The sequence below is a fragment of the Nocardia sp. bgisy134 genome (assembly GCF_057708325.1).
Window position 1 is genome coordinate 286788 of the sequence record NZ_JBYIRW010000002.1, and the last position, 57671, is coordinate 344458.

Annotated in this window: 26 protein-coding genes and 1 pseudogene (2 of these 27 cut by a window edge); 18 read left to right on the forward strand and 9 right to left on the reverse strand. The window is 68.6% G+C overall.

Annotation, left to right across the window (positions count from 1 at the left end; all coding sequences use genetic code 11):
* The 3 genes in view from rplX to AC3ERS_RS05235 are tightly spaced (at most 4 nt apart) and all read left to right on the forward strand, a layout consistent with a single transcriptional unit that may run on beyond the window.
* Positions 1 to 274 carry the 3' portion of a 50S ribosomal protein L24 gene (rplX, locus tag AC3ERS_RS05225; protein WP_068056941.1) on the forward strand. Its footprint begins 44 nt before the window's first position, so only the last 274 of its 318 coding nucleotides appear in the window; its start codon lies off the left edge, out of view; the stop codon is at positions 272 to 274.
* Position 275: 1 nt separating this feature from the next.
* A complete protein-coding gene (gene rplE, locus AC3ERS_RS05230; protein ID WP_067785237.1) occupies positions 276 to 839 on the forward strand; it encodes a 50S ribosomal protein L5 in 564 nt (187 codons plus the stop codon).
* A gap of 4 nt (positions 840 to 843) precedes the next feature.
* The gene (locus AC3ERS_RS05235; RefSeq protein ID WP_014981705.1) at positions 844 to 1029 is read left to right on the forward strand and encodes a type Z 30S ribosomal protein S14; all 186 of its coding nucleotides are present in this window, start codon (positions 844 to 846) and stop codon (positions 1027 to 1029) included.
* A gap of 124 nt (positions 1030 to 1153) precedes the next feature.
* Here the strand turns inward: AC3ERS_RS05235 and AC3ERS_RS05240 are convergent, their stop codons facing one another.
* A complete protein-coding gene (locus tag AC3ERS_RS05240; protein ID WP_431964035.1) occupies positions 1154 to 1732 on the reverse strand; it encodes a Uma2 family endonuclease in 579 nt (192 codons plus the stop codon).
* Positions 1733 to 1839: 107 nt separating this feature from the next.
* On the opposite strand from AC3ERS_RS05240, the gene AC3ERS_RS05245 reads away from it, so the two are divergent.
* On the forward strand, positions 1840 to 2184 hold the full coding sequence (locus AC3ERS_RS05245) for a hypothetical protein (RefSeq protein WP_431964037.1): 345 nt from the start codon (positions 1840 to 1842) through the stop codon (positions 2182 to 2184).
* 295 nt (positions 2185 to 2479) lie between these two features.
* Positions 2480 to 2710, forward strand: coding sequence for a hypothetical protein (locus AC3ERS_RS05250; RefSeq protein WP_431964039.1), 231 nt, complete (start codon positions 2480 to 2482; stop codon positions 2708 to 2710).
* A 258-nt stretch (positions 2711 to 2968) separates the two neighbouring features.
* On the opposite strand, the gene AC3ERS_RS05255 is transcribed toward AC3ERS_RS05250, so the two are convergent.
* From AC3ERS_RS05255 to AC3ERS_RS05280, 6 genes and pseudogenes are all read right to left on the reverse strand, one after another.
* On the reverse strand, positions 2969 to 3622 hold the full coding sequence (locus tag AC3ERS_RS05255) for a Uma2 family endonuclease (protein ID WP_431964041.1): 654 nt from the start codon (positions 3620 to 3622) through the stop codon (positions 2969 to 2971).
* A 38-nt stretch (positions 3623 to 3660) separates the two neighbouring features.
* Positions 3661 to 3945: pseudogene (locus tag AC3ERS_RS05260) on the reverse strand (cytochrome P450); the annotation flags it as partial.
* Between the two features lie 50 nt (positions 3946 to 3995).
* Positions 3996 to 4163 carry a hypothetical protein gene (locus AC3ERS_RS05265; protein ID WP_431964043.1) on the reverse strand — a complete coding sequence of 56 codons (168 nt, stop codon included), beginning with the start codon at positions 4161 to 4163 and terminating at the stop codon, positions 3996 to 3998.
* Between the two features lie 9 nt (positions 4164 to 4172).
* Positions 4173 to 4694, reverse strand: coding sequence for an MAB_1171c family putative transporter (locus AC3ERS_RS05270; RefSeq protein WP_431964045.1), 522 nt, complete (start codon positions 4692 to 4694; stop codon positions 4173 to 4175).
* The gene (locus AC3ERS_RS05275) at positions 4625 to 5140 is read right to left on the reverse strand and encodes a hypothetical protein (RefSeq protein WP_431964047.1); all 516 of its coding nucleotides are present in this window, start codon (positions 5138 to 5140) and stop codon (positions 4625 to 4627) included. Before AC3ERS_RS05275 ends, AC3ERS_RS05270 begins: the two co-directional genes overlap by 70 nt.
* Positions 5141 to 6134: 994 nt before the next feature.
* Entirely contained in the window at positions 6135 to 6389 is a 255-nt protein-coding gene (locus tag AC3ERS_RS05280; protein WP_431964049.1) for a ribbon-helix-helix protein, CopG family, read from the reverse strand.
* A 270-nt stretch (positions 6390 to 6659) separates the two neighbouring features.
* On the opposite strand from AC3ERS_RS05280, the gene rpsH reads away from it, so the two are divergent.
* From rpsH to AC3ERS_RS05330, 10 genes are all read left to right on the forward strand, one after another.
* Entirely contained in the window at positions 6660 to 7058 is a 399-nt protein-coding gene (gene rpsH / locus AC3ERS_RS05285; RefSeq protein WP_067785212.1) for a 30S ribosomal protein S8, read from the forward strand.
* A 14-nt stretch (positions 7059 to 7072) separates the two neighbouring features.
* Positions 7073 to 7612 (forward strand): 50S ribosomal protein L6, encoded by a 540-nt coding sequence (gene rplF, locus AC3ERS_RS05290; protein ID WP_431964051.1) that lies wholly within the window; start codon positions 7073 to 7075, stop codon positions 7610 to 7612.
* Positions 7613 to 7614: 2 nt separating this feature from the next.
* A complete protein-coding gene (rplR, locus tag AC3ERS_RS05295) occupies positions 7615 to 8022 on the forward strand; it encodes a 50S ribosomal protein L18 (protein ID WP_431964053.1) in 408 nt (135 codons plus the stop codon).
* A 31-nt stretch (positions 8023 to 8053) separates the two neighbouring features.
* Complete coding sequence (gene rpsE / locus AC3ERS_RS05300; protein WP_330252247.1) at positions 8054 to 8719, forward strand: 30S ribosomal protein S5; 666 nt, start codon at positions 8054 to 8056, stop codon at positions 8717 to 8719.
* Complete coding sequence (rpmD, locus tag AC3ERS_RS05305; RefSeq protein WP_014349110.1) at positions 8719 to 8898, forward strand: 50S ribosomal protein L30; 180 nt, start codon at positions 8719 to 8721, stop codon at positions 8896 to 8898. Before rpsE ends, rpmD begins: the two co-directional genes overlap by 1 nt.
* Before the next feature lies 1 nt (position 8899).
* Complete coding sequence (gene rplO, locus AC3ERS_RS05310; RefSeq protein WP_431964056.1) at positions 8900 to 9343, forward strand: 50S ribosomal protein L15; 444 nt, start codon at positions 8900 to 8902, stop codon at positions 9341 to 9343.
* A 177-nt stretch (positions 9344 to 9520) separates the two neighbouring features.
* A complete protein-coding gene (secY, locus tag AC3ERS_RS05315) occupies positions 9521 to 10843 on the forward strand; it encodes a preprotein translocase subunit SecY (RefSeq protein ID WP_431964058.1) in 1323 nt (440 codons plus the stop codon).
* A complete protein-coding gene (locus tag AC3ERS_RS05320) occupies positions 10840 to 11385 on the forward strand; it encodes an adenylate kinase (protein WP_431964060.1) in 546 nt (181 codons plus the stop codon). Before secY ends, AC3ERS_RS05320 begins: the two co-directional genes overlap by 4 nt.
* 29 nt (positions 11386 to 11414) lie before the next feature.
* The gene (gene map, locus AC3ERS_RS05325; RefSeq protein WP_431964062.1) at positions 11415 to 12218 is read left to right on the forward strand and encodes a type I methionyl aminopeptidase; all 804 of its coding nucleotides are present in this window, start codon (positions 11415 to 11417) and stop codon (positions 12216 to 12218) included.
* Positions 12219 to 12315: 97 nt separating this feature from the next.
* Positions 12316 to 13203: an LLM class flavin-dependent oxidoreductase gene (locus AC3ERS_RS05330; RefSeq protein ID WP_431964064.1), complete on the forward strand. Its 888-nt coding sequence runs from the start codon at positions 12316 to 12318 to the stop codon at positions 13201 to 13203.
* A gap of 218 nt (positions 13204 to 13421) precedes the next feature.
* On the opposite strand, the gene AC3ERS_RS05335 is transcribed toward AC3ERS_RS05330, so the two are convergent.
* Both AC3ERS_RS05335 and dtd read right to left on the reverse strand, forming a co-directional pair.
* Entirely contained in the window at positions 13422 to 14927 is a 1506-nt protein-coding gene (locus tag AC3ERS_RS05335; protein WP_431964066.1) for a hypothetical protein, read from the reverse strand.
* 151 nt (positions 14928 to 15078) lie between these two features.
* Positions 15079 to 15510 (reverse strand): D-aminoacyl-tRNA deacylase, encoded by a 432-nt coding sequence (dtd, locus tag AC3ERS_RS05340; protein WP_431964068.1) that lies wholly within the window; start codon positions 15508 to 15510, stop codon positions 15079 to 15081.
* Positions 15511 to 15990: 480 nt separating this feature from the next.
* Between dtd and AC3ERS_RS05345 the strand changes: the two genes are divergently transcribed.
* The 3 genes from AC3ERS_RS05345 to AC3ERS_RS05355 all read left to right on the forward strand — a co-directional run.
* A complete protein-coding gene (locus tag AC3ERS_RS05345) occupies positions 15991 to 16311 on the forward strand; it encodes a hypothetical protein (protein WP_431964070.1) in 321 nt (106 codons plus the stop codon).
* A 61-nt stretch (positions 16312 to 16372) separates the two neighbouring features.
* A complete protein-coding gene (locus AC3ERS_RS05350) occupies positions 16373 to 16882 on the forward strand; it encodes a YbaB/EbfC family nucleoid-associated protein (RefSeq protein ID WP_431964072.1) in 510 nt (169 codons plus the stop codon).
* Positions 16883 to 16901: 19 nt separating this feature from the next.
* Positions 16902 to 57671, forward strand: the 5' portion of a protein-coding gene (locus AC3ERS_RS05355; RefSeq protein ID WP_431964074.1) for a hypothetical protein. The gene runs 4248 nt beyond the window's last position; only the first 40770 of its 45018 coding nucleotides appear in the window; the start codon lies at positions 16902 to 16904; the stop codon falls past the right edge of the window.

Sequence of the window (57671 nt, forward strand, 5' to 3'; positions counted from 1 at the left end):
GGACAAGGGCGCCAAGGGCAAGGTCATCCAGGCCTACCCGGCGACCAACAAGGTCCTCGTCGAGGGCGTGAACCGGATCAAGAAGCACGTCGCGAACTCCGCCAACCAGCGCGGCGCCTCCTCGGGCGGCATCGTGACCCAGGAAGCCCCCATCCACGTGTCGAACGTGATGGTCGTCGACTCCGACGGCAAGCCGACCCGTATCGGCTACCGGACCGACGAGGAGAGCGGCAAGCGGGTCCGGATCTCCCGTAAGAACGGGAAGGACATCTGACATGACCACCTCCGAGAAGACCCAGCCGCGCCTGAAGCAGCGCTACCGCGCCGAGATCAAGGACGCGCTGAACAGCGAGTTCAACTACGCCAACGTGATGCAGATCCCGGGCGTGGTGAAGGTCGTCGTGAACATGGGTGTCGGCGACGCCGCCCGCGACGCCAAGCTGATCAACGGCGCCGTCGAGGACCTGGCCCTGATCACCGGTCAGAAGCCGCAGATCCGCAAGGCGACCAAGTCCATCGCGCAGTTCAAGCTGCGTGAGGGCATGCCGATCGGCGCGAAGGTCACCCTGCGCGGCGACCGCATGTGGGAGTTCCTGGACCGCCTGGTCTCCATCGCGCTGCCCCGTATCCGCGACTTCCGTGGCCTGTCGCCGAAGCAGTTCGACGGCAACGGCAACTACACCTTCGGCCTGAGCGAGCAGTCGATGTTCCACGAGATCGACGTGGACAAGATCGACCGCCCCCGCGGTATGGACATCACCGTGGTGACCACCGCGACCAACAACGAAGAAGGCCGTGCCCTGCTGAAGCACCTCGGCTTCCCGTTCAAGGAGAACTGAGCACATGGCTAAGAAAGCACTGGTCAACAAGGCCAACGCCAAGCCGAAGTTCGCGGTGCGCGCCTACACCCGCTGCCAGCGCTGCGGCCGCCCGCACGCTGTCTACCGCAAGTTCGGCCTGTGCCGCGTGTGCCTGCGCGAAATGGCGCATCGCGGCGAGCTGCCGGGCGTGCACAAGAGCTCCTGGTGAGCTCGCGCTCCTGGTGAGCGCGCACGCATAACGCAATAACGCACGAGGGCACGGACTCCCAGCGAGTCCGTGCCCTCGTGTGTTCGGGATCAGCGGTAGCCGGTTGGTGGTTCGCCGAGCGTACTCAGTACCTGGGCCGCGGTAGCCGGCTCTGTAATTCCGTGAAAGTGACCGCCAAACTCACCGGTTCGGTGAGCACCAGCGCATCGGTGTGGGTATGCCGCGTGACGTAGCGTCGCCCCGACCAGTCGAGTCGGCATTCCTCGATTTCGGTGATCTGCTGCCAATCCTTGGCGAAGTGCACGATCAGATAGACGGGAATGCCCTCCCTGGCGTACAGCTCGCGCTTGATGCCTATATCGGTGTCGACGGTGTCCTCCGAGGTGATCTCGACGACCAGAAGCGCCTGTCGGGCGACGAATTGGACGTCATACGGGCCGTCCGTGCAATCGCGCAGGATCAGATCCGGATACCGGACCCGCAGCCTCCGAAGCGGGTCAACAAGATCGGCGTCGGTCAGACGCATTGGAGTATCGCTGTGTACCTCGCGGCAGGGGCCGTGCGGATCGATAGCGTATTCGACCGCTGAAGCCAATCTCCTGACGACGAGATCGTGTTCAGGAGACTGCGCCATGGCCGTGATCATCACACCGTCGTGAATCTCACCGAAGGAGTCGGGTTGTCCCGCGAGAAACTCCTCCACGGCGACGAGGCGAGGTGGCTCGTTCCGCGGTGTCGACATGATCCTTACCCTACCTACGGCAGGCCGTTCAGCCGCCGCGATGCATGTACGGGAGGAGAGCTGCTCCGGTGCATGGGCGCTTGCGGTGGGCGCCACATACTCGAACACCGACGGTCGGCTCCCGTCGAGTCCGTAACCTCCTAGGTCCCGGTCGCACAACCATCGACGCCCCGATCCTCACCGTCTCCACCGCGGCCACCCTGATCGGCCGCAGCTTCCCCGCCGCGAATGCGGCGATCGACCGATTGACCGAGGCCGGAATCCTGCGCCAGCTCACCATCGGCCGCCGCAACCGAGCCTTCGAATCACCCGAAGCGATCACCGCGTTCACCGCCCTGGAACGACGCCTCGCCAGTCCGGATGGCGACACGCGGACTTCGGATCCGAACCGCCCGGTGCCGCGCCGCCGCTAACTCTCAGGGCGATGTCCGCCGCCTCGGTGCGCTCCAGCGACCGACATCCATCCTGGGGGCTGTCGGACTGGCGCGGTGCCGTGTAGCGACATCCGGACTCCGGTTTGTGGCCGGCGGCCGGTGAGTGCGCACACGTAATGCCGATCAGGGACCCGAGCCGGGTGGCTCGGGTCCCTGATCGGTATTGCTACCCGGGCAATGTTGAGAACAGCTTCGGATCGGGGTTATCTCAATTTTTAGTAACAAACGTTTCTGATTACCGATCTTCCGTGTGGACCATCACATGGAGGATGAAATGAACCATCTCGCAACAAAATTCGTTGTCGCCGTAGCGTCCGTGGCGATCCTGGGCGCGGGTGCCGCGCCCGCGATGGCTGCCCCGGCGCCGCAGGCCGCGCCGGTCGCCGATTCCGGTTCCTCGGGCACCGGCTCCGCGGCCCTCGACCTCCCGCTGGGCCTGCTCAAGCTGCTGATGTGTGGTCCGTGGGGCAGCACGCAGCCGCACCCGAACCCGGCTTGCCGCTGAGCGTCGGCCAGGTGAGCCGAAAGCGTGGACTCCCGGAGTCCGCGCTTTCGCGCGTTCGATGCCATTGCGGTGGCCACCACTGCAGAATCGAGTACTACCACGACCCGAAGGCGCCCCGGCCGAATTCCCTTGTGGTGGTATGCAATCTGCTGGTCACCGACGCGTCTGGGGCGATCCTGCTCCAGCGCCGCTGCGACACTGGGCAATGGGCGTTGCCGGGTGGTGCATGGGGCGGGGCGCTGGTCGTCTTGTGCGAGTTCAGAATTCGAGTTCGGACCAGGGGATGTGGATGGGGAACGGGAAGTTCGTCGTGATCGCGTCGGAGTCCTTCGGCGCCCATGAGCCAGTCAGCAGGTAGTTGGCCGTGTGGAGTGGGCGTACGCCAGCAGGAAGCTTGCCGTGCGTGGTTTCCAACGCGTAGGCATGAACCACCGAGATCGCGCTCTTCTCACGCTCCAGGGTGACTTCCCAGTACCAAGGGATGCCGGCTTGCGCGTAGCGAGCTTTCTTGGCTTCCATGTCGGTCTGCGTGTTCGACGGCGAAAGGACTTCTCCGACCAAGAGCACGTCTTCGGCGCGGACATCCTGGTAGGGCCTCGGCAGACAGCGGTGCACCAGGAAGTCCGGTGTCACGAAGTCGGATTTGCCTGTGCGACCAAGGAATACGTTGGTCTCGGTGTGGACCCGCCAGTACCGCTCCGGCCCGCTGGCCATGTCCTCGCGTGCGCAACGACGCAGCCCGCTCCATAGAAGATTCGTGAACTCCTGATGCTCCGCGGGCCCGCGACGCAGCCAGACGACGCGCCCTTCCCATAGCTCGATCTGCCCGGCGATCTCCTCAGGCAACTGCTCGAGCTCCTCCCAGGTCATGTACTCGGGCAGATCCGGCCGTTCGATCCGCGGACTCGACATGTCCTCATCGTAGTATCGAGCTCGCGTCTGACAACCGCTTATACGGCATTGACCAGCGCCGACATGGTGAAGTGCTGAGCCTTCAGCTGGCGCGAGGCGAACCGCAGCTCGAATCCCGAAGGCTTGAGCGTGATCTGCTCCTTGATGTCGAGCTTGTAGCCGGGGTCGTGCTCGAAGTCGAATTCGTGCAGGAGGTGGGCCAGGGCGAGCATCAGTTCGTGGTAGGCGAACTGGCGGCCGATGCAGGCGCGCAGCCCGGTGCCGAAGGGCTTGTAGGCGCGTTGGTCGCGCTGGCGGCCGGGCAGCCAGCGGTCCGGATCGAATTTCTCGGCGTCCTGGCTTCACACAGCCGTGTCTCGGTGGGCCTGCAGCGTCAGGACCGGCGTTCGAAGATCGGCCCGAGCGCCTGCGCGTCACGCATCGACATCTGGGTGGGCTCGAGCGGGTCGGTGGTGAGCAGATCGCCGATCATCGGCAACCGCCACCGCGGATGCGGTAGGGGAGCTCTGGGCTCGGTGGTCGAGGGCGTGCGAACTGCCATGGGAACTCCTTATCGAGCCTGCGACGTGTCGCGCCGCCGACCGTAGGTGCGAGCGCCGCGTGCTTGCGGCCATGCGTTGGCGAGCGCGAGCAGTATGTGGAGCTCGGCATCGAGGTCCCGGGCGTCGGGTTGCGCTCGGTTCTTGGGTTTCGCGGCGCTGTGGACGGGCGGTCGACCGGCGTTCTTGGCGATGATGGCCTCGGCGATGCGGCGGGTATAGGCCTGCGGATCCTTGTAGTCGGAATCGTCGATGGTGACGTAGCGGCGCAGGTGCAGCAGGCTGTCGCAGATCTCCGCTGTCATGCGGTGGAGCCGGATGGCGGGGTCCTGTTGTCCCCGGCCTGCCGTGGTGTCGAGCACGACTTCGGGTACGGCGGCGGTGAGGTCGGTCCACAGCGGCCGCAGTCTGCGGAGGTTACGGCCGGTGCGATCGTGGCCGAGGCGCGTGGTGAGCGTGCTGATCAGGGGAATGGCCGAGACGCCGACCGCGACGAACATCGCGGTGGCGAAGGACCAGGCCTTGCGATGCATCTCGGGATCGAGGACCGGCTGATCTGCCAGCACGCATCCGAATGTCTCGATGACGGTGGCGCCCACTCGAGCCCCGCGACGACGGCGGTGCAGAAGATGACGACGAAGACCACACGCTCGCGGCGGGTGATGTCTCCGGTCAGCATCTCCCTGAGGCAGATCCTGCCGACGAGGACGGCGGTGATGCCCACGGGCAGGCAGAAGGCAAGCCAGAGCGCGACGGCAGGCCAGCCGAGAAGCTGATCCACCAGTAGGTTCGCGCGCCGGGCCGGTGTTCCGGCGGCAAGGATGATGACGGTGGCTGTCGCAGCGACCAGGTCGTAGATGCGCTGTCGTTGCCGGGCGCGATCCGGGTCCGCACCATCCCACAACTTCGCGATGCCGTAGATGTCGGACACGACGAGCAGGATCGCGCCGAAAGAGAGCTGCCGGGCGAGGTTCACCACGGTGTCCTCGTCGCCGGGAAGTGCCGAGGTCAGGGCTTGCTCGAACCATGATTCTCGCAGCAGCATGCCGACCAGCCCTGCGGCGAGCGCACGGTTGATCAGCCTGTCGACGACTGTGTCGCGCAGCAGCAACCGCCGGTGTGGAAAGCGGTTCGGGAGAACGGTCTTCGGCCCGCGGTGTATGACCCCCCTTTGGGTTCCGTTGAGCTCCAGAGTATCCGAGACCTGCTCGACGGGCTGTCGGGCGTGCACAGGAGCTGCTGGTGAGCCGCGCCCGAATAGCGCAACACCGCGCAAGGGCACGGACTTCGAACGAGCCCGTGCCCTTGTGCGTTCGATTGCCCTGCGATTGTTCAGATTCGAGCTCGATCCATCGCAGGATCGGAGGGAAATGATTGGTTCAGTCACCCGCGAGTTTGATCACGATGACGTACTTGCCGAGCCAATTCCGGGTGTGCGCCAGCGCCATCCACGTGACTTCAGTGGCGACGATGGCAGTGAATACCATTGCGCACCAATGCGTTCCGGCCTGGACCGTGGCGGAAGGGTATGTTGTCTCAGCGACCACGGTTAGGGCAAGTGCGCTGCTGGTCCAGCGCGGTCGGTGCATTCGTAGAATGAAGCCGGGAGTGATGATCTCGCGAGCATTCGGCGAGGGCCTGAGTGTCATGATGGCTCCTGCGTCTGTCGATCTATCTCACCGCCCCGTGCTCGGCCAAGGTTCGATTCAGGGTTGGTCGAGATCCCGTCACCCCTCTCATTCTCGAGAGGGCCTCGAGAAGCATGATCCGCGCGCAATCCTTTGAAACGCCGTCGGGATTGTTGTGAAGAACCTGTGAATGCCCCGGCCGGGGCGGGCGCCGTGGCGGCCACCATGGCGCTGTTCTCTTTTTCCGCTAGAGGTCGTCCGGGAGGACCTGGAACGCCTTGTGCGATGTCAGCGGTGCAAGGGCTTGTCGAAAGTGGCAAGGACGCCCCGAGGTGTCCGCGATGATTATTCCGGTGCCAGTGGAGTCCTCTGCGTGCTGTCTTCGGCGAGGATTTCGTCAACCCGATCAGCCAGGGTCGGGTCGCCGCCGGCGAAGCGACGTAGCCGTAAGGGCTCGGAGCGGCGCCGCATGCGCATGGCAGCCAGGTGAATGGCGTCCCGAATTATGTCCGGTTTGCTGACCTGGGTGTTTTCGGCGGCCTTCTCGATCGTCGCGAGGTCGTCGGCGTCGACATAGACCACGACGCGTTTCAGCGGCATCTGCGTATGGTGGCACGTGTACGGCTCGGTTTCTGCCGTGATCCGTCGTTCGACCCCGATTTTGTCCTGGTCAGCCCATTGCCTACACTAGAGCGGTTGCCTGGGCACCCTCATGTCCGCATGCGTGCGGTGCGCCCGGTCGATACGTACCCCGCCGGTCGGCAGTTGCCGACCGGACCAGCCGAATTGTTGTAGGCCCACCATCGGCGCGCTTCCGGGCGCGCGGGTGCTGTATGGGAACCGCAGCGAGAAAGGTGTCGAGGTCGAACTATGACCATGACTGATCCGATCGCAGACTTTCTGACCCGTCTGCGCAACGCCAACTCGGCGTACCACGATCAGGTGAAGGCTCCGCACTCGAAGCTCAAGGCGAACATCGCCGAGATCCTCAAGCGTGAGGGCTACATCGCCGACTACCGGACCGAGGACGCGCAGGTGGGCAAGACGCTCATCGTCGACCTCAAGTACGGCCCGAGCCGTGAGCGCAGCCTCGCCGGCGTGCGCCGCGTCTCCAAGCCCGGTCTGCGTGTGTACGCGAAATCCACCAACCTGCCCAAGGTCCTGGGCGGCCTCGGCGTGGCCATCATCTCCACGTCGCAGGGTCTGCTCACCGACAAGCAGGCGGCACAGAGCGGCGTGGGCGGCGAAGTCCTCGCTTACGTCTGGTAAGGGAGGTCAGGACAATGTCGCGCATTGGTAAGAAGCCCATCACAATCCCGTCCGGTGTCGAGGTGAACATCGACGGCCAGAACGTGTCGGTGAAGGGTCCCAAGGGCACCCTCTCGCACGTGGTCGCCGAGCCGATCACCGTCGCCCGTGGCGAAGACGGCCAGCTCGAGGTCGTTCGCCCGAACGACGAGCGCCGCAACCGCTCGCTGCACGGCCTGACCCGCACGCTGATCTCGAACATGATCGAGGGCGTGACCAAGGGCTACGAGAAGAAGATGGAAATCTTCGGCGTCGGTTACCGCGTGGCGGCCAAGGGCTCGAACCTCGAGTTCGCCCTCGGCTACAGCCACCCGGTGCCGATCGAGGCGCCCGAGGGCATCACCTTCGCGGTGGAATCGCCCACCAAGTTCTCCGTGTCCGGAATCGACAAGCAGGCGGTCGGCCAGATCTCGGCGGTCATCCACGGCCTGCGCAAGCCCGACCCGTACAAGGGCAAGGGCATCCGCTACGCAGGCGAGGTCGTTCGCCGCAAGGTCGGAAAGACGGGTAAGTGATCATGGCGCAAACCGAAAACCAGAAGGCCAAGCGCATCCCGCTGGGCAAGGACGTGTCGACCGCGCGTCGTCTGTCGAAGACGCGTCGTCACTTCCGCCTGCGCAAGAAGGTCGCGGGCACCACCGAGCGTCCGCGCCTGGTGGTCAACCGCTCCTCGCGCCACCTGCACGCGCAGCTGATCGACGACTCGCTCGGCAAGACCATCGCCGCGGCGTCCTCGATCGAGGCCGACGTGCGGGCGGTCGAGGGCGACAAGACCGCCAAGGGCAAGAAGGTCGGCGAGCTGATCGCCGCCCGCGCCAAGGCGGCCGGTGTCGATGCTGTCGTGTTCGATCGTGGTGGCCACGACTACCACGGCCGCATCGCCGCGCTGGCCGATGCCGCTCGCGAAGGCGGGTTGAAGTTCTGATGACTGCAAACATTTACGGAAGGAACGTCTGATGCCGGGACGTCAGAGGCGTGACGGCGGCAGCGGACCCGCCGGACAGCAGAATGGTGCCGCCGGTGGTGGCGACAGCCGCGACGGCCGTGGCGGTGGCCGCGATCGTCGCGGTGGTGGTGACCGTCGTGACCAGCAGGCCGACAAGAACCAGCTCGAGCGCGTCGTCGCGATCAACCGCGTCTCCAAGGTCGTGAAGGGTGGTCGTCGCTTCAGCTTCACCGCCCTGGTGATCGTCGGTGACGGCAACGGTCTGGTCGGCGTCGGCTACGGCAAGGCCAAGGAAGTTCCCGCGGCCATCCAGAAGGGTGTCGAGGAGGCTCGTAAGGGCTTCTTCCGCGTCCCGATGATCGGCTCGACCATCACCCACCCGGTTCAGGGTGAGGCGGCGGCCGGTGTGGTCATGCTGCGTCCGGCTTCGCCCGGTACCGGTGTGATCGCCGGTGGCGCGGCTCGTGCCGTGCTCGAATGCGCTGGCATTCATGACATCCTGGCGAAGTCGCTCGGTAGCGACAACGCCATCAACGTCGTGCACGCGACCGTTGCGGCGCTCAAGATGCTGCAGCGCCCCGAAGAGGTCGCGGCCCGTCGTGGCCTGCCCCTCGAGGACGTCGCTCCTGCGGGCATGCTGCGTGCGCGCGCTCAGGCGGCTGGAGGTGCCAGGTAATGGCAGATCTCAAGGTGACCCAGATCAAGAGTTCGATCGGCGCCAAGCAGAATCAGCGGGACAGCCTTCGCACCCTCGGCTTGCGTGGTATCCGCAAGTCCGTGGTCCGCGAGGACAACGCCCAGAACCGCGGGCTGATCAACGTCGTGCGCCACCTCGTGACAGTTGAGGAGGTCTGACATGACCATCAAGTTGCACCACCTGCGTCCCGCCCCGGGCGCCAAGACCGAGAAGACCCGTGTGGGTCGCGGTGAGGGCTCCAAGGGCAAGACCGCGGGCCGTGGTACCAAGGGCACCAAGGCGCGCAAGAACGTCCCGGCCGCCTTCGAGGGCGGGCAGATGCCGCTGCACATGCGGCTGCCCAAGCTCAAGGGCTTCACGAACCGGTTCCGTACCGAGTACCAGGTCGTGAACGTGGGCAAGATCGCCGAGCTGTTCCCGCAGGGCGGCGAGATCGGCAAGGCCGAGCTGGTCGCCGCGGGCGCGGTTCGCAAGAACCAGCTGGTCAAGGTTCTCGGCGACGGCGAGATCGGTGTCGCGGTCCAGGTGACCGTCGACAAGGTGACCAGCGCCGCCAAGGAGAAGATCACCGCGGCCGGTGGCACTGTCACCGAGCTGGGCTGACGGTACTCTGCAAGCAGTGGCACCGGACGAGTGATGAGCTCGTCCGGTGCCACTGTTAGAGTTCAAGTGTTGTCTGCCAAGCCACGTCATGGCTTTCGGCGTCCCCCTGTTCGTCAGGGAATCGGGCAAAGCTGAAACTGCCATGTCATGACCATGTCGTTCGCGCCAGGAGGATCAGTGCTTTCCGCCTTCGTATCGGCCTTCCGGACTCCGGACTTACGGCGGAAGATTCTCTTCACGCTGGGGTTGGTCGCGCTGTACCGCCTGGGTGCCGCGTTGCCGTCGCCCGGCGTCGACTACAAGGCCGTCCAGGAATGTGTCGACCTGGTCTCCGGCGGTGAGAACGCAGGCATCTACCAGCTGATCAACCTGTTCTCCGGTGGTGCGCTGCTGCAATTGTCGGTCTTCGCGATCGGCATCATGCCCTACATCACCGCCAGTATCATCATTCAGCTGCTCACGGTCGTCATCCCGCGGTTCGAGGAACTGCGCAAGGAAGGCCAAGCAGGCCAGACGAAGATGACGCAGTACACGCGGTACCTGTCGATCGCGCTGGCCATCCTGCAGGCGACCGGTCTGGTCGCGCTCGCGGCGCGTGGTCAGCTGCTCCAGGGCTGCCAGAAAGACATTCTCGCCGACACCAGCATCTTCGGCATGATCATCGTCGTGCTCGTGATGACCGCGGGAGCCGCCCTGGTCATGTGGTTCGGCGAACAGATCACCGAGCGCGGCGTCGGTAACGGTATGTCGCTGCTGATCTTCGCCGGTATCGCGGCGCAACTACCGATTCAAGGCAGGTCCATCTTGGACAGCCGCGGCGGCCTCGTGTTCGGCCTGGTGTGTGTGGCCGCCTTCGCCATCATCGTCGCGGTCATCTTCGTCGAGCAGGGCCAGCGCCGCATTCCGGTCCAATACGCCAAGCGCGTGGTCGGCCGCAAGATGTATGGCGGCTCCTCGACCTACCTGCCGCTGAAGGTCAACCAGGCCGGTGTGATCCCGGTGATCTTCGCCTCGTCGTTGCTCTACCTGCCGAACCTGGTCGTGCAGCTGACGGGATCGCAGAGCGATCCCGATCCGAGCTGGTGGCAGGAGATAATCCAGAAGTATCTGGTGAACCCGAGCAACCCGGCGTACATCGCCATCTACTTCGGCCTGATCGTGTTCTTCACCTACTTCTATGTCGCGATCACCTTCAACCCGGAGGAACGCGCCGACGAGATGAAGAAGTTCGGCGGTTTCATCCCGGGGTATCGTCCCGGTAAGCCGACGGCCGACTATCTGAACTTCGTCCTGAGCCGCATCACTCTGCCCGGCTCCATCTACCTCGGTGTGGTGGCCGTCCTGCCGAACTTGTTCCTCGGTATCGGTAGTCCCGGTGGTCTCCAGAACTTCGCGTTCGGCGGCACATCGGTGCTGATCATGGTGAGCGTCGGCTTGGACACCGTGAAGCAGATCGAAAGCCAGCTGATGAATCGAAATTACGAAGGGTTCCTCAAGTGAGAGTTGTACTGCTCGGTCCGCCGGGTGCCGGCAAAGGCACCCAGGCCGTCCTGCTGTCGGAAAAGCTGGGCGTCCCGCACATCTCCACAGGGGACCTGTTTCGCGCGAATATCAGCCAGCAGACTCCGCTGGGTCGCGAAGCGCAGAAGTACATGGACGCGGGCGACCTGGTGCCCAGCGATGTGACCAACCGCATGGTCGAGGCCCGGGTCAACGAGCCGGACGCCGTGAACGGCTTCGTGCTCGACGGCTACCCGCGCACCATCGACCAGGCCGAGGCACTGGAGAAGATCCTCGGCGACATGGACAAGAAGCTGGACGCCGTCCTGTGCTTCGTCGTGGCGGAGGACACCGTGGTCGAGCGGATGCTCGCGCGCGGCCGCGCCGACGACAACGAGGACGTGATCCGCAACCGGCTCCGGGTGTACCGCGAGGAGACCGAGCCGCTGCTGCAGCACTACGACGGCCTGGTCGTCACGGTGGACGGCATCGGCGAGGTGGACGAGGTCAACGGCCGCGCGCTGCGCGCGCTGGGACACTGATGTCCCTGTCTCGGAAGCGCTGAGCCGTCATGGTCTTCGGGCGCAACAAGAGCAAGAAGGTGGTGCCGTTCCGCACCGCAGGTGAGCTGGACGCCATGGCGGCGGCGGGCGCGGTGGTAGGCCGCACTCTCGTCGCCGTGCGCGCGGCAGCCAAGCCCGGGGTGTCGACCCTGGAACTGGACGAGGTCGCCGAGCAGACCATTCGCGACGCCGGTGCGGTGCCGTCCTTCAAGGGCTACCACGGCTTCCCGGCCTCGATCTGCGCATCGGTGAACGATCGTGTGGTGCACGGGATTCCGACCGCGCAGGAGATCCTCGCCGAGGGCGATCTCGTCTCGATCGACTGCGGCGCCATCCTGGACGGCTGGCACGGCGACTCCGCGTGGACCTTCGGGGTCGGCGAGATCATCGAGGCCGATCGGCTGCTGAGCGAGGCCACCCGGCTGTCCATGGAGGCGGGCATCGCGGCCATGCTGCCGGGCAACCGGCTGACCGACGTGTCGCACGCCATCGAGATGGGCACCCGCGCCGCGGAGGAACTGCACGGCCGTGCCTACGGCATCGTCGACGGTTACGGCGGGCACGCGATCGGCCGCGAGATGCACATGGACCCGTTCCTGGCCAACGAGGGCGCACCAGGCAAGGGCCCGAAGCTGGTGGTCGGCTCGGTGCTGGCCATCGAACCCATGCTCACCCTCGGCACCACCCAGTCCAAGGTGCTCGACGACGACTGGACCGTGGTCACCCTGGACGGCAGCCGCGCGGCCCACTGGGAACACACCGTCGCGGTCACCGAGGACGGCCCGCGCATCCTCACCTTGCGCCCGGAGTAGGGCGAAAGTTTCGCACGGCGGCCCCCGATAGGATCGGGGGCCGCCGTTTCGCTTTTCCGCGAGCCGCCACATCTCGCCCAGAGACAAGGAGCACGTCGTGACGTTGCGCTTCGGGATTCAACTCGCGCCCAAAGCCGCTGAACTGCAACAGATCCGTGAGCTGGCCAAGATCGCCGACGCGGCAGGGCTCGATCTGCTGGGCATCCAGGATCACCCCTACTCTGGCGCGCTGGTGGACACCTTCGCGCTGATCGCCACCGTGCTGGCGGAAACCGAGCGGCTGCGGGTTTTCCCGGACGTAGCGAGCCTTCCGCTACGCGGGCCCGCGATGCTCGGCAAGCAGGCGGCGACGTTGGATCTGCTCAGCGGCGGACGGTTCGAACTCGCCCTCGGCGCGGGCGCGTTCTGGCCCGCCATCGAGGGCATGGGCGGCCCGGACCGTACGAATCCCGAAGCGCTGTTGGCGCTGGAGGAGGCCACCGAGATCATCCGCGCGATGTGGCGCCCCGGCGCCAAGGCCACTGTCGACGGCACCCACTATTCCGTGCACGACGTGCAGTCCGGCCCCGCACCGGCACATCCCGTCGGGATCTGGTTCGGCAGCGTCGGTCCGAAGGCCAACGCGCTGACCGGACGGATCGCCGACGGTTGGGCGGCGCCGATCCCGCACTATCTGCCCTACGAGAAATGGCAAGGGGCGCAAGACACTATCTCCGCGTCCGCCGTCGACGCCGGGCGTTCCCCGGCGGACATCACCCGCATGGCGCAGCTGGTCGGGACGATCACCGACGCGCCAGGTCCGGTGCGCCTGCGCGGCGAGGACCCGATTCGCACCGACGCCGCGGGCTGGGCCCGCATCTTGGTCGATCTCGCCGTGACGACCGGCTTCGACACCTTCGTGTACTGGCCGGAGTCGCCCGACGATACCCAGCTTCGCCGCTGGATCGGTGACGTCGTTCCTTGCACCCGCGCCTTGTGCGCTTAGCCGAGACCTTCGGCCGTGCAGCGGATTCGGCGGTTCTGTTCGGTACCTCCCCGGCTCGTTGGGAACTCTCTGACGATGCAGTCAGACTAGGTTCCGTGCGGGGGCCGGTTCCCGAGTAGCGAACTACTCGAATCTCGCTGCCGGAAGCCGCAGCCGGACCGCGCGGCCCCGCGGACGGCAGCTGTCGGCTCACCGAACATACTGGGGCGGAGGATGATTCAGCTCTGCCCTGTCTTGCGGAAAAACAGCACGTGATCATGGTCGATCAGCGCTATCGACTTGCGCAGCTGCCGGATGCCCGCGCCGGGCAAGTAGGTCAGATTCGCGAAGGACTGCGTATTGCCGAACGCCGAGCGCACCTTGTTCTCGGTGGCGTGGGACGCGCCGTAGGCGGCCAACAGGCCGAAGTCCAAGGGCGCGAGCGGCTCGTCGAGCGACGTGGGCCCGGCCGGGCGGCCGAGCGCGGCGTACTGCGTCGCCTTGCCGTGCTCGTACCGGCACAGCTCGTAGGACATGTTCGTGGTGGCCGTCACGCTCACCACCGGCCAGTTCTGGGAAAGCCGCAGCGCGAGCGGATGTCCGCCGACCGGAGCGAGTTCCCAGTTCAGGCTCATCACCGTCACCCAGCCGCCGTAGGACATCTCGATCAGCACCACGTCGTCGCCGAGCGTGCTCGCGGTGTTGAACTCGGCCTCGCCGATCACCCAGTCCTCGTCGTCGGCATTGAGGTAGGTGGCGCTGTCGACGAGCTGGATGTCGTCCTCGGCGTAGGCCGCGATGATCGCGGCGCGCAGTTGCGTCATGGCGTCCCGGTCCGGGCAGCGCACGCCGAGGGCGCCGAAGCTGGGGCCGATCTCGACCGGCGTCGACGGCGGCTCCGGATCCTCGCCCGGCGCGAGCGGGCGCAGGCCGACCAGCGCCAAGCGCCAGTTGATCTCCTCCACCGTCGACAGGTCGCCGGAGGACTTGCGGACGATCTGCTGCTGCGTCAGCCGTCCCGCTTGTTCCAGGGTGCGGCACTCCAGTTCCACCAGCGCGTTGTAGGACTTCGGCGTGAGGTCCAGATCGCGAATCCCGCACGCGCGCAGGCGGATCGACATGCCGGTGGAGGTGAACGCGGAGTACCGCTCGCGGTACATCGCCAGCGCCTGCTTGCGCGAGCGGCCCACCATGAGGGTGCGTAACAGCGTGCTCAGACTGGCCAGGTACTTGCCTGCCAGGTCGGGATTGTCCGCGGCAAGCTGGGCGCGAATCCGTGCGGCGTCCTCCACGGCGGCCACGGCCGCGTCCTGGTCCAGCCTGCCGAGCCACACGCCGCACTTGCCGAGCCCGTCGGCGCACATGCCCGCTACGTGCGGATACGTCTGTGCCACTTGGCGATACGTGGCGCAGGCGCCGCGGATGGTGCTGGTGGCCAGATCGCGGCGCCCGGCGTCCCGCGTGACCTGCTCGAAGATCCGCAGGGCCTCTTGTAGTTCGCCCGCGAACCGCGCCTCGACCATTCCGGCGGCCAGCCAGTGCAACCGGATCCCGACCGCTTCCTGCGCCGGTGCGGGAGCCTCGATGGTGCGGTCCCTGCGGGCGGCGGGATCGTTCCTGGTGGCGATCAGCGCCTTGGCGAGCTCGGCGAGCGAGGTGGCCAATCGGAGTTCGGAATCGACCGTTCGGTCTCGGGCCGCACTGCGATCGACCGCTACCTGTCGTTCGATAGCACTCAGATCCATCGCGACCCCAACTCCCGCATCACCTTTCACAGACGGTCGTTCCTTCGGCCACATCTGTTCTCGCGGAGAGTCTGCCACAAATCGGGTGCCGTCGCCCAGGAACGAACCGGCCGGCTGCTAGCTGCCAGCTAATTCGGCGCGAACCGCGTGCTCAGGCCTCCAGCAGCAGCGTGACCGGGCCGTCGTTGGTGAGCTCGATGTGCATGTGCGCACCGAATCGACCTGTCGCGACGGTCGCGCCGAGGGCGCGCAGTGCCGCGGCGAAAGCGTCCACGAGTGGTTCGGCGATCGGGCCCGGCGCGGCCGCGGACCAGGACGGGCGGCGTCCCTTGGCGGTGTCGGCGTAGAGGGTGAACTGGCTGACGACGAGCACGGGCGCGTTCAGGTCGGCCGCGGAACGCTCGCCGTTCAGAATTCGCAGCCGCCACAGCTTGTCCGCCAGGGCCTTCGCGGTCGCTTCGGTGTCGTCGTGCGTGACGCCGACCAGCGCGACCAATCCCTGCGGGTCGGGTTCGATCCGGCCGACCACCTCCCCGTCGACCCGCACCTCGGCGGCGGTCACGCGCTGCACCAGTACTCGCATGCCGTGATCATCGCACTCGTCGTGCACCGGAGGCGGACGCGCCGCGCAACCGTGCGGTGGCGGCGGTCGGCAGTGGCTGAGCCGCAGGCATTTCCGGCGGCGAGATCGCCACGGGTGGCGGTTCGCGTCCCCGACTGGTTGCCAGGCGGTTTCCGGGCAGTGCGGACCGGGTGTGGGCGACGACGGCGAGACGGTTCGGGTGTGTGCCAACTCGATTGTGCGGCAAGTCATCAGGCGCTGATCAGGCTATCGGCCGACGGCATCCCGACACATCTGCGCGTTACTCCCGCGAAGTCTTAAGTTCACGTAAAGGCTACTGGTGAGTTGCTATGGACTGTCATCGTCGGAGGAGTTCGAACCGTAGCCAGCGGTGGTCTCACTACCCGGGGAACACGAGGAGCGATGCCATGGTGAGGACGCCCGGGACGATCACGGTGGCAGACGAATTCGCAGGCCGAATCGGCCGGGTGGAGGTGCGCTATGTCAGTTGAGCAGTACTCGGAGAAGCTGAAGAGCTCGGGGTACGAGGCCGACAAGGTTCGGGCCCGGTTGGAGAGCGTCGCCAATCGCGTTCACGATCAGCTGAGCACGTTGCTGGCTGTTATCGGTAGTGACAACTTCGGCAGCAAATATGTCGAGGGTCAGGGTGACAACGGGTTGACGACGCGGTTGCAGGGCGCGGTGGACGGTACCCACACCATGGCGAAGTCGTGGGCGAACCTGTCGCAGGGCCAGTTCGAGGCGGCGGTTGTCGCCGAGCGGAACGAGGACGAGGCGCGGCGGCGAATCGAGCAGGTCTGAACAGCGGCAGTGGTGGCAGGCGGGCTGATCAGGCGCCGCCATGGAGTTCGGAGTGGGTGAAATGACGTCTGGCCGTATGGAGGGGGACATCACCGGGCTGTTGGAGGATTTCCGCAGCCGCATGCGGGATATCGCGGAAGCACAGCGGGAGCGGGTCAAGCTGATCGCGACCGCGACGACGCGTGACAAGTCGGTGTCGGTGACGGTGAATGCCAATGGTGTGGTCATCGAGACCCGCTTCTCCGACCGTGTCGGCGAACTGAGCTACGACCAGATCGCCAAGGCGGTCACCCAGATGGCGCAGCAGGCGGCCGACGAGGTGTTCCGCAAGAGCAAGGCGCTCGCGGAGCCGTTGCGTGACGAGCGGGCGCGGATGCCGAAATTGTCCGATGTCGTCGAGGGAATGCCGGATATCGAGACCGAGATTCCCTTGGAGCCACCGGTTTCGCTGGCGCCTCCCGGTTCGCCGGAACGCGCCGAGGACGAGGCGATGACGTTCACCGATGTCGAGAGCTACGACCACGGTGGTCGCGGGAATCCCAAGGAGAGCGTCACCGGTCAAGCCTGGTGACGTCTGAATCGGCCTTTCGATGGGTTATTGGACGATCCCGCCGGAGCTCGCTTGGCTCGAGTGGGTAGCGGGTTCGGAGATCACGCGCGTCGATCCCGACGACGTGGTCAAGATTTCCGCGGCGCTGCGAGATATCGCTGATGAGATCCTCAATGAGGCGATAGCGGAGGCGGATACCGCCGCGGCGGCGGTGGTCAACGCGTATCCGCTGGGTGATGGTGGGCAGCAGGTCGCCGATTCGTTGCGGGCGGTGATTCATGACGACACACCCAAAGGCGGGAAGCCCGAGCACGGTTCGATCGAGTTGATGGGCAACTCGTTCAAGGATCTGGCGATTTCGGTCGACGATTTCGCCGGTGCGGTTCATGCGAATCACCTGAACGCGATCATTTCTCTCGGTTGGTTGGCTGCCGAGATGGCTTTGGCGCTTTTCAGCGGCCCAGCGGCGCCGCTTGCCGAGGCCGGGGCGATCGCGGCGACGCGGCTTGTGTTCCAGCAGATGGCGCGGTGGTTGGAGGGTCGGATCGCCAGCATGCTCGCCAGGACTTTCTTGTCGGATGCGGCGAAGCGAGTGGTGACGAAGGTCGTCTACGAGATCGTCCAGGAAGCGATCGTCGAGGTCTTCCAGGGCACCGCGCAAGAGGTGGCGGTGCAGGGCATCGTCATCGCCGAGGGTCTGAACAGCCAGGGCTGGGATACGGGCGCGATCTGGGAGAACGCCTGGGTCTCCGCGCTGGCCGGTGGTGGCGGTGGTGGTGCGGGTTTCGGATTGAACCGCGCGATGGGCCGGATCGCGCCCAGTCTGATGAACAACAACGGCGTCCGTGGGTTCATCGGCGGGTCGATCGTTGGTACGGGTGCGGGTCTTGCCGGCGCTTTTGTCGCGGCGTTGGCGACAGGGAACTGGGATCCGCGTTCATTCGTCGGTGGCGCGCTCTCCGGTGCGGGGCCGAGCGGTATTCATGGTGCCAGGGGCCAGACCCAGCACAACGGGCCGATCAACTTCAACCAGGAGCCGGTCCGGGTTGGCACCCTGCCCGGCTCCGGACCTGACGGTACGTCCCCGGTTCCCGCACCGGACGTCAACGGTGCCGGTGCCGACGGTGGTGGAACGAACGGCGGCGGGGCGAATGGAGCTGGGACCAACGGCGCCGGAGCGAATGGCGCCGGAGCCAATGCCAATGGCGGTAGTGGTGCTGGAACTCCGAACACCACACCGGCGTCGGCCGACACCAGCCAATATGCCGGAAACGCAGGTACTTCCGATGCCGGACCGGTGGGCTCGAGCGAGGCCGGTGGTGACTCGGCGGCGAGCCAGCAGAGCGCTGCCCCGGCCACTTCCGGTCAAGGCAATGCGAATTCCGGTGCCAACGAGGGTGATGCGAACACCTCGACCGGTGATTCCGCCGTACAGAACAGCAGCGCCCCCGCAGCGGGCGCGCATTCGGTCGCGCCGAGCGGAGAATCCGCGCAAGTTGGCACCGATTCCGCACAAGCGGGCGGGGGCTCGGCACATACGGGCGCGGATACCGCCGCGCACACGGGTCAGCCCGCCTCTGTTGGTTCGGATTCGATTGCGCCGGACGGTAATTCAGCTGCGGATGGCCACCGCGTAGCCGACGGCTCCACCCGGGAAACTTCGGCTGCCGGCGTCACCGATTCGGGGACGCCCATGTCCGGTACCGGTACGACCGGGGCCGCTGTCGGCGGAGCGTCGCCCGCGGCGCAGACGCCTGGCGTCACTCCCGTGAACGCCGGATCGGTCGGGGTGGGCACGCCCGGTGCGCCGGCGGTTGCCGGTGCCCCCGGTGCGGCCGTTTCCGGTTCGACGCCCGCTGTCGCCGGGCCGACGGCCTCGAACGTCGCCCCCGGCGCATCGTCGCTGGCGTCCTCGTCGCCCACCTCGTCCGCTGCTCCGGTGCCGCAGTCCGGTAGCGCCCCCGCGTCGGGTGCTTCCCGGCCCGCCCATGCACAAGGGAACTCCACCGCGCTGGATGGCACTACGCGCGCCGTCCCGCCCGATACGGTCGGCGCGGCGCCGACCGGCGAGGGCTCGCCGGAGGTCGGCGCGGGCCCGGCCCGGGCGGCCGGTGTTCCCGGCGCGTCGACGGACCAGGCCGGACCGGTTCAGGCGCGAATCACGGATTCCGAAGCGCCGCAGTCCCGATCGGAGGCGGACGCGGAGGCCGCCGCGTCGAGCGTCGATCAGCAGCAGGTGCAGGTCGGCCCTGCCGACCTGGTTTCGCCCGACCCGGCGCCGACACCGCCGGACGGCACGGCGGATTCGATTTCTCGACAGCGAGATACGGACGACGCGGCCGATCAGGACGACGCTAACGCCGTGGACCCGGCCCCGGCTGCCCTCGCGCTGCCCCCGCTGCCGCCCGCATCGCCCGGCCGACCGGGACCCGCCCCGAGCAGTTCACGCCCGACCACCGACGGCGATCGGGCGGCTGCCGAGCCCGACACGAGTTCGAATGCCGCCCCCGATACGCGGCCGAACCCCGACCGCGACCCCGATCTGGATCCGGATCTCGATCCCGACAGTGTGCCTGTCGCGGACTCCGCCGCCAATGCGGCCGCCGCACTCGACGCTGGCGCGGACTCCGCCGCCAATGCGGCCGCCGCACTCGACGCTGGCGCGGACACCGATGCCGATGCGGGCGCCAATCCCGATGCGAATACCGCCGATGACGCGGATGCCGATTCGGATGCCGACTCCGATACTGATACCGATCCAGACGCAGACTCCGGCGCGGACACGGACACGGACACGGATACGGACGTCGACACCGACCTCGATGTCGACACGGACGCCGATGCCGATGCCGATGCCGACACGGACGCCGATGCCGATGCCGACACGGACGCTGATGCAGATGCAGATGCCGATGCCGATTCGGATGCCGACGCCGACCTCGATACCGATCCAGACGCAGACTCCGATGCGGACACGGACCCTGACGCCGACGCCGACACGGATCCCGACGCGGATCCGGATCCTGACGCCGACACAGATCCCGACGCAGACAACGATTCTGACGCGGACTCCGACAACACCAACACCCGTGACCCGCGGCGTGTCCTACCCGACGACAGCCGCGAGGCGACCCGCGCGGAGATCGACGAGGCCGACGCCATCCTGAATCGGATGGAGCCGGGTCTGCGTGCGCAGGATCTGCTGCTCGGCGATTCCGACGCCAATCCCGCCACCGACGACGATGCCGCGGCGCAGGCGGACAAGAACTCCCGGCGGTGGAACGCGCTGACCGACGCCGAACGGGCCGCCCTGATTCGTGCGTATCCGGATGTGATCGGCAGAGCACCCGGCATCGACTCGCATTCCGCCGACACCGCCAACCGGTTGCAGATCGCCCAGGATATCGCGGATCTCAGCGCACGCGACAGCCTGAACCGCCAGGAACGTGAGCGACTGCGCAACCTGAGGCGCACGGTCGCCGACTTGCGGCAGGCACAACTGCGGGCCGCGCGGATCGATCCGAACCTGCCGGTGCGCGTGCTCGCCTACGATCCGAGTGCCTTCGGTGGAAAGGGCAGGGCGCTCGTCGCGTTCGGCAACCCGGACACGGCGACGCTGGTGTCGTTGCATGTGCAGGGCAGGGACGCGACTGTGGCGGATCTCGGCGCAGTCCTCCAGGACACCGCCGCCAGGCACGCCGCGGCCACGGGCCGCCTGCGCGCGGGAGACTCGCTGGCATCCATTGCCTGGCTCGGTTACGACACACCGGGTCGGGCATCGGCGATGGTGAACTGGCGTGCGAAGAAGGCGGCGGAGCTGCTGCGGCGCGATATCGCGATCCTCGACGCGACCAGGGCGGTGGCGGGGGACAAGCCGTCCGTCAGGATCATCGCGGGCGGCTACGGTGTCGACGTCGCGGCGGCCGCGGGCCGCAAGGGCCGGTTGTCGGGCCTGGTCGGCGATATCGCGCTGGTCGGCACGCCGGGAGATCCGATTCTACCGTCGAAGCACTTCGGCGACGACGTGCGAGTGTTCGTGCCCGATGAGACCAACGGGCTCTACCACCAGTGGAACGCGCCGGAACCCCAGGGATCGAGGCCGCCGCGAGGGGTTCCGGTCGACACCATGTACCGGGTGTCCGATATCGAGTCCAACGGGGCGGGGACGGCACCGTACCTGCCGGATGTCGATCCGTCGCAACCGAATTCGCCACGTCCGGACGTGACCGAGAATGGCTGCGGACCACAGGCGCTGTGGAAGGCGGCCCAGGTCACCGGCAACCCCGCCATCACTGTTCCGGCGCCGGACAGTGTCGGCCCGGACGGCATGGACTGGCGCGATATGGAGCGGCATGCCGATGCCCAGCTGACTCCGTTGTGGAGGCGAGGGCGCCTCGCCGCATTGAACCTGCTGGGGCCCGGACGCAAGCGGACGGGGCAGCACGCGATCGCCGACGCGCTGCGGTACATGCGCGGCAAGTCCGCCGTGATCGTCATCAATCAGCAGCGCGGTAGCGTCCCCGACGGCGAACCGGGCGCGCACGCGTTCACCATGTACTGGGACGCCGACACCGAAAAGGTCATGGTGTATGACCCGCTCCGGCAACCGGACCCGTTCGAGTTCGATCCCACCAAGGTGCCGAACGCGAAGGCCACCTGGGGCATCTTCTACAACAAGAACGGCATCGCCACACGTCCGCTCGGCGACGAAGGCAGGCATGGGCTCGCGGCCGGAAGCGGCGCGCAGAACGACGATCTCGATCGGCAGATGCCGCCGCGAGCGGGCACGAGCGATCCCGCCGATCCGATGGCCGCGCTGCGGCGCCACCTCGACGAAACGCGGACACCCGAGCGACAGAGCCCGGATCCGCTGACCGACCCCGAGCGCGCTTACGTCAACGATCTGTCCACCCGTCTCGGGCTGGGGGATTCGCTGTCCAATGCCGCGGATCCGTTGCGGGCACTGGCAGATCTGGCACAGCGGGTCGCGCCGTCGCCGCAAATGTCGCCGGATCCGGGATCGCGACCCGATGTCGCGTCACCATCACCGGAAACCTTTGTACCGCGACCATTGCCGCCCGAATTGACGCAGGCGTGGCTGCTTCGTCAGATGAATGTGCCCCTCGACGCGCCGCTTCAGGCACTGCTCGAGGCGGCGATTGCCGAGCAGCAGGCTCGAACACTGTTGCGCGCAGGCGCGATCGAGGCTCTCGCCCTCGCGATCCGGTCCCCGATCGACTCCGCCGACCTGGACCTGAGCGCCGCGGAACTCGCCCACTGGGCCGGTGCGCTCGAAGTGTCCGCCGTCGATCTCGCCACCGATCGCGGCGTCGCCGAAACGTTGACCAGGCTGCGCGCGGAAACCCGTGATTTCGCCGCCACCATCGCCCAGCTGGCCGACGCACCCCCGCAGCGAGATGACTCGGGTTCCGCCAGTGGGCGGTCGCCGGAGTCCGCGTCGCGTGCGGTGGCAGAGCGCAATCGTGGTCGTTGCGCGGAGCTGTCGTTGCGGTTGATCAAGGCATTGACCGGCAGTTCGGTGATCAGGCTGCCGTCAGGGGCTGTCGGGCCGGCCGGAATGACCGCGGCCGAGGTGCAGGCCGCGGCGGGTGGGCAGCTGCGCACGGTGTCCGATCACGACGAGATCGCGCGGGCGCTGCTGGACATGCCGGAGGGGTCTTCGGCCTTGGTGGTCGATGCCTATACCGGTCCGGTGGATGAGCACGGTGTCGGTGCTCATGCCTATGTGCTCAGGCGCGAGAAGGACGGCGTCGTGGTGTACGACGCGGGCGCGAGCACCGTGCGGGGTTACCCGCCGAGGCTGCCTTCCGATATCGGCTCGACCCATATGATCCTGTTCGACGACTGCGGCGTTCCGGTGCACCCCATCGCGACAGACGGATCCGGCCTCCACCCGGCCGTGGATCTGCCAGTGCGCATCGGCCTTTCGCTCGGCGCACACTCCGATCAGGTCACTTCGCTGCTGGAGCTGACCAGAGTAGGCAGAGAAATCCTCGCCGTACTGGGGGACGGCGACATCGCGGTCGATTTCAGGCACCAGATGACCAGCGAGTTCGCCGATGGCACGTACGACTCGGAATCGGTTGTCGCCGAAGTCCGCGCCACTGAACGGGATCTCCTTCGTCAGGCGCTGACGCTGGTGCACGAAGGCGTACACGCGCAGATGGCGTGGGACGGCGAAACCAGCAACCGGTTGAATCGGATTCGCATGCTGGGCCGGGACGAGTACATCGCGTCGATGGTCCGCGAGGAAGCCCTCGCGGCCGGACGGGAGTTCGAGTTCGCTCGCGAACTACGCACGCTCGGTTACGCAGTCGACGACGATATCCGGCCCGCCGAGCGCTACCTCGCGGCCTACGACGCCAGGGCAGCGCAGGCGTCGCGCGCCGGCCTCGGCCTCACCGACGAGGAGATCCTGACCCGCGCACGGGAAGCAGGCGCGGCCGCCATCGCGGAGTACATCGCCACCTATCGGTGGGCGGATGGCAACAACTACGTCGAGTACTACGGCGCCGCATGGGACGACGTCATGACCGGCGGGTCCGATGTGCACGGGTGGAGTTCGCTCGAAGTGGAGGCGGAGGTCTCCGAGAACGCGACACGGCGGGTCGTCGCCCAACGGCGTCGGATGGAGCTGGCGGGGCAGATCAACGATCTCGCAAGCAGTCTCTACATCAACACCGTCGAGACCATCGACCCGGAACTGCGCGCGGAGACGCTGCCGAGGCTGCGCGAGGCGAACGAGCGGGAATTGGCCGAGCTGGCCGCACGGCTCGGTGTGGATCGAGCCGATGTCGGCCGGGACATGCTGCCCGACGCGGCGAGGGAGCGACGGCGCGCCGAGCTGCTCGGACGTGAACTGAAGCTTCGATTGTTGTCCGATCTCGGCGATCAGTATCACCTGCAGGGTGAGTTGATCAACCGTGCCGACACCGCCGCGAATGCCGCGGTGGCCAGGGATGTGCTCGCGTCCGAACTCGAGGAGACCGGACTCGACGGGGCGGAGACGATCACCCCGCACGTCGCGCTGGTCGCGGGAGAGCCGCCTCGGGTGGTCGTCGTCGCGCTCGAGCGCGAGCACGGCGCCGCGCTCGCGGGGGCATTGGCGGGCCGCCCGGATCTCGAGGCCGCGCTGCGTCATCCCGATCTGGATCTGCGGCTGATCGAGGTCGGAGAGCCGGGGCCGGACGCGAATGTCGAGGTGACATCGCTTCGTCGCGACGCAGGTCCCGACGTCGTCGATGAAGCGTTGAATTGGACTTCCGAGGACGAGCCCGCCGTATCGGTGGGGATGCCGGGTGATTCCGCGGGCGAGATGTCGGCGGATCGGATCGCGCGGGTCCGGCATCTGCTGGAGAGCAGCGAGATCGGCGCGTGGGCCGATGACATGCTTCGGCGCAACAACGTTCGCGTGGTGCACGAACTGGACGTCGAGCCGCGCTATTACCCGGAGCGTAGGACGCTCGTTCTCGGCTACGGGACCTCGGAGGTCCGGCAGGCCATCGACATGGTGCACGCCGCCGCCCACTTGCGTGATGCCGCGGAGGGATTGTCACCGCATCCGTTGACGACGCAGCGTGGCGACTACGTCGACGCGATGGTCCGGCAGGAGAGCCGCGCGCACGCGCTGGAGGCAGAGTTCGTCAAACAGTTGCGGGCCGGTGGACACGTCGTTCCGGTCGGCGATCTGGAAGGCGCGAGCGATGCCGCACGTCCCGGGATGGCGCGTCGGGCCCTGAATCGGATGACCGAGTTGTCGCGGCCGCGGCGCCTCGATGATCCGATGCGGGACCCGGCGCTCGACTTCGGTGCGGCAGCGATCCGGACGTATCTCGAGACTTACGACGGTGGGATCACCGACTACGTCGGCGTCTACACCAGGGATTGGAACGACGCGAACGGCGTGGTTGCCGACGGCACGGTCGCGACCGCCCTCCCCGATACCGATATCCACCAGCATGTCGATGATGCGGAGTTCGTCGAGCATTCGGATGACGACTCGCCGGATGTCGCCGACGTCTATCAGGACGCCGATGACGCGGAGTTCGTCGAGCATTCGGATGACGACTCGCCGGATGTCGCCGACGTCTATCAGGACGCCGATGATGCGCAGTTCGTCGAGCATTCCGATGTCGGCGCCCCGCACACCTCCGAGGCGAACCGCGGCCGCTGCGCCGAACTCGCGCTGCGCCTGATCAAGCGGATGACCGGCAGCACGACGATCGAGCCGCCGAACGGTCCGGTCGGGCTCGATGGCATGTCGCGGGCGGAGGTGCAGGAAGCCGCGGGTGGCCAGCTGCGGTCCTACGCCGATCATGACGCGATCCGCCGGGCGATCCCGGAAGGGGGCTGGGCGCTGGTCATCGACGAGTATTCCGGTCCCCTGGACGAATTCGGTGTCGGTGCCCACGCCTATGCGCTCGGACCGGGGACCGACGGTTTGACCGTTCGGGATCCCGGCAAGGAGGAGGAGCACGGCTTCCCGCCATCGATTCCGCGGGAGTTGCACGGTACGTACGCCATCATCCTCGATTCACAGGGCAACCCTGTGCATCCCATCCGGGGAAAGGGCGCCGGGTATCTGCCGACGGCGGATTCGCCGGTGCGTATCGGCCGCTCGCTCGACTCGCACGCCGATCAGGTGCGAGCGTTGTTGCGCGGAACGGAGACCGGCGCGGATGTGCTTCGAGTGCTGGACGATTCGTCGATACGGGTGCAATACGAACGGGCGGCCGCGGATCGGCGCAGCGGTGGGTTCGCCGCCGACTCGTTGACGGCCACGGTGTACACCGGCACCCGTGATCAGGTGCGTCAGGCCTTGTCGTTGGCGCACGAGTCGGTGCACGCCGAGCGGTATGTACGCGGCGAGTCCGGCCATCTCGGCATGGACCGTGCGACGTTCATCCGCACCATGGTCGCCGAGGAGGCGGCGGCGGTAGCGCGGTGGATCCAGCTCGCCCGCGAGTTCCGCGCCGACGAACAGCTCGGTGGATACTTCGGCGACCGGCACTACCTCGAAGACATCTACGACGCGGCATTCGACGCGGCGCTCGCATCGGACAGCGGCACAGCGCAATCCGTCGATGCCGACGGCCTGCGTCGAGCGCACGACCGCGCGGCCGAGGCGTTGATCGACGAGATCAGAACCCATGTCTGGCCGAACGGCAGGAACTATGCCGAGTACTACGGTGCCGAATGGGACAGCGCCCGTACCGATCACGCCGGGTTCTACGACGCGCAGATCACGCGGGAACCGTCACCGGAGGCGGCCGCGGCCTTGCGGGCTGGTGCGGTGGACCGCGGCCGGGCGCAGCGCGATCTGGTCGACATCACCGACGAACTGAACAGCAGGGCGGGCGAATACGGTATCGCCGCGCACCTCGACGCCGACTCGTTGTACCGGGAGCTCACCGCGCGTCTCGGGCCGGTTCGCGACGAGATGGCCGATCCATCGATCACGCCCGAGCGGTTGGCCGAGCTGCGGCGCACCGCGCACGATCTGCTTTCCCTGACCGATCTGACGGTGCGGCGGGAGAACGCGCAGACGGACTTCGACCAGCAGGCCGATCGCGTGACCGCGTTGGCCGCCCGCGAAGTGCTGGCCGCCCATGCTCCCGGCGCGCGCCCGCTCGGCGACCACTACGTCCATGCTCCCGGCAGGCCGAACCGGATCGTCATCGCCGGTGAGTCCTTCCAGCACCAGGCCCTTCGCAATGCCGCGGCGGCCGATCCACGGGTTCGCGCGCTCATGCGCGGCGGTCCGGTCGAATTCGAGCACATCTCGCTCGGCGTCGATGAATTCGGCCAGGTCCGAGCACGCACGGTCGACTCGATAGATCCGCGGGTGTTCGAATCCTCCGACAGGGTCGTCGAGGAACCGGATCTGGCCGCCGCCGCGACGAGGCAGCGACTCGAGCCGATCCTGGCGGCGCTGTCGAACAGCGCGGTCGGCGGGTGGGCGCTGGAAACCCTGCGTCGTCACGGCGTCACGATCGAGCACAGTTCCGGCGGTCCGGTGCGGTACTACCCCTCGCGGCGGGTGCTGGCCATCGACGCGGGCGCCACCGACGGTGAGCACATGCGCGCGATCGTGAGCGGCGCGATGCACGCCGAGTTCGCGGGCAGGCAGGATGCCGCGGTCGACGCCCGTGACCGGATGCGTTCGGAGCGACAGGATTACGTCGATCGCAAGATCGACGAGGAGACCTCGGCCCGCGTCTGGGAGATCGTCGCGGCCGTGCAGTTGCGTGGCGCGGTGGAACTCACCGCGACCGATCACGTCTACCTCGATGCCTACCGTAAGGCGCGCGAGGACGCGGCGAACGAGATCGGCGGCCCCGCCGACGAATTGGATCGGATCGCGAACCAGGCCGGTTTCGACGCGCTGCGCCCGCACGTAGCGGCGCATCGCCCCGCGGGCTCCGATCCGACCAACGCCGAGTTCTACGATCAGGCGTGGCGGGAAGCGCACGGCGGGCCCGCCGCCGCCTCGGACGACCAGCACTCCACCCCGCCCGCGGGCCGTCCGGAGTTCCGCCACGACGCTGATCACCAGGCGGAAATTAATGGGGCACTGCGAGATTCGTGGACATTGCGCCCAGGTCTTCCCGGTGAGAACGATGTACAAGGGGTGCTCGGGTTCAGTGCCGTCGGTCGCGATGCGGCGGCGGCGTTGCGCGACCTGAACGCCGACGTGCGTTTCGACGCGGACGGATCCGTCGACGTGTTCGACGGCAGGACGATGGAGGTGTCGGTCGGGGCGCGGGATCGCAGCCATCCCGCCCAGGCCGCCGCCGTCGTCCGCGCAGCGACGCTCGCCGACGCCGTGCGGACCGGTCTGCTGGAGGTCACGCCCTCGCGCGTGCGCGCCCAGGATCGGTCCGACTTCATCGCCGCGCGCGTCCGCGCCGAAGCGCTGGCACTGGGCAGGCAGGCCGAGTTCCATCGTGAACTCGAGCTGGCCGGATACGACACCGCGGCCGATCCGGTCACCGACCCGGCCGCGCGGCAGCGGCTGGAGGCGACCTACCTGTCCGCCTTCGATGCCGAAATCGCCGCGCGACAGCCTGATTCGGAGATCGATCCTGCTCTGCTCGAACGAGCGCGGCAGGTCGGCGTCGACGCACTGCTGGCGAGCGGCGAATTCGACGCACCGGACGGTTCCGGACCCGCACGCGCCCACCGGGATGCCGCGGCCGAGTTCTGGGACGCCCAGCACCGCATCACTGCACCGGACGGGCTGCGCGAATACGCGCCGACCACGCGGGACGCGGCGCGGGCACTGGAGGATATCGGCAGGAAGCGCGCAGCCGTCGAACGCGAACTCGCCCGGGTCGAGGCGGATTGGGATCGCGTGGCCGGGCGATTGGGCGATGTCTCGCGGCTGCGCGGGGACGCGGACACGCTCGATCGGCAGGACGTGTCGGCGCAGTTGCATGGGCCCGATGGCCCGCGCAAGATCGGTGCCCACATCGACCTGGCCGTGCTCGCCGAACTGACCGCACGCCATGGCGAACTGACCGAGCGGCGCCGCGCGCTCGGCGACGACCTCGCCGCGGCGGTCCGGCGAGATCTCGGCGCCGAGGAGCCGATCACGCTCCACGTGACCGAGGGCGGCGTCGTGTTCCTCGGCAGCGACGGCGACGCCCACGCGGATGTGGACCTGCCGCCGCCACCTTCGGACTCGGATGCGCGCGCAGTTCGTCTCGAGGACGACGCCGCGCCAACGGAATTGGCGGATCTGGTGGCGAAGGCCTCGGATCGGGTCGCCGCGGTGCTCGGGGATCACCGCCACGACATCGGTCGATGGGCGGCCCAGATGCTGCGGCGCCACGGTGTGCGGGTGCTCTACACCTCCGAACCGCGCTCGTATTCCGCCAGCCGGGACCACGTGGAGGTGGGGCTGGAGGAATCCTACGACCCGTCGACGAACACGGTGGTTCTGCGCGAAAGCGACAATCCGCGCCAGCGGGCCGTCGCGCTGGTCCGCGCCGCCCGCCTCGCCGAGCTGCATGCCACGTCGCCCCACGGGCCGATACCGCAACTCCGCATGTCGCGCACGGAGTACATCGACCTGATGCTGGATCACCAGGCCGACGCCGCGGCGCTGGGATTCGCGGCGAACCACCAGTTCACCGATGGGAACATGATCGGGTCCATGGCCGGTTCGTTGGCGAAGGCCTACCTCCGGGCGTTCGATCGGGCAGGCGATGTCCTCGCCAAGGCCTACCGCAATGACCCGGCGATCACCGGCCAGCTGCTCGATGCCGCCTCCCATCGAGCCGCCGTCCGGGCGGTGCGCGACAACCTCGACGAGCTGGTGCCCGAAGTCGACGGCCGGAACTTCACCCAGCGGTTCTCCGATCAGTGGTATCGCGCGCACGGCATCACCCCTGGCCCGGCCGTGCCGCTCGCCGAGACGGACGCACCCGCCCCGCCGAGGCGGCGCATCCACGCCCTGGTGGCGGAGCTCGAGCAGGTGCGTGAACTGCGTGCCGACGGCGAGGGCTCGGGCATCCCACGCAGCCCGATGGAAGAGGTGTACTCCGACGCCTACGACCGCGCGCACCGCAAAGCCGAGCGGGCACTGGTACGCAAGAAGTCCTCGCGGCCACCGGAATCGGTCGCCAGAGAGGCCGGAGAGCTTGCGATCCGCCGCCACGTCGACAAGGTGGGAATCGACAACGCCGAGCTGATCGTCGACGTCGTGCGGGCCGCTCGCACGGACGACTCCGACGACGCGCACTGGGGCAACCCACGTGCGAGCAGGACACCCGAGCCGCTCGGCGACGGGTCCGTTCCGGACGGCGCGAGCCCCGCCGACTCCGCGGCGGATGACATCGTCGCCGAGGCTGCCGACGCTTCTCCGTCGGTCCCCGTGGCCGCGCACTCCGAGCCCGATGGACTGAGCTCGTGGCGCGCCACCGTCCCGGATCGTCGGTACGCCGAGGTCTTGGAGGTGCTCCGCGGCAGCGAAACAGGCCGTGCAGCAATCGAACTGCTCGCCGAAATGCGTGCGGGCGTGCGTTTCGACGGCGGGCGGCCGGGCAGTGCCGACAGCTTCGATGGTGCGACGATGGACATCGTCGTCGGTGCGCGCGATCGCGGCCAGCAGGCGCAGGCCGCGGCGGTGGTGCGGGCGGCGGCGTTGGCGGCCGCGGTGCGCACCGGGCAGCTCGAGGTGACGCCATCGCGTATCCGGGCGATGAAGCGGGAGGCCTATATCGCCACCCGGCTGCGCGCCGAGGCCGACGCATTCGGCAGGCAGGCGCTGTTCCACCGGGATTTCGGCACTCCCGAAGTCGGCCCATCCGAATCACTGGTGGACCGCAACTACCGGAGGGAGTTGGAGCAGCGATATCTGGCCGCGTACGACTCCGCCCTCGCCGCCGCCCGGCGGCCCAGCGGAGATCTGGACGTGGAGCGGCACCGGGCGATCGCTCGCGAGGCAGGCGTCAAGGCGCTGCTGGCGACCGACTTGTTCGACTCGCCGTATCTCACCGACAGCGGCGTGCGTCTCGGTGACATCGCCGGTGGTGAGTGGGATGCCGTGCAACGCATCGTCGTTCCCGAAGGGACGGACGAGTATGTGCCGTCCACCCCGGAGGCAGCGCGCCGGGTCGAGGGCCTGATCCGCGAGCACGCGGACGTCCGGCGAGCGCAGGCGCTCGTCCAGTTCTCCTTCGATCAGACGGTCGAGCAGCGCCGCCGGTATATGCAGATTCCCGACGACTTCGATCTCGGATCCGATCAGGCATCGATCATCGCCGAACTGCGGAGCATCGCGCAGAAGCAAGCGCTCGGCGGCGACGGTTTCGTCGTCAACGCGTTGCTCACCGACCTATCCCAGTGGCATGCCCGGTTGGACGACGAGCGGGCACGGCTGGAGGGCGAGATCGCCGACGCCATCGGTCGCGACCTGCCGCAACCTACCCAGGACGGCGGCCAGGGGGTCCGACGTCCCCGTGTCCATCTCGACGAATCGGGTGCGGTGTTCGTGCGCCGACCGGACGCGAGCACACCGGAAACTGCCGAGTCCGGACAGCGGACCGTGCCGGTCGACCCCGATGCCGCCAAACCGGACGGGCTGGAGAACCTCACCGCCCCGCGCAACAAAAGGTTGTTGTTCGATCTGCGGCGCGGCGCCGGGCAGATCGGCGAGTGGGCGGCAGCCGCTCTGGCACGGCATGGTGTGCAGATCCGCTACACCGATGATCCCGCCGCGATGATCGCGCGGTCGGACGGGGACGAACCGGTGCCGGTCCACGATCGGGCGACGAATACCGTTGTCCTCCAGTACTACGACGGCGCGCCGACTCAGGTGGCGGCGCTGGTACGCGCCGCGGTCGCGGCCGGATTGCATGCCCGTGGCGCGGATCGGGCGCCGGACCGGTTGTCGCTGCACCGAAACGACTACATCGCGGCCGAGTTGGACCGCATGGCCGCCGCGTACGCGATGGACTTCCAGTACCGGCGGGTCGCCGCCGCCATTGCCGGCGAAGCGGACTACTACTCCCGTCCGACGCGCCGTAAGGGCGGGCGGCACATCGACGATCCACTGGAACTGGCGTTTCTCGACGCGTTCACCGAGGCGAGGAAGATCGCCGAGCAGATCTACGGCAAGAACAGCGCGGTGGGCCGGGACATGCTGGACGCCGCCGCCTACCGCGCGGGTCTGCGGGCCGTCCGCGCGGCCATCGAGGCATCTGGATTGCGCATCGACGGGCTGACTCCCGCCGAATATGCCGGGGCGGAGTGGGACCGGGCCCGTGGACTTCGACCCGATCTCGCGCCCGAGGGCGAAGCGGAGCTCGCGCCGGTCGCCGACGACAGCCCGCAGGCGCTCGACCAGCAGGCCCGCCGATACGTCGACGAGATCCGGGGATTCCCGGAGAAACGGGCCGAGGGTCACTACATCCCATACGGCCCGGCCGAGACCGCGTACACGGCGGCCTATGACGAGGCGCATCGCAAGGCCGAGCGCGCCCTCGCGAGCGATCCCCAGGCGCGTTCGCCGCAGACGGTCGCCGAGGCGGCCGGTCTCGCCGCCGTTCGCAAGTACGTGGAGAAGGTGGGCGCCCAGCGCGCCGAGATCGCCTTCGACGTCGTCCGTTCGGCTGACTCGATCGAACAGGACGGTCTGTACTGGGGCTCGCCGCGCATCGACCCCACTGCCGATGTACCCGAGCCGGATTCAGCGCAGCAGGCGGAACCGGTCGCCGACGACCTGGTGCGGCGTGTCCTCGACGACAAGCTGGCCGAGCGCGCCGACGGTGAACAGTTGAGCCCGAATGTGCTGCGGTTCCAGTCGGAGTCGGGCACGACCGAGTTGCTGGTGATCGCACCGAAGGGCGGGCACCTCGATGCACTGGACCAGGTGAGCCGCGACCACCCGGCGCTGCGCGACGCCCTGTGGGACGGGCACCATATTCGATACCTGGAAGTCGCGCCGGGGCCTGAGGGCAACCCGTCCACGGTCGTGCTCTCCCGCGATGTGGCCGAGGGACCGCGCCGCAACCCCTCGCTGGCCGACGCCGTCGACACATTCCTGTCGGAGTACCTGCGGTTCCGGGCCGAGGGCAGGATCAGGGAGGGGTTCGTCGACTGGATCACCCGGCTGGGGGAGGAAGGGTTCCACCTCCAGAACGAGGCCCGGCTCGCGTTCCGGATGGAGAATCGGTGGGTATCGACGCCGGTGCGCCTGAAGCCCGATTTGGTCAAGGTGGGATTCCGTGCGGCGCAGAACAATCCACGATTGCCGGAGACCGATCCCGCCGCAGTGGCCTACCGCCTGCACACGCGGCAGATTCCGCAGCTGCTCGAGCAGGTGCGCGAACCGTTGCCGAGCCCGCAGTTCATCAACAGGTTGGTAGAGGTCGGCCCGGTCCGGGTGGACATCTACCTGGAGAACGACGGCAAGGGCGGCTGGCGGGTGCCGCTGACCGGGCGCGGCGGCGGCACCGACGTGCTGGCCAGGTATTTCCAGGGCATGACCGATTCCGATCCGGATCGGTTGGTGGAAAAGATCGCTCAGAGACTTATCGACGGGACCGCCGAAATAGGCGACGGCTCGCTGCCTGAGGACACGCTCGGCCGCGACGCCGACAGCCCGCTGTCGCCCGAGCTGGACGACAACGCTGCCGTGCCGGACAGCGCGAGCTCCGCTGCTGCCCCGCCCTCGGTTTCGGTGGCCACGCGCCCTGCACCCGACGGGCTGAACCGGTGGCTCGTCGGGTCGCCGGATCGTGGGTTCGCCGAGGTCTGGGATGTGCTCAGTGGGAGCGAAACCGGCCGTGCGTCCATCGAACTGCTGGCGGACATGCGCGCGGGCGTGCGTTTCGACGGTAGCCAGCCGGGCAGTGCCGATGCCTTCGGTGGGCTGACGATGGATGTCGTCGTCGGTGCGCGCGATCGTGGTCAGCAGGCGCAGGCGGCCGCGGTGGTGCGGGCGGCGGCGTTGGCGGATGCGGTGCGTGCGGGTCGGCTCGAGGTGATGCCGTCGCGTATCCGGGCGATGGACCGCGAGGCCTATGTCGAGGCTCGGCTGCGCGCCGAGGCGGACGCGCTCGGCAGGCAGGCCCTCTTCCACCAGGATTTCGGTACCCCGGAAGCAGATCCGTCCGAGTCGTTGCCTGCGCGCAACTATCGGACGGCGCTGGAGCAGCAGTACCTGGCCGCGCACGATGCCGCCATCGACTCCGCCAGGCGAGGTGACGACGGCCTCACCGAGACGCAGCTGCGTGAGATCGGGCGAGAGGCGGGCATCGAGAAACTGCTGGCGACCGATCTGTTCGACTCGCCGGACTTCGCTCCCGGCGGCGCGACTCTCCGGGACAGCGCCGGTCGTGAATGGGATGATCTGCAGCGCAACGTCATTCCGGATGGTACGGACGGATATGTGCCGTCCACTCCGGACGCGGCGCGTCAGGTCGAGGGCTTGATCCGCGAGCACGCGGACATCCGGCGGGAACAGGCGCGGATTCGGTTCGATTTCGATCGGACCGCCGGGCGGCTCCGGCGGAGTTTGCAGATTTCCGACACTGTCGATCTCGGTTCCGATCGGGAAGCGATCATCGCCGAATTGCGCCGCGTCGCGAGCCGACGGCCCGGTCTCGCCGACCTCGATATCGCCGACGCCGTGCTCGTCGACCTGTCGCGGTGGCACGCGCGGTTGGACGGTGAGCTGGCACGGCTCGAGGGCGAGATCGCCGACGCGGTCGGCCGCGATATACTGCGGCCGGGGACCACCGACGGCACGACGGTGCGCCGCCCGAGCATTCAGGTCGACGACTCGGGTTCGGTGTTCGTGCGGCCCGAGCAGGCGGACTCTCCCGAGTCGGCGGTCGACGGCACCTCACCCTATCCCGACGACCCGGCCGGATCCGGCCTCGATCAGTTGACGCGCAGCCGCCACGATTCTCTGGTCGGAAAGCTTGTCAGCCAAGCAGATCGAATCGCACCGTGGGTCCTCCGAACACTGGTGCGGCACGGTGTTGGCATTCGATTCACCGACGATCTGGCTCTTTCGGTCCGTCGCCCGGATGCCGACGACGACGCACGGTCACTCGGTTACGAGCCGCTCACCACCAGCGCGGTGATCCAGGTCGGCGATTCGCAGCACGGGCAGATCGGTGCTCTGATCCGCGCGGCGGTCGCGGCCGAACAGCGCGCGCTCGGTGTCGACGCGCAACAGGAACGGCTGACGAGGCATCGCGACGAGTACATCGCCGCGACCTTGGACCGACTGGCCGAAGCGTACGCGATGGAATACCACCATCGCCGTATGAGAGATCTCGACGATGGCACGCGGCCTTACCGTGCGAAGCGGCCGCGCGAGGACGGGCGGTTGATCGAAGACGATCTGGAATGGGCTTTCGCCGAGGCGTACTCGGCCGCGTCGAAGATCGTCGCGCCGATCCTCTACAAGAACGACGCGATCAGCTACGACATGCTCTGGGCGGCCGCATATCGTGCCGGCTTGCGGGCGGTCCGTGCGAATCTCGATGCGCTGGGCGGCCGCATCGACGGTTTGTCTCCGAGCCGGTACGCCGGGGCGGAGTGGGATCGCGCCCGCGGTCTGGACGCCGATGTCGCCTCCGCTGAACAAGGTGTGCCCGCACCCGATCGAGAAGGCCCGGAGGCACGGGACCGGCTCAGCCGCACCCTCGCCGACGAGATCCGGCGATTCCCCGAGATGCGGGCCGACGGCCGATTCATCCCGCGCGGGGCGGCGGAAACCGCCTACACCGACGCCTACGACAAGGCGTATCGCAAAGCCGAGCGCAGGCAGTCACGCGATCCCGAGGCCCGCCCGCCCGCGTGGGTCGCCGAGGAGGCCGGGCTCGCCGCTGTCCGCAAATACGTCGACAATGTGGGCGCGGAGCACGCCGAGGTCACCTTCGACATCGCTCGCTCGGCCGATCCCGGCGAACGAGGCAGACTGCATTGGGGATTGCCCGCGTTCAGGTCCGACACCGCGGCCGACGCTCAGCCGGATGCGGATTCGAGCTCGGTATCCCAGTCCGATGTCGACTCCCAGCCGGATGCGGATTCGAGTCCGGTTGCGCAGTCCGACGCCGACGCTCAGTCGGATGCGGATTCGAGCTCGGTTTCCCAGTCCGATGTCGACTCCCAGCCGGATGCGGATTCGGGCCCGATCGCCCAGTCCGACGCCGACGATCTGGTGCGGCGCGTCATCGAGGACGAACTGCGTTCGCGCCCCGATGGTGAGCCGCTGAGCCCGAACGTGCTGCGGTTCAAGCCGGAATCGAGCACGCCCGAGTTGCTGGTGATCGCGCGCGACGGCGGGCACCTCGACGCGCTGCGCGCGGTGGGGCGCGACGATCCTGCGTTGCAGAACGCCCTGTGGGACGGGCACCGTGTTCGGTACCGGAAGGTCGAGCCGGGTCCCGCCGGCGAGCCGTCGACGACCGACCTTCTCCGCCACATCGTCGAGGGGCCCTTCCGCAGCCCCTCCCTGGAAAACGCCGTCGCGTCGATGCTCTCGGAGTACCTGGCGTTCCGGGCCGACGGCAGGATCGACGAGGGGTTCGGCGACTGGTTCCTCCGGTTGGGCGAGGACGCGTTCTACCTCGAGCAGGAAACCCGGTTCGCATTCCGAGCGCAGAACCGCACGGCCTGGCGGCCGACCGAACTCCGGCACGATCTGGTGGAGATCGGATTCCGTGCGGCGCAGAACAATCCGCGCCTTCGTGAGACCGATCCCGCCGCGGTGGCGTACCGCTTGCACACGCGCCAGATTCCGCAGCCGCCGCAGAAACCGGTCGATGCGCTACCGAGTCCGCGGTTCCGCAGCAAGAAACTGACGTTCGGCCCTGTGCTGGTGTGGATCTACCTCGAGAACAACGGCCAAGGCGGCTGGCGCGTGCCGCCGCCGACACGGAACGGCCTCGCCTCCGACGTGCTGGCCCAGTATTTCCAGGGCATGACCGATACCAACCCGGACCGGCTGGCGGAAAGGATCGCCAAGAAGCTCACCGACGGAACCGCCGATCTCGGCGAGACCTCGCCGCCCAAGGGCATGTTCGGCCGCATGAAGGGCCGACTGCCGTTCGGTCGCAAGGCGAGCGCCGAAGTCGAATCGGCGATGCATCGGGTCGAGCGGGACGGCGCCGAGGCCGACGACATCCGGCTCGGGCCCGACGGCAGGCCCGAGCGTGGTGGACCGGCGAGCTACGAAGCGCCCGAGTTCCCGATGGACCCGAATGCCGATGGTGGGCAGGGGAAGCCGCCGAACCAGCCGCCCACCCCCGCGCCGTTGCCCGATGAGCCCAACGAAGGCAAGGGACATCCCGCGCCGCGTCCGGCGGCCCGGCGCGAGCATCTGTTCGAGTTCGAGGGACTGACCTTCCGACTGGATCTGACCGACAATGGCGCGGGCGCCTGGAATCCAGTACTGCGCCAGGAGAATTCGCCCGCACAGGAATCGGAGACCGCGCCGCAGGCGACGAACCCGAAGGAGGTCGAGACTCCGCACGCGGCGCAGAAGCCGCCCGGCTCCATCGACAAGCCCAAGTCGAAGTTCCTCGCGAACACCGCCTACCGCGACGGTTTCCAGGGCTACAACCCGAAGTACCCCTCCGGCTCCAGCCTGGACGGCGCCGGGCAATCGGTGCTCGGGTACTCGGTGGGTCTGCCGCTCACCAAGGACAGCGGGCACGGCGATGTGCTCCAGATCAAGTTCAACCCGGCGCGCATCCTCAAAGAGGGCGCGACGATGTGGAAGAGCCGCGAGTACGTCCCGATTCTGAACCGCCTGACCAGCCGCGTTCCCGACCGCGCCGCCGAATTCCAGCCGATCCGCGATATGGACGGCACCGAATACCGGCCCTGGATCGACGACACCGATGCCGAAGCGGTGCGCAAGGAACACGGTGTCGGCATCGATGAGATGCGACGGCGCGACGACGCGGCGCAGCAGGCGAGTTCGCCCGAGTCCCAGCAGGCTGCCACCAACGAGCTCCCGCAGCCCGACCCGCAGATCCCGGTGGCGAACACCGAAGCCACCGGCACCTTCGCCGATCTGCTGAACGAGCTGGCGGGGGCCGCCGACCGCCGCCGCGAGCTGGCGGACCGGCTCGTGGCAGCCGCCCGTGACATGGGTCTTCGCCTCGATCCCGGCCTGGACGGCGAAGCGGCCCTGCACGCGGTGCGAATCCTGCAGTATCAGCAGGCCAGGCGGATCGGTGCGCTCGCCGGGCTCGCCGAGTCCGCCGTGCGCTACGACTCGGAGAACCGGCACATCCCGTTCAGCCAGGAAGTCAGCTTCTTCGACAACGACCCGATGACGCGCTTCCTGCGTGAGATCGTGCACGCCGACGACCGGCCGACGACGCTGCTGGACTGGCAGGGGGTCAACAACGGCGGTGAGCCCGGTCGCGACTGGGGCGATCTCAGCTACACCGACCAGCCCGGCATCGACCAGGGCAAGCCGGGCTACTTCGTGAACGCGCTGCGCCGCGATCAGATCAAGGACGAGCGCGCCGTCTGGGCCCAGCTCCTGCAGGTCGACCTCCACTATCTCGACGCGCATCCGCGCGGCGCGCTCGCCGACGCCCTCGCCACCGTGTATGCCCGTACCGACGACATCGCCCGATTCGCCGAACTGGCCAGCGAATTCGTGCGTGCCGATGGCGACGCCGATGAACTCACCCGGCTGGTGACCGACCTGGCCCTGCGGTCCTCGATCGTCTCCGACGGCGGTTTCCTCATTCCGGATGCCGACGGCCTCGGGCTGCTGCCCGGTGTCGACGGCGGGCCGATCCGACTGATGGTGGTCGACGGTCACCTCGACCACGCCCATGTGCTCGCCTCGGCGCTGCGCGCGTTCCCGAATATCGCCGAGGTCGTCAACGACGGTCAGGTGGACGTGGTGTTCCGGGCAGCGGAGATCGCGCCCGACGGCACCATTCGGGTCGATGACAGCGAGCCCGTGCGGGTGCGGCACGCCGCTGAGCTGGTGGACGGTCGCAGGCTGGACATGACCTTCCTGCTCGACGAGGACGGACAGTGGCGCCCGGTCGTCGAGGTGGCGCCGACGACCGAAGGAGAGGGCCCGCGGCCGAAGCCCGAACTGGAAGGGCTGTCTCGCACTGAAATCGAGGCCGCGCGTAAGGAACTCGCGCATCGTCTGGGCGTCCCGGAGTCCGATCTCGACAACCCGCAGGTGCTGTCCGACCGGATGGAACAGATCCGCGCGGAGAACAAGATCAGGGCCAGCCAGATCGAAGCGCTCATCGACTACGGCCGCACCGCATGGGATATCGATGACTTCCACACCATCGGCGACGCCCGCGCGCAGCTGGCCGACCGGCTGAAGCTCGAGCCCGGCCAGTTGACACCCGAGCGGCTTGCCCAGGCTTTCGTGCTGGACAAGATCGGCTCGGCCCGCAGGCATCAGGCCGTCGAGGACCTCGTCGCCTACGCGACGCTCATGCGTGGCATCGATTCCGATGTGGTCGACGCAGCGCGGGATCGGCTCGCCGAACGGCTCGGGGTGGGCAGGCGGCGCGGCCGTTTCCCCCGGGATCTCTTCCCGCGCAACTACCGCAACGACGAGAAGAAGTACCGCCCCGACCGGACCGGCACCGATCCGAAGCGGCTGAACAAGGCGATCGCCAAGCTCGCGCGCAGACCGGCCGAGCGCGAGAACCTCATCGATGCGCTCACCGAGTACTACCGCACTGTCAATCGGCTCGACCCGTTCGATCCGGTGTCGCGCGGCGCGGACGCGGTGGACCCCCGCCTGGCCGATGTCGAATTCCCGGTACACGACAAGGCCGTCGCGCACCTGCTCGACGTGGTCGGCGATCTCGCGTCGCTGGCCGAGGCACTGCGCGGCGCCCGGGTGCTCGACGGATTCGGCATGCTCGGCGCGAACAACTCCGCGCCCGATCCGCGGCCGACGCCGAACCCGGATTTCACCAGGACCGTCGGTGTCGATCTGCCCGAACCGATTCAGCCGTCCGATACCGATGCGGAAAAAGCGGCCAAGGCCAAGCGTTTCGAGAAGGTCTACGAGATCTATCGCGACGGGAAGATCGACCAGAAGGAACGGCTCACCCCGCGGCAACTGGCGAAGGTGCAGGCCGAACTGCGCGCCGAGGTACACGGGCGGGCCGCCGATCTCGACATGCTGGCCGCGCTCAACGATCGGGCCGCGGAACTGGATCGGCAGGCGCGTCGACCGCTGGAGATCGCGCGACTGCTCGGCGAGCGTGGCGCCGCGCTCGGCCAACTCGACGCGGCCCGTGCCGAGATCGAGGCGGCCACGGCTCGCTACCGCGCCACCGAACCGCAGGAGCGCGCCGCCGCGCTCGACGATCTGGCCGCGGCCGCGCGCAGGCAGCAGGCCGCCGACGCCGAGCTGGCGCGGGTGGACGCGGCGCTGGCCGCGACCCGTCCCACCGAACCGCCCGCCGCGCTGCCTTCCGCTGCCGACGATACGGTCGCGCACGGGGATGGGGGCTCGGGCGCACCCACGCGGCCGGAACCCGCCGCCGACGGTGGCGGCGGCCGGGTACCCCCGCAGGGGCCGCCCCCGACGCCGACCCCCGATCCCGATGAACCCTCGCGCAGGACCGATGTCGAGATCGCCCGCCGGGTGACCCAGCGGCTCGCGGCGGAGAATGCCGCCGCCGTCCGGGAATTGAATGCGGCGGACGCGGCAAGGGACGCCGCGATGGCGGGCCTGCCGGTCACCCGCGACGAGCTGGGCCCGGCCCCGGGTCAGGTGGCGAACACCATCGACCGGTTGACGAGGGCGCATCCCGAGCAGGCCGTACGCCTCGAGGAACTGCGCGGAGCCGCGCTGCGCTACCTCGCCGCCGAGTCCGAGGTGGAGGTGCTCGACGAGGCGCTGGCCCGCGCCATGCAGCGCGAAGCGCTGGCCGAGGAGGGCGCGGGTCGCATCGACGACACCGTCGGTGTCGTGGCCGGTGAGCCGCCGCGCATCGTCGTGGTGGGCTGGCATACGCCCGGGAACGTGCGCGCCCAGCTCGAGGCCGAGTACCCGCTGCTGCGCCCGCTGCTCGCGCGGCCGGGAGTGGTGGTCACCCACATCGAGATCGCCACCCTCGACGACGGTCGAATTACGCACCGGCGCACTGACTTCGGCCCGGACCGGCCGACCGGCGCCGCACCGGAGGAGCGCGGAACGGGCGGCCGGTCGCCGCGTCAGCGGGCCGAGGAGCGATACCAGCGGGCGCTGCGCGATGCTCACCGTCAGCTCGGGCAGCCGCGGCAGGAGGATCCGCGGACCACCGTGTGGCCAGGTGGTGAGCAGTCGTCGTCGGGTCCTGTTGCCGAAGCGGATGATTCGAGGGTCGATCTCGGTCGGCGGGAGGATCCACGGACCAGGGTGTGGCCGGGTGGTCCGCAGTCGGAGCCGGGGTCTGCGTCGAATCCTGTTGCCGAGAAGGATGATCCGACGGTCGATATGAGTCGATCGGGGGTTGCTGAGCAGTCCGGTGGTGAGTCGGCGGAATCACAGCCCCCGGCGGAAACCTACGAACCGAAGCATGCTGCTCCGCAGCAAGGAGTTTCGCAGCCCGAAACGGCCGAACCGAAGCACCGCGGCCGCCCGGCGGACGAGTCCGACGCCGGACCCGACGCGTACCAGCCGAAGCACCGTGGTCTTCCTGCGGACGAGTCGCAGGAGCAGGCGCAGCCTTACGAGCCGAAGCATCGTGCGCCGCAGTCCGATGTCGCGGAATCCGAGAGTGCGCAGTCTCGGACGCTGGATCCGAGTGATGGTGCGGGGCGGCATCGTGGTCAGCCTGCTGACGAGTCGGAGTCGCAGGCGCAGGATTATGAGCCGAGGCATGGTGCGTCGCAGCCCGGCGTAGCGGAATCCGAAGGTGCACAGCCTCGGACGCTGGAATCGAGTGATGGTGCGGGGCGGCATCGTGGTCAGCCTGCGGATGAGTCGGGTGAGCAGCCCGCCTACGAGGCGAAGCACCGCAGGGATTCCGCAGACGAGGAGGCCGACGGGGAGCAGGCGCACCGTGGCGCACCGGCCCCCGAATCACAGCAGCCCGGCGAGCAGTCGAAGGTAGAAGGGCCGGGTGAGCAGCCGCAGCCCGCGCAACCAGGCGAGCAGGCGCAGGCCGGGCAGCCCGAGGCCGCTCCGTTGCCGCCGGAGGTCCAGGAGGCTCTGGATCGGCTGCGTGCGGAGCGCGCCGAGGCTGTGACGCTGCGCGCGGAACGGGACGACATCCGGCGGACGTGTGCGGAGGCCCTCGACGCATCGGACGCGTCGTCCGTCGACGCCATGGCGCGGGCCGCGCGAGAGTTCGACGAGGCGAATGCGGCGGTGGCCGAGCTCGACGCGGAGATCGCCGAGCTCGAACTGTCGAACACACCGGAGGGCGTGTACCGGCAGCTGATGCGCGAACGCGCCGTGCTGGCCAGGGAACGCGAATTCTGGCGCGCCAAGCGCGATGACAGGTATTCGCGGTTCAGTGATCTTCCGCTGCCGTTCGGCGATGCCGCGCAGGCGCTGAACCAGTCCAATCTGGCGCGCACCCTGGAACACCTGGAAGCGAGTGTCGGCGGAACCAGGAACATCGCCGGCACCGGCGAAGAGGCCGGGTATGTGGCGCGCGAGCAGCTCGATCCCGGCGAGATCGCGCGTCGTCGCGAGCAGATTTTCAAGCTGCACGATGCCGCGTTGCGGTACAACCGCGTGCAGGCGGCGCTGGCGGAAGTGGATCGCCGGATCGCCGCGCTCGGCCGGGTCGGCATCGGGGAGCCGCAACCGCTGTCGCGGCAGGTGCGCGCCGAAGTCGACCGCCTGGCCGGGGAGCGCGCCCGCGAGGTGCTGGAGTCCAAGCCGTGGCGGCAGATGCGCGCCGATATCGCCGCACGCTTGCGGGTGAACGAGGACGATCTCGGCCCGAATGCCGTCGCACAGCAGAAGTCGCCCGAGGAGGCGCTGGACGAGGCGCTGGCGGAGGTGGCCGGTCGGACCATCAGGGTGGACCTGATGGACGAGCGCGACCGCAACCTCGACTTGCTGCGCGAGGCCGCGACGCGCGTGAACGAGGCCGACAATCGCATCGCCCGCATTCAGGGCAGGATCGCCGAATTGGCGGGAGCGGGGCGCGATTTCCTCGCCGCGGAGGGCGCGCGTCAGGTCACCGACCGGGTCGGGTTCGTCGATGGCGACCCGCAGCGGATCATCGTGATGGCACCGCGCGGCACGCTCGCCGCGCCACGTGCCGACCATGACGCCGCCCTGCTCGAGGCCACCCATCGCGATTCGCGGGTGGCGCGCGCGATGCTGTCGCGGGAGACGACGATCGAGTACCGCGAACTGGTGGCCGAACTCGATCAGCCGGTGACGACCAGGCGGCTGCGTTCGCCCTCGCGGGAATTCATGACGCTCGGCCCCGACGACGCTCCGATCCTGCGCCGGGTGCGCTGGCAGTCCGGTGAGCCGGATTCGACGACCTGGCACGAGGTCAACCCGGAGCGCCCGGAGTGGACGACCAACCGCAAGGGCCCGACCACGCCGAAGGAGTTCAAGGAGCGGGATCTGCCCGAGGGCGTGAGCGGTTGGGCGACCAATCCGTTCCAGGCGTCGGTGGTGGATCCGTTCGTGGACAACGGACCCGGCGTCAACAAGGGCCTGCTGCCCACCATCCCGGGCGGCGATCCGATCTACCCGGGCCAGACCTACGAGCTGCCCTTCGCCGACGTCTTCTACCACTTCATGCGGTTGAGCTTGGAACCGGCGAAGCTGTTCGGTTTCACCTGGTACAACGACTCCGAGCACCCGGGGCGGATCTCGCCCGGCTTCAAGGGACACCCCTGGTTCCGGAAGAAGAGCGCCGACGTCCAGCCGATGGCGCGCGAGCCCGAGCGCGCCGAGCGTGCGCATGCACCCGGAGAGCTGGCGGGCTACGACAGGAGACAGGCCGACGAGCAGCGCGCGTGGCAGCGGGTGCAGAACTGGGCCACCGAGCAGTATCGGCTGTTCCGTTCTTCCGATGGCGACATCGACCGCATCACCGCCAATCTTGCCGCCCGCCCCGAGTTCGAGGGCGCTGCGCGCGAGGTGCGTGCGGCGGAGACCGTGGATCGGATCGCGAGCGTCGTCGAGGACTACATGTCGGCGCGCAGCGAGGTGACGACGCGCAACCCCGACGACCCTGGCCCGGACCTCAGCGCCATCGTCGCGGACCTGACCGGAACACTGCGCAGTGAACAGCCCGGTGACGCGGCCAGATTGGTCGACGACATCCGTGAGGCGCTGCTCGGTCTCGAGCCGGACCGGGCCGCGATCGCCGCCGAGGTCGCGGTGCGCTTGGACAACTCCGTCCCGGCGTTCAGCCGCGAGCAGATCGCGCAGATCAAGCACCACTACATGGCGGCCGAGTACCGGCGGGCGCTGCCCATCGACGGGTCGCCCGCGCGCATGCGCCTGGACGCCGTCGCCGACGTGGCCGAGGCCTGGCTCCGGTTGATCGGCGACGAGGCGACGGCCGAAGACGTGCTCATGCTGCAGGACGCCTTGGCGGAGTCGAACTTCCTGCGCACCAACGACTATGCGTCCTGGCGCGACGCCAACCAGTACGCCGTCCGCATCGGCTTCGACTGGGATTCGGTGCGGCCGCCGTTGACCGCCTGGCGCAAGGGCATCAGGTACGCGCCCGCCCCGCTGCCCAAAGACGCTCCGCTGCCGCCGCGGCCGGATACCGATGACGACGGTCCCGCTCCGTTGCCGCCGGGCCCCGGACCCGATTCCGGGCCGAACCGTCCACCGCTGCCATCCCACAACCCCGGCCAGCTGCCGCCGGGACCGTCACCGGACGATGTCGCGACGGTGGAGCTTCCGAGTCCGGTTGGTGCGGATGATCCGGACGGCGACCCTTCGGACAACGGTGTGCCGCCGGACGACGGTGACACGAAACAGGGTCCGGCCGGTGCCATCGGTGACGACCCGACCATCGATCTCCGCCGCGGCGCCGAGAACGTCGAGCGCGACGCACACGGGCGACCAGTGGATCCGCAGGGTGAACCGCCCGTGCAGCAGGACGAACCCACACGGCCGATCCGCCGTGACGAGCAGCGGGACGAGGCGGTCGACCCCGAACGGGACGACAGCGCCGAAACCTCCGGGGACCGCTACGAGATCGACAACCCGCAGTTCGGTGCACGCCTGCGGTACGGCTTCGAGAACTGGGACGCGGTGGTCGACGCGCTCGCCCCGCACGAGCGCGCGGTGCTGGAACGCATCGCTTCGTTGAGCGCCGACGGCAGCCGATTCCGCGCCGCGATCGACGCCGCCTTGCGCGGTGACGCGGAACTCACGCCCGAACTGGCCGCGGCCGTGGACATTCTCGACGACGTCCTCACCCGCCTCCGCCTTCCCGACACCGCGGTGATGACCTACGTCCGGCCCGAGAATCCGCTGGACATGACCGGCGACGTGGTTGGTTCGCTGCACCGGATCGCGGAGTTCCCGCAGGTTGCGCTCGGCGAGACACAGCCGGTCGACGGCGGCCGCTTCCACCTCGAGCTGACCGTTCCCGCGGGCACGCCCGCCCTGTTCATGAACCGTTTCCTGCCGTCCGGCATGCCGGTGCCGGTCGTGATGCTCGGCCGCGGCCTGAACTGGCGTGTCGACTCGGTGCACAGCCTCGGCAACGACGGTCACTGGTTGATCCGTGCCACCGTGGTCCCCGACGCGGGCTCGCCCGTCGAGACCGGAGGCCACCGTGCGCCGGGAGATGCGCCGACGACCGGCAAGGAATCTTCCGAAGCTGCCGTACCCCAGTCCAATTCGGTGACCGAACGTACCGGGCTACCCCGCTCCGAATCGCTGGACTCCGACCGCGCCGTACCGTCGGCCGCCGAGCCGGGTCCGGTTCGAATCGATGACGAATGGTCGCGTATCGATGACCGCGATCGGATCGCGGCGGTGCTGCGTGCACGTCACGGGCTCGGGATCGAGGGCTTCGACCTGGACGGACTCGATATCGAGACCGCCAGGGAGGCGGCACGGGCGCTGGACGAGATGCTGTCGAAGTATCCCGAGATCGACCTGAGGAACTTCGCTTTCGGCCCGTTGCGCGGTCCGAGGTCCGACCCGAAAATTGTCGGGGAGACGGTTCCTGGCATCGGCAGGGACTTCTCGCCGGAAGCCAGACGGCGCGGGTTCTACCTCAACTCGGAGTGGATCACGATCAACCAGCGCTATGCGACGGATGCGTCGGAGCTGGCGCGATTCGCCGAAAAAGTACTGCGCAATGGTGAATGGCCCGTCGGGGCCGACCGCGTCGTGTACTCGGCGATTGTCCACGAGCTCGGCCATGCGCTGGACAACGCCGGTGAGCGGCGCGCCCAGCACCGCGCGATGGACGCGCTGCGCCAGCACTACGCGGCCACTCGACCGCAGCCCGACGCCGACGGATTCCGTAGCTGGCTCCACCAACTCAGCGGCTACAGCTTCGACGAGGACGGCCGCTTCGATCCCGCGGAAGCGCTCGGCGACGCCTTCCTCGACGTGGAACGCAACGGCGTACGCGCCAGCGAGCCCGCGCGCGTGCTGCATCGGATCCTGGTCGAGGAGGCGCGAGCTCGCATCGGTATGCCGCCGCAATATCTCGACCCCGCGCCGCACGTCGACCTGAATTCGGTCACCTTCGATCCCGACTTCGTCGCCGCGGCACGCGATCAGCTGGCGGGTCCCTCGCCAGCGGACGGACCGGCCGAGGCGACCCCACGACCGGAATCCGGCGAGCGGCCGCAGCCCAAGAAGCCGATGCGACAGCGGATCAGAGAACGGTTCGGCAGAGGAAGGGCCGAGGACGGCGATGCCGTGGCGGTGCCGGAGTCCGCCGCCGATGGGGGTGGGAAGAAGCCGCCGCAGGAGCCGCCGGTGCCGATGCCGGATCCCGATGAGCCGACCGGTGATGGCGCGGAAGGCGCTGCGCCGCAGCCTGATCAGAATGCCGATAATGCATCGGGTCCGGACGAGGACGGTGATGGCGCGGGCAGGTCGGCGCGGCCGGAGCCGACGCCGGATTCCGATTCCTCGGGTGCCGCCCGCCGGGTGCCCACCGAGCCATCCGCTCCGCCCGTCCAGCAGGGCACGCGGGACGGTGCGGCGGAAACTTCGAGAATTATTGGGGAGCAGTCGAGTTCGGCGCAGGCTGAACAAGCAGGGCAGCCGAGCTCCGAGAGTGGTGTGCCGGAATCGTCGGGCGCGCCGGTGCCTGCGGCGGAACCGACTGGAGACCCGCGCCCGGCGGGCGACGGGTCGAGGTCGCCGGAACAGGAGACGCAGCAGCCCGATCCCGCGCAGAACAGCGGCGCTCGGTCTGAGGGCGGCAGGCCGGATCGGTCCGCTGACGGTCCGCGCGCGATCGTCATCGAGTGGGATGGCCAGCAGATCCCACTCCGCTTGGTTGCCGAGGGCCGGGACGGTTGGCGACCGGAACATCCGCAGCCGCAAGCGGATCCGGACGAGTCCGGCAACCTGCCCGCAGAGCCGGAGACCCAGGAACCGCCCGCGACCGCCCAGCCAGGGGCGAAGTGGCCGCTCGTGAGTAACTCGGCCGTGGTCCAAGGTCACGCCGTCATTCCGAAGCATCCTTCGCTGTCGTCCCAGGACACCGCGGGCCAAGCGCTGCTCGGGCACTTCGCGGGGCTGCCGCTGACCAGTCACGGTGCGCACGGCGAACAGCTCGGGATGAAGTTCAACCCGATGCGTTTGGGTCTGGTCTTCGAAGAACTGCGGCGCAACCGCGAACTGTTGCCTTTCCTTCGGCGTTTGACCAGCCGTACCCCGGACCAGACCGGTGACGTGCCGCCCGTGCGCAGGCGCACCGGCGAGGACTATCTGCCCTCGATCGACGAGGCGCTGCCTTCCCTGCTGCATCGGGAATTCGGGCGCGAATTCGCCGAGGAGATTGCGCGCCAGCAACGCGAGCGCGAACAGCAGCGGGCGGATCGGCGGGCTGAGAACGCCTCGGCCACCGCGCGCTCCGAACCGTTCCCCGATGGCGTGCCGCCGGGCGTCGACGGCGTATTCGGCGATCTCTTCGGTGACCTGATCGACGCCGCCCGCCGCCGGAGCGCAGCGTTCGACTGGCTGGCCGACACGGCCGATCGGCTCGAGGTCGACCTGAACGAGGAAACCTCCGAAGCCGTTCAGGACGCGCTGCGGGTGCTGCGGTACCAGCAGGCCAGGCGCATCGGCGCGTTCGTCGGCCTCTCCATCGCCGAGGCGAACTACCAGGTCGAGAACCAGCGCATCCGATTCGGTCGCGAAGTCAGCTTCTTCGACACCGATCCGATGACCCGCCTGTTGATCGAGGTCATGGAGGCCAACGGCGGGGACCCCAGCTGGCTGCGCGTGGTTCGCATCGCCAACGGTGACGCGTTCCCGCTGTGGGGTGAGCTCTACGACGCCGACGAGCCGGGTCGCAACGAGGGCATCGCTCGCTACTTCGCGGACGCGCTGAACCGCGATCAGATCCGCGACGAACGGGCGGTCTGGGCTCAGCTGCTCGACGTCGACATCGTCGACCTCGGTGCGCTTCCTCGGCTCACGATGATCGACGCGGCGAACCGGATTCGCGCCTACGGCACCGATGTCGCCGACTTCCAGTCCCGCGTGCGCCACTTCCTGCGCGCCGACGCCGAGGTCCAGGAACTGACCGGGCTGATGTCGGATCTGGCTCTGCGCTCGTCGATCATCGACGACCTTGGTTTCCTCCTCCCGGACATCGATGGTGTCGCGCTGCTGCCGGGCGACCCCGGCGGTCCGCCGCGGATGGTCGTCATCGACGGCCACGGTGACCACGAGGCCGTGCTCGGCCGGGCGCTGCGGGACTACGCGGATCTCGCCGAGGCGGTCAATGCCGGCTTGGTCGAGCCGGTCTTCCGGACGGCCACACTGGAACCCGATGGCACCTTCCATCTCACCGACGCCGATCCCGGACGGATCGTGCACCTCCGTCAGGAGATCGACGGCCGCCTGCTCGACCTGACCTTGATCGACGACGGCCAGGGCGGGTGGCGTCCGGTGCTGCCGGAACCCGCCGATTCCGGCGCGACGTCGCAGCAGCGCCCCGCACCGAGCCGCAGCGAGATCGTTACCGCCCGTGACGATCTCGCCGCCGCGCTCGACATCCCGGAATCCGAGCGCGGTTCCGCGGCGGAGCTCGCCGAACGGCTGCGCGTGCTGGCACTGGACAATGCGGTGCGCGCGAGCCAGATCGAGGCGGTCATCGACTACGCCCGCACGGCCTGGGACATCGACGACTTCAACAACCACACCGACGCGCGTTGGCAGCTGGCGACCCGGATCGATATCGATCCCGCCGCGATGACACCGGAGGCGATGGCGCGGGCGCTGACCGATCCGGATCTGGGCTCCGCGCGCAGGTATCAGGCCGTGCAGGACCTGATCGCGTACTGGAAGGTGGCCAGGGCCGACGACAAAGCGGTGGCCGAGGCCGCACGGGATCAGTTGGCCGAGCGTCTTGGGGTCGGCAGGCGCAGGGGCAGGTTCCCCAAGGATCTGTTCTCCCGCAATCGCAAGAACGACGAGCTCGAGTACCGGCCGGACCCGTCCAGTCTGGACGCGAAACGGCTGAATCGCGCGATTCGGCACTTGATGCGCCGACCCTCCGAACGGGAGAACCTCGTCGACGCGCTCACCGAGTTCTACCGGACCATCAACGGTTCGGATCGGTACGATCCGGTCACCCGCGGCGCCGACGCGGTCGACCCCCGCGTCGGCGATACCGAATTCCCCGTGCACGAGCGTGCGGTCCAGCACCTGCTCGACGTCGTCGACGATGTCGACACGCTCATCGATGTGCTGGACCGGGTCGGCGACTTCGGGCCGGATGAGGTCTCCGCGAGCGGGCATGCCGCACCGAGCCGCGACTGGGCGCTGACCGTCGGTGTCGACCTGACCGATGCCGACGCCAAGCGCTGGGCGGAGGTGTACGAGGTCTTCCGCGACGGCAGGATCGACCAAGAGGAACGGCTCACACCTGCCGAGCTCGCCGAGGTGCAGGCCGCGTTGCGCGCGGAAGTCGTTGCCCGCGCGCGTGGTATCGCCGAGCTGACCGCGATGAACAACCAGCTGCTCGAACTGGCCGAAGCCGAACAGCGACCCGCACTGATCGACCGGTTGACCGCGCAGCGCGCCGCCGCGGCGCAGGAACTGGACGCGGCCGAGGCCGCGCACGACGCGATCGACAGCGGCCACCCGGGCCGGGAGACGACCGCGACCAGGTTCCGGGACGCTCGAGCCGAGCTGGCGCGCATCGATGACGAGCTGATGCGAACCAGTGCCGCGTACCGCGAGCTGAGCGCGGAGGCCGAGGCGTCAGGGCGACCGCTGCGCCGGGCCGAGGTGATCGAGCGATTGGAAGCCGATCACGCGGCCGCGGTCCTGGAGCTGGACGCGGCGCGTGCCGAGCGCGCCGAGGCGAATCGACCCCACCGGTTCGGCGAGGCGGACCTCACCGACAACCTGGACGAGACCCTGCACGAGCGGCGGGACAGGACAAGACCGGTCGGTGCGGCCACGGAGCGCTGGGAAGCTCAGCTGAACGAGCTGGAGTCGGCGGCACGCAGATACCTCGCGGCGCGTGACGAACTGGCGCGCCTCACCGCACAACTGACGGCGGCACGCAACACCGCCTTCGGTGACGAGGGCACGCGCGCCCCGCGTCCTGCGCGTCGCGACGAGCTCGCCGACCTGACGGCCCGACGGGCCGCCGCTCTGGTCCGGGTCAGCGCCGCCCGTGCGGTGCTGGACGTCGTCAACGGCAGGCGCGGGCAGAGCGAAGCGGAACCGACCGCGGGCGTGGACGCCGAGGTGACCGGGGTGCGCACCCCGAACGCGGAGACCCAATCGCCTGCCCAGCTGGGCGAATGGCAGGCCGCGGCGCACCGGTACGACGCGGCGCGTGCCGAGCTGGCGCGCATCGAGCAGCAGCTCGAGGCCGCGCGGCGCGGTCGACCGGCGATGTCGCAGGCCGAGCGGTCGCGTCGCGTGGTGGAGCGGATCGATGCCCAGCGAGAGACCGCGCTGCGGGAGCGGGACGACGCGCGGTCGCGGCGGGCCGAGGCCATGCGCGGGCTGCCGGTCGACGAGACAGAACTGACCGATGACGCGGCCATCGACGCCATGGTCGAACGGCTGGAGGGCCGGACCCTGCCGGTCACGGAACTCGCCGAGCAGTCGGCGCGGACCCGTGCGCTGCGGGACGCGGCCGTGCGCTACAACGCGGCCGAGCAGCGGTTGACCGCGGTGGATCGGGCGCTCGCGAGGGCGATCCAGCGGCAGGTGCTTGCCGAGGCGGGCGCACGCCGGATCGACGACCGAGTCGGTATCGTGCCGTCCGATCCGGTGGTGATCGTGGTCGTCGGCAGGGACGTGCCGACCGATGTGCGCGCCCGGCTTGCCGCCGACCACCCCCACCTGTGGTTGGCTCTCGGGCGGCCGGACGTCGTCGTCCGCCACCTACGGATCGAAGAATGGGCCGACGGCCGAATCATCTGGCATCGCACAGATTTCGGAGCGAACGGGCCGGTCGCGGTCGGTTCGAGCCCGTTGCGACCGGCGGACGTGGGTGCGCAGCAGGCTCCAGATGGCCGCGCCGGACAGCGCGATGCTGGTGGCGCGCAGCGGGATCCGGGTGGCGCGGACGGGCAGCCCAGCGAGAGCGGCGCACCACGACAGCCGGGCGAGCGCGACGCCGCGGTGAACCGAGCACGCGCGGATCTCGAGCGAGCGCGTGCCCAGCGAGATGTGCTTGCCGACGCGCATTTCGACGCTGTCATGAGCTTCAGGGCCGAGATCGGGCAGCTGCGTATCGCCTCGGCCGAGCTGACCATCCAGGCGTTGCCCGCAACGCTGCGCCGACTGCTCGACGAGGGCGTGCCCCGAGAACACGTCGATCGGCTCCGCGCGGCAGCGCACAACGTCGAGCAGCGGCGCGCCGATCTGGTTGCGGCGCAGACGGCATTCGTCGCGGCGCAGCGCCGACTGGGATTCGCGCGGGCCGGATTGCACGAGGTCCGATACGACTCCACCGCCGAGCCACAGCGAGCACCCGGCGCGGCCGATGCTGTCGACCCGCGCACGGTGCACTGGCCCGGTGGAGTCGCTGCGGAGTCTGGGGCGGAGACAGACCAGGGCGTCGACGGGCGAGCTTCGGAAGATGCCGCGTCCTCGGCAGCTGAGCCGGTCGATCCGCGTACGGTGCATTGGCCCGGGGGTGCGGTGGAGACCGAGTCCGGCGTCGGCGAGTCATCGCCGGAAGGTGTTGCGGCGCAGGTTGTTCGTCCTGCGGATCCATGGACGGTGCATTGGCCGGGTGGTCGCACGGTTGAGTCCGAGGAGGGTGCGGGCAAGGCTTCGCCGGAGGGTGCGGGGTCGTCGGAGGTCGCGCTGGTCGATCCGCGGACTGTGCATTGGCCCGGCGGTGCTGCCGCGTCCGAAGCGGGTGAGGAAGGGCGACACCCGCGTCCCGAGAAGGGAGACGACTCCGGTGCGGCGGGCGCGCCGGCGCGGCCGGGTCCGCAGCCCGGCACCGACCCCGCGGGAGCCGCGCGCACGGCGCCAACGGATTCGGGGCGGCCGGAGGCCGGTGCCGAGCGCGCGTCGAACAGCGAAGGGCCCGCCCAGGCGACGTCCGAATCCCACCGCGCCAGGGTCGCACCCGGCGAGGGCGATCCGGTTCCCGGCGACGCGCGTGAGCCGCAAGCCGCCGGGGGTGGCGGCGGGACGACGCCGCCGGGCCAGCAGCCGCCCGCAGCGGCCGAACCGCCGGATCCGCACGATCCCGGAGCGTCGCGGTCGAAACCTGCGACCGGCGAAACCCGCCCGCACACCATCGAGGTCGACGGTGAGCAGGTTCCGGTGCATCTGGTCGACGACGGCTCGGGCGGCTGGCGGGTCGAACCACCCGTCGTCCGTCCGGAGGCACCCGCGCCCGAAGCGGCTCCGTTGCCCACCTCGGAACCGCCCGCCACGCCTGAGCGCCGCCCCAACCTGGTGCGCCGCATGTGGACTCAGCTGCGCAGCGGGTTCGCCGGGCACACCCCGAAATACCCGTCCGGGTCCGGTGTGGACAGCGCCGGACAGTCGGTGGTCGCGCACGAAGCGAACGTGCCGCTGATCAAGCACACGCCGGAAGGCGATGTGCTGCAGACGAAATTCAACCCCGTGCGCATCCTCAAAGAGGGTGCGACGATGTGGCAGAACCGGGAACTCATCCCGTTCCTGAACAAGCTGACCAGCCGTATCCCGGACCATGCGGGCGACCCGCCGCCTGCCCGCTCCCGCAACGGCGAGGAATACCGCCCGTGGCTGGACGAGGCGGACTCGAGACAGGTCCGCCAGGAAACCGGCGAAGATGTCGAGGAGCTGCGCAGGCAGGCCGACGCCGAACAGCCGAAGCAAGAGCAGGCGCCCGCCCCGGAACGGGTGCGGTACGAGCCGAACCCGAATGCCACCGGCCGGTTCGCCGACCTGTCCCGCGACCTAGCCGACGCCGCCAACCTGCGCGAGGACTTGGCCGCCGACCTGATCGCCGCCGTCCGTGACCTGGGCGCCGACCTGGGGCCAGAAGTGACGCCGGAATCGGTCCGGCAGGCCTTCGAGGTACTGCGCTACCACCAGGCCCGTCGCATCGGTGCGCTGGCCGGGCTCGCCGAGGCCGCCGCCCGCTACGACGCCGAGAACCGCCGCATCCCCTACAGCACCGAAGTCAGCTTCTTCGACTCCGATCCGATGACCCGGTTCCTGCGGGAGGTCATCCACGCCAACGACCGTCCCACCACCCTGCTCGATTGGGAGGGCGTCAACAACGGTGGTGAGCCCGGCAGGGACTGGGGCGATCTCAACTACACCGATCAGCCCGGAACCGACGAGGGCAACCCGACCTACTTCGAGAACGCGCTGCGGCGCGACCAGATTCGCGACGAACGCGCCGTCTGGGCGCAGCTGCTCGGCACCGATCTCGGGCAGCTGGACGTGCATCCCCGGCGCGCGCTCGCCGCGGCGATCGATCACATCCGCGCGCAGGCCCGCGGTCTCGCGGATATCGAGCAGCAGATGCGGAACTATCTGCGGGTGGACGGCGAGGTAGCCGACTTCACCCGTCAGCTAGCCGATTTGGGGCTGCGCGCGTCGGTCGAATCCGACGGTGGGTTCCTGCTGACCGGTGTGGACGGCATCGGGATCCTGCCCGGGGAGGCCGGGCAGCAGCCCAGGCTGCTGGTGTTCGACGGAGATCTGGACCACGAACGGGTGCTGGCCGATGCCCTGCGGAAGCATCCCGAACTCGCACAGGCGGTCAACGACGGACTGGTCGATGTCGTGTTCCGGATCGCGCATGCCGAGCCGGACGGGTCCATGCGCCTGCTGGACAGTGAACCCGTCGCGGTGCGGCACATTCGGCAGGAGGTCGACGGGCGCGTCCTGGACGCCACCATGGTGCGCGACGATGACGGTACGTGGCGTCCGGTCTACGACAACGCGCCAGCGGAAACCGATCAGCGGCCGCCACTACTCCCAGAAGGGTTGTCCCGCAGCGAAGTCGAGATGGCCCGGCACGAACTGGCGCACCGCCTCGGCATACCGGAAGGGGAGCTCGACAACCCCGAGGCGCTCAGGCAACGCATCGAGCAGCTGCGTGCCGAGAACGCGCTCCGCGCGGCCCAGATCGAAGCGATTATCGATTACGGCCGCACCGCTTGGGATATCGACGATTTCCACGCGCTCAGCGATGCGCGCTCTCAGCTGGCGCACCGCCTCGGGTTGGCAACCGATCAGCTGACGCCCGAGCAGGTCGCCCGGGCGCTGGTCGGGGGCGATCTGGGTAAGGCGCGCCGTCTGCAGGCCGTCGAGGATCTGGTCGACTACGCGAAACTATTGCGCGGCACCGATTCCGGTGTGGTGGACGGCGCCCGGGATCGGCTCGCCGAGCGACTCGGTGTCGGGCGTCGTCGGGGCCGGTTCCCGAGGGACCTGTTCCCGCGCAGCTACAAGAACTCCGAAATGAAGTATCTGCCGGACACGTCCGGCACCGACCCGAAGCGGTTGAACAAGGCGATCGCCAAGCTCGCCCGCAAAGAGAGCGAGCGCGAGAATCTGATCGACGCGCTCGCCGAATACTTCCGGACCATCAACGGGCTGGACCGTTTCGACCCGGTCCGCTACGGCGAGGACGCGGTCGATCCGCGCGTCACCGACGGTGAATTCCCGGTGCACGACAAGGCGATCGCGCACCTGCTCGAGGTCGTCGGCGATCTCGACATCCTCACCGATGCGCTCGAAGGCGCCGACATCCTCGACCGCTTCGGCATTCTCGGCGCGCACACCGGACCCGCACCCGAACCCCGCGCCAACCCCGACTTCACCCGGACGGTCGGCGTCGAACTGCCCGAACCGGTGCGGCCCGGCGATACCCCGGAAGAGGTGGCCGCGAAAGCCGCACGGTGGGCGAAGGTCTACGAGGTCTATCGCGACGGCAAGATCGATCAGAAGGAACGCCTCACTCCCGATCAGCTGGCCGCCGTTCAGGCAGACTTGCGCAACGAAATCGAACGCCGCGCAGACGCTCTCGAGCTGTTGGAGGCTCTGACCCGCCGCGCCGACGAACTCGAGGCCGAAGCGCAGCGCCCCGCCCGCATCGCCCAGCTCCTGGCCGAACGCGACGCCGCGACCGCCGAACGCGACGCCGCCCGTGCCGCCCTCGACGCCGCCACCGCCAACTTCCGCCACAACCCCGGCGAAGCCGCGGCATCGGAACTCGGCGCGGCAGCCAAGCGGTACACCGACGCCGAAGCCGACGTCAGCCGGGTGGACGCCGAGCTGGCCGCGACCCAGCCGGCAACTCCGCCGAATGTGCCACCGGTGGGAGGGATGCCGCCGCAAGGTCGATCGGGTATGCCGCCGGTCGACCCACGTGTGGCGTGGGCGCAGCCGGTTGCCGGTGAGGGTGGTGTTGTTTCGGAGGCGCCGGTTGATCCGCGTGTGGCGTGGTCGCAGCCAGCGGGGCCGGACGATCCGACGTTGCCGTTGGGTGTGCGGACCGAAGGCGCGGATTCGGATTCTGGTGTGACACAGCCGCAACCGGGCGCGGGAGACGGTGGCGGCGGTCGGAAGCCGCCTGTCGGGCCGCCGGTGGCCACGCCGGAGCCGGACGGGTCGGGGGATCGTCCCGATGCCGATCTGGCGCGGCGGGTGACGAACCGGCTTGCTGCCGAGAACGCCGCAGCGGTAGAGGAATTGGATGCCACGCGGGCGGCCCGTGCCGAGGCGATGGACGGGTTGCCGGTGCGCGAAGGCGATCTGGCCGAGAACGCGCTGCCGGACACCATCGCCCGGCTGACCCGCGAATTGCCGGACCAGACAACGCGTATCGAGACTCTGCGCGAAGCGGCTACCCGGTTCAACCGGGCCGAATCCGTGCTGGAGGTGCTCGACGGAGCGGTCGCGCAGGCGATGGAGCGCGAAGCGCTGGCCGAGGAAGGTGCGAACCGGATCGACAATACGGTCGGCATCGTTGCGGGCGAGCCGCCCCGGATCGTGGTCGTCGGCTGGAATTCGCCGGGTGACGTGCGCGCTCAGCTCGCCGCCGACTACCCGAGTCTGCGTCCGCTGCTGGCCCGACCGGATGTCGTCGTCCGGCACATCGAGATCACCTACGGTGACGACGGACGAATCATCCACGTGCCGAGCGACTTCGGGCCGGATGGGCCCCTGCCTGGTCCGGTCGAGCCGGGACCTCCTCCGGGAGATTCGCCCGGGTCGCCCGAGCGGGAACGTCGTTCGGGGGAGGAGCCTCAGCCGCCCACCCAGAATCCGCAGGTCGCAGCCGATTTCGAGGCCATGCGTCAGCGCGCCGAGGCGCGCCTGCAAGAGGCGCTCGACGCGATCGCGCGCCGGGCGCAGGCAGCGCGCCAGTCGCAGGACAGCGAATTCGAGCAGCGCAGCCGGCAGCTCGATGAGGCGCTGGCCGAGAACGAGCGCCGTCAGACGGAGCTGGATGGGGCGCAGGAGGAGCCGCGGGTTCAAGATCCGCAGGCTGCGGCGGAGTTCGAGGCACTGGACGGTCGGCCGGAGGTGGCGCCGCTGGTTGGGGCGGACGAGCTGACTCCGGAGGCGCGGGCCCAGCTGGAGCGGTTGCGGGGTGCGCGCGCCGAGGCGCTGGCGCGGCGGGAGGAGTCGCGGGATATCCGGCGGGTGCTGGCCGAACTGCTGGCCGAGGCGGATCCCGGAGGTCCCGAGGCGGCGGCGCTGGCGCGGGCGACCGAGCGGCTCGAGGCGGCGGAAGTCGAGGTGGCGCGGCTCGATGCGGAGATCGCTGAGCAGGAGCTCGCTGGTACGCCTGAGGCTGTCCTCCAGGAGTTGATGCGCAGGCGTGCGCAGTTGGCGGCCGAACGGGCATTCTGGCGGGCCAAGCGGGATGATCGGTTCTCCCGGTTCGTGGATATCCCACTGCCGGTCCGGAACCCGAACGAGGCGCTGAACCAGGCGAATCTGGCGAGTACGCTGCAACACTTGGAGAACGGGATCGTCCGCACCCGCGATGTCGCCGGTACCGGTGAGGAAAGCGCCACGCGGGCACAGGAATTGGTCGGCCCCGATGAGATCGCCCGCCGTCGCGAGCAGATCTTCAACTTGCAGGACGCGGCGCAGCGCTTCAACGAGGCGGATTCCGAACTGGCCGAACTGGATCGGCAGATCGCCGCACTCGGTCGGGTCGGCGTCGCGGAGCCCGAACTTTCGCAACAGGTTCAGGCCGAGCTCGATCGCCTCGCCCGCGAACGCGCGCAAGCCGTGCTCGCGTGCAAGCCGTGGCGGTTGATGCGGACCGACCTCGCGCGCCGGCTCCGAGTCGACGAAAGCCGACTGGGTCCAGAGGGTTTGGGCGCCACCCTGGACGAGGTGGCGAACCGGACCATCCGCGCCGACCAGGCCGACGAGCACGTCCGCAATATCGCCCTGCTGCGGGAGGCCGCCACCCGCGTCAGCCAGGGCGAACAGCTCGTGCACCGAATCCAAGGCCAGATGGCCGAACTGGCGGGTGCGGGCCGCGACATCCTCGACGCGCTGGGTGTGCGCCCGATCGATCCCGGCGAAGGACATCCGCGCGTCGGACTCATCGAAGGCGAGCAGCCGCGCATCATCGTGGTCGCGCCGATCGGGCCGAACGTCCATCCGCGCGTCGATCACGATGCCGCGCTCGCCGCCGCGATCCGCTCGGATCCCGCTGTGGCCCAG

Coding starts and splice junctions, on each gene's coding strand:
- rpmD (WP_014349110.1), top strand. CDS start 8,719: ATGGCAGATCTCAAGGTGACCCAGATCAAGAGTTCGATCGGCGCCAAG.
- AC3ERS_RS05270 (WP_431964045.1), bottom strand. CDS start 4,694: ATGCATCGCAAGGCCTGGTCCTTCGCCACCGCGATGTTCGTCGCGGTC.
- AC3ERS_RS05250 (WP_431964039.1), top strand. CDS start 2,480: ATGAACCATCTCGCAACAAAATTCGTTGTCGCCGTAGCGTCCGTGGCG.
- rplO (WP_431964056.1), top strand. CDS start 8,900: ATGACCATCAAGTTGCACCACCTGCGTCCCGCCCCGGGCGCCAAGACC.
- AC3ERS_RS05345 (WP_431964070.1), top strand. CDS start 15,991: ATGTCAGTTGAGCAGTACTCGGAGAAGCTGAAGAGCTCGGGGTACGAG.
- AC3ERS_RS05350 (WP_431964072.1), top strand. CDS start 16,373: ATGACGTCTGGCCGTATGGAGGGGGACATCACCGGGCTGTTGGAGGAT.
- AC3ERS_RS05280 (WP_431964049.1), bottom strand. CDS start 6,389: ATGCCGCTGAAACGCGTCGTGGTCTATGTCGACGCCGACGACCTCGCG.
- AC3ERS_RS05255 (WP_431964041.1), bottom strand. CDS start 3,622: ATGTCGAGTCCGCGGATCGAACGGCCGGATCTGCCCGAGTACATGACC.
- AC3ERS_RS05335 (WP_431964066.1), bottom strand. CDS start 14,927: ATGGATCTGAGTGCTATCGAACGACAGGTAGCGGTCGATCGCAGTGCG.
- rplR (WP_431964053.1), top strand. CDS start 7,615: ATGGCGCAAACCGAAAACCAGAAGGCCAAGCGCATCCCGCTGGGCAAG.
- AC3ERS_RS05235 (WP_014981705.1), top strand. CDS start 844: ATGGCTAAGAAAGCACTGGTCAACAAGGCCAACGCCAAGCCGAAGTTC.
- rpsH (WP_067785212.1), top strand. CDS start 6,660: ATGACCATGACTGATCCGATCGCAGACTTTCTGACCCGTCTGCGCAAC.
- rpsE (WP_330252247.1), top strand. CDS start 8,054: ATGCCGGGACGTCAGAGGCGTGACGGCGGCAGCGGACCCGCCGGACAG.
- AC3ERS_RS05265 (WP_431964043.1), bottom strand. CDS start 4,163: ATGGCAGTTCGCACGCCCTCGACCACCGAGCCCAGAGCTCCCCTACCG.
- dtd (WP_431964068.1), bottom strand. CDS start 15,510: ATGCGAGTACTGGTGCAGCGCGTGACCGCCGCCGAGGTGCGGGTCGAC.
- map (WP_431964062.1), top strand. CDS start 11,415: ATGGTCTTCGGGCGCAACAAGAGCAAGAAGGTGGTGCCGTTCCGCACC.
- rplE (WP_067785237.1), top strand. CDS start 276: ATGACCACCTCCGAGAAGACCCAGCCGCGCCTGAAGCAGCGCTACCGC.
- rplF (WP_431964051.1), top strand. CDS start 7,073: ATGTCGCGCATTGGTAAGAAGCCCATCACAATCCCGTCCGGTGTCGAG.